General features: G+C 40.6%; 58 protein-coding genes and 1 tRNA gene (1 of these 59 running past the window's edge). 33 read left to right on the top strand and 26 right to left on the bottom strand.

The genetic code is table 11. The features are described from left to right. Window positions 1-153: 153 nt before the first annotated feature. From accC to pdxA, 6 genes are all read right to left on the bottom strand, one after another. Window positions 154-1,509 carry an acetyl-CoA carboxylase biotin carboxylase subunit gene (accC, locus tag EJ994_RS13685; RefSeq protein ID WP_099572173.1) on the bottom strand — a complete coding sequence of 452 codons (1,356 nt, stop codon included), beginning with the start codon at window positions 1,507-1,509 and terminating at the stop codon, window positions 154-156. Window positions 1,510-1,601: 92 nt separating this feature from the next. Beyond that, on the bottom strand, window positions 1,602-2,096 hold the full coding sequence (gene accB / locus EJ994_RS13680; protein ID WP_126592994.1) for an acetyl-CoA carboxylase biotin carboxyl carrier protein: 495 nt from the start codon (window positions 2,094-2,096) through the stop codon (window positions 1,602-1,604). A gap of 31 nt (window positions 2,097-2,127) precedes the next feature. Beyond that, window positions 2,128-3,123, bottom strand: a complete 996-nt coding sequence (locus EJ994_RS13675; protein WP_099572175.1) for a beta-ketoacyl-ACP synthase III — start codon at window positions 3,121-3,123, stop codon at window positions 2,128-2,130. Between the two features lie 236 nt (window positions 3,124-3,359). Beyond that, window positions 3,360-3,557 (bottom strand): 50S ribosomal protein L32, encoded by a 198-nt coding sequence (gene rpmF / locus EJ994_RS13670; RefSeq protein WP_099572176.1) that lies wholly within the window; start codon window positions 3,555-3,557, stop codon window positions 3,360-3,362. Window positions 3,558-3,566: 9 nt separating this feature from the next. Then, entirely contained in the window at window positions 3,567-4,097 is a 531-nt protein-coding gene (locus EJ994_RS13665; protein WP_126592993.1) for a YceD family protein, read from the bottom strand. A gap of 126 nt (window positions 4,098-4,223) precedes the next feature. Further along, window positions 4,224-5,270: a 4-hydroxythreonine-4-phosphate dehydrogenase PdxA gene (pdxA, locus tag EJ994_RS13660; protein ID WP_126592992.1), complete on the bottom strand. Its 1,047-nt coding sequence runs from the start codon at window positions 5,268-5,270 to the stop codon at window positions 4,224-4,226. 138 nt (window positions 5,271-5,408) lie between these two features. Here pdxA and EJ994_RS13655 point away from each other — a divergent pair, with 138 nt between their 5' ends. Further along, complete coding sequence (locus EJ994_RS13655; RefSeq protein WP_126592991.1) at window positions 5,409-5,996, top strand: riboflavin synthase; 588 nt, start codon at window positions 5,409-5,411, stop codon at window positions 5,994-5,996. Between the two features lie 55 nt (window positions 5,997-6,051). On the opposite strand, the gene EJ994_RS13650 is transcribed toward EJ994_RS13655, so the two are convergent. From EJ994_RS13650 to EJ994_RS13630, 5 genes are all read right to left on the bottom strand, one after another. Then, window positions 6,052-8,427: a TonB-dependent receptor gene (locus EJ994_RS13650; RefSeq protein WP_206507142.1), complete on the bottom strand. Its 2,376-nt coding sequence runs from the start codon at window positions 8,425-8,427 to the stop codon at window positions 6,052-6,054. A 130-nt stretch (window positions 8,428-8,557) separates the two neighbouring features. After that, entirely contained in the window at window positions 8,558-8,923 is a 366-nt protein-coding gene (locus EJ994_RS13645; RefSeq protein ID WP_126592990.1) for a DUF2237 family protein, read from the bottom strand. Further along, window positions 8,896-9,477 (bottom strand): hypothetical protein, encoded by a 582-nt coding sequence (locus EJ994_RS13640; RefSeq protein ID WP_126592989.1) that lies wholly within the window; start codon window positions 9,475-9,477, stop codon window positions 8,896-8,898. Before EJ994_RS13640 ends, EJ994_RS13645 begins: the two co-directional genes overlap by 28 nt. Continuing rightward, complete coding sequence (locus tag EJ994_RS13635) at window positions 9,474-10,559, bottom strand: acyltransferase family protein (RefSeq protein ID WP_126592988.1); 1,086 nt, start codon at window positions 10,557-10,559, stop codon at window positions 9,474-9,476. The genes EJ994_RS13640 and EJ994_RS13635 overlap by 4 nt, the downstream gene beginning before the upstream one ends. An 18-nt stretch (window positions 10,560-10,577) precedes the next feature. Continuing rightward, window positions 10,578-12,389, bottom strand: a complete 1,812-nt coding sequence (locus EJ994_RS13630; RefSeq protein WP_126592987.1) for a sodium:solute symporter family protein — start codon at window positions 12,387-12,389, stop codon at window positions 10,578-10,580. 93 nt (window positions 12,390-12,482) lie between these two features. Here EJ994_RS13630 and EJ994_RS13625 point away from each other — a divergent pair, with 93 nt between their 5' ends. Together EJ994_RS13625 and EJ994_RS13620 are read left to right on the top strand one after the other, a co-directional pair. Next, window positions 12,483-13,220: a sulfite exporter TauE/SafE family protein gene (locus tag EJ994_RS13625; RefSeq protein WP_099572190.1), complete on the top strand. Its 738-nt coding sequence runs from the start codon at window positions 12,483-12,485 to the stop codon at window positions 13,218-13,220. A gap of 90 nt (window positions 13,221-13,310) precedes the next feature. Continuing rightward, a complete protein-coding gene (locus EJ994_RS13620; protein ID WP_099572191.1) occupies window positions 13,311-13,490 on the top strand; it encodes a hypothetical protein in 180 nt (59 codons plus the stop codon). A 101-nt stretch (window positions 13,491-13,591) separates the two neighbouring features. On the opposite strand, the gene EJ994_RS13615 is transcribed toward EJ994_RS13620, so the two are convergent. After that, on the bottom strand, window positions 13,592-14,536 hold the full coding sequence (locus EJ994_RS13615) for a hypothetical protein (RefSeq protein ID WP_126592986.1): 945 nt from the start codon (window positions 14,534-14,536) through the stop codon (window positions 13,592-13,594). 337 nt (window positions 14,537-14,873) lie between these two features. On the opposite strand from EJ994_RS13615, the gene EJ994_RS17460 reads away from it, so the two are divergent. The 15 genes from EJ994_RS17460 (at window position 14,874) to EJ994_RS13545 (ending at window position 25,047) form a co-directional block, all read left to right on the top strand. Continuing rightward, window positions 14,874-15,035, top strand: a complete 162-nt coding sequence (locus tag EJ994_RS17460; RefSeq protein WP_164721406.1) for a hypothetical protein — start codon at window positions 14,874-14,876, stop codon at window positions 15,033-15,035. A 76-nt stretch (window positions 15,036-15,111) separates the two neighbouring features. Beyond that, a complete protein-coding gene (locus tag EJ994_RS13610; protein ID WP_126592985.1) occupies window positions 15,112-17,055 on the top strand; it encodes a hypothetical protein in 1,944 nt (647 codons plus the stop codon). A gap of 8 nt (window positions 17,056-17,063) precedes the next feature. Continuing rightward, entirely contained in the window at window positions 17,064-17,729 is a 666-nt protein-coding gene (locus EJ994_RS13605) for a response regulator transcription factor (protein WP_126592984.1), read from the top strand. Window positions 17,730-17,849: 120 nt separating this feature from the next. Further along, complete coding sequence (locus EJ994_RS13600) at window positions 17,850-18,092, top strand: DUF2188 domain-containing protein (protein ID WP_126592983.1); 243 nt, start codon at window positions 17,850-17,852, stop codon at window positions 18,090-18,092. A 27-nt stretch (window positions 18,093-18,119) separates the two neighbouring features. Then, window positions 18,120-18,722: a mobilome CxxCx(11)CxxC protein gene (locus EJ994_RS13595; protein ID WP_126592982.1), complete on the top strand. Its 603-nt coding sequence runs from the start codon at window positions 18,120-18,122 to the stop codon at window positions 18,720-18,722. A gap of 23 nt (window positions 18,723-18,745) precedes the next feature. Next, complete coding sequence (locus EJ994_RS13590; RefSeq protein WP_126592981.1) at window positions 18,746-18,934, top strand: hypothetical protein; 189 nt, start codon at window positions 18,746-18,748, stop codon at window positions 18,932-18,934. A gap of 17 nt (window positions 18,935-18,951) precedes the next feature. Then, window positions 18,952-19,995 carry a type I restriction endonuclease gene (locus tag EJ994_RS13585; RefSeq protein WP_126592980.1) on the top strand — a complete coding sequence of 348 codons (1,044 nt, stop codon included), beginning with the start codon at window positions 18,952-18,954 and terminating at the stop codon, window positions 19,993-19,995. A 108-nt stretch (window positions 19,996-20,103) separates the two neighbouring features. After that, complete coding sequence (locus EJ994_RS13580) at window positions 20,104-20,826, top strand: hypothetical protein (protein WP_126592979.1); 723 nt, start codon at window positions 20,104-20,106, stop codon at window positions 20,824-20,826. A gap of 154 nt (window positions 20,827-20,980) precedes the next feature. Further along, complete coding sequence (locus tag EJ994_RS13575) at window positions 20,981-21,214, top strand: hypothetical protein (protein WP_126592978.1); 234 nt, start codon at window positions 20,981-20,983, stop codon at window positions 21,212-21,214. Beyond that, the gene (yidD, locus tag EJ994_RS17785; RefSeq protein ID WP_126592977.1) at window positions 21,211-21,492 is read left to right on the top strand and encodes a membrane protein insertion efficiency factor YidD; all 282 of its coding nucleotides are present in this window, start codon (window positions 21,211-21,213) and stop codon (window positions 21,490-21,492) included. Before EJ994_RS13575 ends, yidD begins: the two co-directional genes overlap by 4 nt. Beyond that, on the top strand, window positions 21,470-21,856 hold the full coding sequence (locus EJ994_RS13565) for a DUF6804 family protein (RefSeq protein ID WP_126592976.1): 387 nt from the start codon (window positions 21,470-21,472) through the stop codon (window positions 21,854-21,856). Before yidD ends, EJ994_RS13565 begins: the two co-directional genes overlap by 23 nt. Window positions 21,857-21,868: 12 nt before the next feature. After that, entirely contained in the window at window positions 21,869-22,276 is a 408-nt protein-coding gene (locus EJ994_RS13560) for a hypothetical protein (RefSeq protein ID WP_126592975.1), read from the top strand. Between the two features lie 2 nt (window positions 22,277-22,278). After that, window positions 22,279-23,574: a beta-carotene 15,15'-monooxygenase gene (locus EJ994_RS13555; RefSeq protein ID WP_126592974.1), complete on the top strand. Its 1,296-nt coding sequence runs from the start codon at window positions 22,279-22,281 to the stop codon at window positions 23,572-23,574. A gap of 1 nt (window position 23,575) precedes the next feature. Further along, entirely contained in the window at window positions 23,576-24,505 is a 930-nt protein-coding gene (locus tag EJ994_RS13550) for a hypothetical protein (protein WP_126592973.1), read from the top strand. A gap of 14 nt (window positions 24,506-24,519) precedes the next feature. Then, entirely contained in the window at window positions 24,520-25,047 is a 528-nt protein-coding gene (locus EJ994_RS13545; protein WP_164721470.1) for a DUF4236 domain-containing protein, read from the top strand. Between the two features lie 3 nt (window positions 25,048-25,050). On the opposite strand, the gene EJ994_RS13540 is transcribed toward EJ994_RS13545, so the two are convergent. The 3 genes from EJ994_RS13540 to mce all read right to left on the bottom strand — a co-directional run bounded on the left by EJ994_RS13540 (window position 25,051) and on the right by mce (window position 26,848). Next, window positions 25,051-25,863 (bottom strand): endonuclease/exonuclease/phosphatase family protein, encoded by an 813-nt coding sequence (locus EJ994_RS13540; protein ID WP_126592971.1) that lies wholly within the window; start codon window positions 25,861-25,863, stop codon window positions 25,051-25,053. A gap of 448 nt (window positions 25,864-26,311) precedes the next feature. Next, a tRNA-Ile gene (locus tag EJ994_RS13535) sits at window positions 26,312-26,385 on the bottom strand. A gap of 58 nt (window positions 26,386-26,443) precedes the next feature. After that, window positions 26,444-26,848 (bottom strand): methylmalonyl-CoA epimerase, encoded by a 405-nt coding sequence (mce, locus tag EJ994_RS13530; protein ID WP_126592970.1) that lies wholly within the window; start codon window positions 26,846-26,848, stop codon window positions 26,444-26,446. Window positions 26,849-26,912: 64 nt separating this feature from the next. Here mce and rbfA point away from each other — a divergent pair, with 64 nt between their 5' ends. Further along, a complete protein-coding gene (gene rbfA, locus EJ994_RS13525) occupies window positions 26,913-27,305 on the top strand; it encodes a 30S ribosome-binding factor RbfA (protein WP_126592969.1) in 393 nt (130 codons plus the stop codon). A gap of 3 nt (window positions 27,306-27,308) precedes the next feature. Beyond that, window positions 27,309-28,514, top strand: a complete 1,206-nt coding sequence (locus tag EJ994_RS13520; protein WP_126592968.1) for an ABC transporter permease — start codon at window positions 27,309-27,311, stop codon at window positions 28,512-28,514. Here the strand turns inward: EJ994_RS13520 and dusB are convergent. Together dusB and EJ994_RS13510 are read right to left on the bottom strand one after the other, a co-directional pair. After that, entirely contained in the window at window positions 28,506-29,504 is a 999-nt protein-coding gene (gene dusB, locus EJ994_RS13515; protein WP_126592967.1) for a tRNA dihydrouridine synthase DusB, read from the bottom strand. The genes EJ994_RS13520 and dusB overlap by 9 nt on opposite strands. Window positions 29,505-29,539: 35 nt before the next feature. Beyond that, the gene (locus tag EJ994_RS13510) at window positions 29,540-30,766 is read right to left on the bottom strand and encodes a M28 family peptidase (protein ID WP_126592966.1); all 1,227 of its coding nucleotides are present in this window, start codon (window positions 30,764-30,766) and stop codon (window positions 29,540-29,542) included. A gap of 31 nt (window positions 30,767-30,797) precedes the next feature. Between EJ994_RS13510 and EJ994_RS13505 the strand changes: the two genes are divergently transcribed. Genes EJ994_RS13505 through EJ994_RS13490 form a run of 4 tightly spaced genes read left to right on the top strand, consistent with a single transcriptional unit; the run spans window position 30,798 to window position 34,303 of the window. Beyond that, window positions 30,798-31,934, top strand: a complete 1,137-nt coding sequence (locus tag EJ994_RS13505) for a TolB family protein (protein WP_126592965.1) — start codon at window positions 30,798-30,800, stop codon at window positions 31,932-31,934. Between the two features lie 7 nt (window positions 31,935-31,941). Next, window positions 31,942-32,706 (top strand): prolipoprotein diacylglyceryl transferase, encoded by a 765-nt coding sequence (locus EJ994_RS13500; RefSeq protein WP_241240789.1) that lies wholly within the window; start codon window positions 31,942-31,944, stop codon window positions 32,704-32,706. Then, on the top strand, window positions 32,678-34,072 hold the full coding sequence (locus tag EJ994_RS13495; protein WP_126592963.1) for a radical SAM protein: 1,395 nt from the start codon (window positions 32,678-32,680) through the stop codon (window positions 34,070-34,072). The genes EJ994_RS13500 and EJ994_RS13495 overlap by 29 nt, the downstream gene beginning before the upstream one ends. A gap of 27 nt (window positions 34,073-34,099) precedes the next feature. Further along, on the top strand, window positions 34,100-34,303 hold the full coding sequence (locus EJ994_RS13490) for a hypothetical protein (RefSeq protein ID WP_126592962.1): 204 nt from the start codon (window positions 34,100-34,102) through the stop codon (window positions 34,301-34,303). Here EJ994_RS13490 and EJ994_RS13485 read toward each other — a convergent pair whose 3' ends face one another. Both EJ994_RS13485 and EJ994_RS13480 read right to left on the bottom strand, forming a co-directional pair. Next, window positions 34,304-36,709 (bottom strand): outer membrane beta-barrel family protein, encoded by a 2,406-nt coding sequence (locus tag EJ994_RS13485; protein WP_126592961.1) that lies wholly within the window; start codon window positions 36,707-36,709, stop codon window positions 34,304-34,306. Window positions 36,710-36,794: 85 nt separating this feature from the next. Then, on the bottom strand, window positions 36,795-39,206 hold the full coding sequence (locus tag EJ994_RS13480; protein WP_241240788.1) for a TonB-dependent receptor family protein: 2,412 nt from the start codon (window positions 39,204-39,206) through the stop codon (window positions 36,795-36,797). 211 nt (window positions 39,207-39,417) lie between these two features. Between EJ994_RS13480 and lepA the strand changes: the two genes are divergently transcribed. Then, entirely contained in the window at window positions 39,418-41,214 is a 1,797-nt protein-coding gene (gene lepA, locus EJ994_RS13475; protein WP_126592960.1) for a translation elongation factor 4, read from the top strand. 71 nt (window positions 41,215-41,285) lie between these two features. Then, complete coding sequence (locus EJ994_RS17455; RefSeq protein ID WP_164721469.1) at window positions 41,286-41,444, top strand: hypothetical protein; 159 nt, start codon at window positions 41,286-41,288, stop codon at window positions 41,442-41,444. A 104-nt stretch (window positions 41,445-41,548) separates the two neighbouring features. On the opposite strand, the gene EJ994_RS13470 is transcribed toward EJ994_RS17455, so the two are convergent. Together EJ994_RS13470 and EJ994_RS13465 are read right to left on the bottom strand one after the other, a co-directional pair. After that, window positions 41,549-43,384: a cation:proton antiporter gene (locus EJ994_RS13470; RefSeq protein ID WP_126592959.1), complete on the bottom strand. Its 1,836-nt coding sequence runs from the start codon at window positions 43,382-43,384 to the stop codon at window positions 41,549-41,551. A gap of 103 nt (window positions 43,385-43,487) precedes the next feature. Beyond that, window positions 43,488-45,692, bottom strand: a complete 2,205-nt coding sequence (locus EJ994_RS13465; protein ID WP_206507139.1) for an amino acid permease — start codon at window positions 45,690-45,692, stop codon at window positions 43,488-43,490. A 109-nt stretch (window positions 45,693-45,801) separates the two neighbouring features. Between EJ994_RS13465 and EJ994_RS13460 the strand changes: the two genes are divergently transcribed. The 5 genes from EJ994_RS13460 to EJ994_RS13440 are packed head-to-tail and all read left to right on the top strand — an operon-like array spanning window position 45,802 to window position 52,230. Next, a complete protein-coding gene (locus tag EJ994_RS13460; protein ID WP_126592957.1) occupies window positions 45,802-46,674 on the top strand; it encodes an MBL fold metallo-hydrolase in 873 nt (290 codons plus the stop codon). A gap of 44 nt (window positions 46,675-46,718) precedes the next feature. Continuing rightward, the gene (locus tag EJ994_RS13455; protein ID WP_126592956.1) at window positions 46,719-48,353 is read left to right on the top strand and encodes a S8 family peptidase; all 1,635 of its coding nucleotides are present in this window, start codon (window positions 46,719-46,721) and stop codon (window positions 48,351-48,353) included. Window positions 48,354-48,362: 9 nt separating this feature from the next. Further along, window positions 48,363-50,228, top strand: coding sequence for a M1 family metallopeptidase (locus EJ994_RS13450; protein ID WP_164721468.1), 1,866 nt, complete (start codon window positions 48,363-48,365; stop codon window positions 50,226-50,228). Further along, the gene (rnpA, locus tag EJ994_RS13445; RefSeq protein ID WP_126592954.1) at window positions 50,229-50,621 is read left to right on the top strand and encodes a ribonuclease P protein component; all 393 of its coding nucleotides are present in this window, start codon (window positions 50,229-50,231) and stop codon (window positions 50,619-50,621) included. Next, the gene (locus EJ994_RS13440) at window positions 50,602-52,230 is read left to right on the top strand and encodes a S41 family peptidase (protein ID WP_126592953.1); all 1,629 of its coding nucleotides are present in this window, start codon (window positions 50,602-50,604) and stop codon (window positions 52,228-52,230) included. The genes rnpA and EJ994_RS13440 overlap by 20 nt, the downstream gene beginning before the upstream one ends. 121 nt (window positions 52,231-52,351) lie before the next feature. Here EJ994_RS13440 and EJ994_RS13435 read toward each other — a convergent pair whose 3' ends face one another. Genes EJ994_RS13435 through EJ994_RS13415 form a run of 5 tightly spaced genes read right to left on the bottom strand, consistent with a single transcriptional unit; the run spans window position 52,352 to window position 55,492 of the window. Beyond that, window positions 52,352-52,666 (bottom strand): type II toxin-antitoxin system RelE/ParE family toxin, encoded by a 315-nt coding sequence (locus EJ994_RS13435; RefSeq protein WP_126592952.1) that lies wholly within the window; start codon window positions 52,664-52,666, stop codon window positions 52,352-52,354. Next, a complete protein-coding gene (locus EJ994_RS13430) occupies window positions 52,648-52,890 on the bottom strand; it encodes a hypothetical protein (protein WP_099572052.1) in 243 nt (80 codons plus the stop codon). The genes EJ994_RS13435 and EJ994_RS13430 overlap by 19 nt, the downstream gene beginning before the upstream one ends. Before the next feature lie 58 nt (window positions 52,891-52,948). Next, window positions 52,949-53,494, bottom strand: coding sequence for a DinB family protein (locus EJ994_RS13425; protein WP_164721467.1), 546 nt, complete (start codon window positions 53,492-53,494; stop codon window positions 52,949-52,951). Window positions 53,495-53,513: 19 nt separating this feature from the next. Continuing rightward, a complete protein-coding gene (locus tag EJ994_RS13420; RefSeq protein WP_126592950.1) occupies window positions 53,514-54,380 on the bottom strand; it encodes a DUF1080 domain-containing protein in 867 nt (288 codons plus the stop codon). Between the two features lie 5 nt (window positions 54,381-54,385). After that, entirely contained in the window at window positions 54,386-55,492 is a 1,107-nt protein-coding gene (locus EJ994_RS13415) for an acyltransferase family protein (RefSeq protein WP_241240787.1), read from the bottom strand. A gap of 88 nt (window positions 55,493-55,580) precedes the next feature. On the opposite strand from EJ994_RS13415, the gene EJ994_RS13410 reads away from it, so the two are divergent. Then, entirely contained in the window at window positions 55,581-57,095 is a 1,515-nt protein-coding gene (locus EJ994_RS13410; RefSeq protein ID WP_126592949.1) for a S10 family peptidase, read from the top strand. Beyond that, window positions 57,095-57,671: the 5' portion of an MBL fold metallo-hydrolase gene (locus EJ994_RS13405; RefSeq protein ID WP_126592948.1), read on the top strand. It continues 404 nt past the right edge of the window; the window shows 577 of its 981 coding nt (coding positions 1-577); its start codon is at window positions 57,095-57,097; its stop codon lies beyond the right edge, outside the window. Before EJ994_RS13410 ends, EJ994_RS13405 begins: the two co-directional genes overlap by 1 nt.

The following is a 57,671-nucleotide window of genomic DNA, read 5'->3' as shown; positions in this document are numbered from 1 at the left end:
AAAGCCTGGCTGTATACTATTGCCGTTTTATTAAATAATCGAAATCAATAATGTTTTTCAGTTAGCCTTGGGGACTTTCTCATTGTAATTAACCTAAGCAATAGTATAGAGAAAACCATAAAAAAACTCCGACCATATGGCCGGAGTCGATACTTAGTTGCTCTTTGTTTCTGGATCCATAACCCAATCGTTCATAAAGGCTGTAGTATAATTTCCTGCCAAGTAATCCGGATGGTCCATTAACTGTCTATGGAAGGGAATGGTAGTTTTTATACCTTCTATGACAAACTCGTCCAAAGCTCTTTTCATTTTATTGATGGCCTCTTCCCTTGTTTGGGCAGTAGTAATCAACTTAGCGATCATGGAGTCATAGTTTGGCGGAATACTGTAACCACTATACACATGTGTATCCATGCGTACCCCATGACCTCCCGGGGTATGCAACGTGGTAATCTTTCCTGGTGAAGGCCTAAAATTATTGTAGGGGTCTTCTGCATTTATTCTACACTCGATAGAATGTAGTTTTGGTATATAATTTTTACCTGAAATCGGTACACCGGCCGCTACCAATATCTGCTCGCGAATTAAATCGTAATCGATTACCTGCTCCGTTATAGGGTGCTCTACCTGAATACGGGTATTCATCTCCATGAAATAAAACTTTCGGTGCTTATCCACTAAAAACTCAACAGTACCAGCGCCTTCGTATTTAATATATTCGGCGGCTTTGACCGCAGCTTTACCCATAGCGTCCCGTAACTTGTCCGTCATAAATGGGGAAGGTGTTTCCTCCGTAAGTTTTTGATGCCTGCGCTGCACGGAACAGTCTCTTTCGGATAAATGACATGCTTTACCATACTGATCACCTACCACCTGAATTTCTATGTGGCGTGGTTCCTCAATAAGTTTTTCCATGTACATACCTCCATTACCGAAAGCAGCTGTAGATTCTTGTACCGCACTTTCAAAAAGCTCTTCCATCTCCTCTTCTTTCCAAACGGCGCGCATTCCTTTACCTCCACCGCCGGCAGTTGCTTTTATCATCACGGGATAACCCATTTTTTTAGCCGTCTTCTTAGCATCGGCCACGTCCTTCAATAATCCTTCCGAACCTGGCACACAAGGAACTCCCGCTTCCTTCATCGTAGCTTTGGCCGTGGCCTTATCTCCCATACGGTCAATTTGTTCACCAGAGGCACCAATAAACTTGATTTCGTGCTCCGCACAAATTTTTGAAAACTTGGAGTTTTCAGAGAGAAAGCCATAACCCGGATGTATGGCATCTGCATTCGTGATTTCTGCCGCGGCGATTATATTGGGTATTTTCAAATACGATTCGCTACTCGCGGCAGGCCCTATACAAACGGCCTCATCTGCAAAACGTACGTGAAGACTTTCTTCGTCTGCCTTGGAGTAGACCGCTACGGTCTTAATTCCCATTTCCTTGCAGGTACGAATAACACGGAGTGCAATTTCTCCCCTATTCGCTATTAGTATTTTTTTGAACATATGCTTTTTAGTTTAAGAGTTTATGGTTTCGTAGTTCCTTTTATTTAATGGCCTCCCATTAAACATGGCGCTTCAAACTTCTAAACTTAAGATTATGATGGGTCTACTAGAAATAGTGGCTGATCAAATTCCACCGGAGACGAATCGTCTACCAATACTTTGACTATTTTTCCTGAAATTTCCGACTCTATATCGTTGAACAATTTCATTGCTTCGATAACACAAAGTACGTCACCGGAAGAAATTGTATCTCCTACCTCAACAAAAACTGGCTTATCTGGAGATGGCTTTCTATAAAAAGTTCCGATGATCGGTGATTTTATCGTAATATATTTAGCTTCTTCCGACGCTTCTTCCTGTGCAGCGGCTGGCGGCGCAGCAGGCGTTTCCGCTACAGCTGGCGCAGCAGGGACGGCAGGTGCCATAGGTGCCTGGGCCATTGGGATGGATTGCACATACGTAGTTTCGGTAGCACCGTGACCTCCGGTGCGTATCGTAATCTTTAAATCATCCGTTTCCAGTTTTACCTCACTGGCTCCTGATTTTGCGACAAACTTAATGAGGCTTTGAATTTCTTTGATATCCATAGTTTCAAATGTGTTTTTAGTGGTGGTTTAATTAATTGTATGCCCATTTTAAATAGATAGAACCCCAAGTGAATCCGCCACCAAAAGCAGCGAAGACAAGATTATCTCCTTTTTTGAGCTGTTTTTCATAATCGCTCAATAATAACGGTAACGTAGCTGAGGTTGTATTGCCATAACGCTGAATGTTCATCATTACCTTGGAATGATCCAATCCCATTCTTTTTGCAGTGGCATCAATAATTCTTTTGTTCGCTTGGTGTGGCACTAACCAAGATACGTCATCATCGGTCAGTTTATTTCTGGTCATGATTTTCTCGGCAACATCTGCCATGTTGGATACCGCAAATTTGAAAACCGTTTTACCGTCCTGAAATATATAATGCTTTCTAGCCTTAACGCTCTCAATGGTAGCTGGCATTATGGAACCGCCGCCTTCCATGCCTAAAAATTGGCGTCCAGCACCGTCTGCCCTTAAATACTCATCTTGTAGCCCTAGACCTTCTTCATTGGGTTCAAAAAGTACGGCTCCGGCACCGTCCCCGAATATAATACAGGTAGTGCGATCGGTATAATCTAAAATAGAGGACATCTTATCTGCTCCAATTAGTAAAACCTTCTTGTACCGACCAGATTCTATTTGGCTCGCTACGGAAGACATCCCGAAAAGAAAACTTGAACATGCCGCTAATAAATCATAGGCAAAGGCGTTGGTAGCTCCTATTTCCGAAGCTACAAAAGCAGCGGTAGAGGCAACCATACTATCTGGAGTAGCTGTGGCCACAACGACCAAATCTATTTCCTCCGGATTAACGTTTCCTTTTTCCAAAAGTTGTTGAGCGGCCTTGATTGCCAAGTATGATGTTCCTTGACCCTCCTCAGGTTTTAAGATTCTTCTTTCTTTGATTCCTGTCCTACTGGTAATCCACTCGTCATTAGTGTCTACCATGCCCTCGAGCATTTTATTGGTTAGGATGAATTGGGGAACATAGCCACCCACAGCGGTAATAGCTGCTGATATTTTGGTCATATTTTAATTGCTTTTGTGTAAAAAACGTTCAAAAACACGTCAAAAGTTGTGAAAATTAATGATTTTCATCGACTTTTTAATTAAAAATAGCCTGTTTTTAAAAAATTGGCATTTAAAAAACCTTTAAGGTTCTTAAATAATAATACTAAGGACCTGAAAATGAAATTGACCTTAAAACGAAAAAAAACTCCCTACCTCATACTGAGGTGGGAGTTATATGTAAAAAGAAGTGGAATTTAAGCTTCCGCCTCTTCGGTCTTGTCAACTAAAACTTGGCCTCTATAATATAATTTTCCTTCGTGCCAGTGCGCTCTATGGTACAAGTGCATTTCACCTGTTGTAGAATCAGTAGCCAAAGTTGGGGCAACTGCCTTGTAGTGCGTTCTTCTCTTGTCTCTCCTAGTTTTGGAAATTTTTCTTTTAGGATGTGCCATTATAAAACTTTATTTATCCGTTAATAGTTTTTTCAATTCGTCCCATCGGGGATCATTTTCTTCCTTATCGTTTCTTTTTTCCTTTGGCTGAAGTTCTTGAAGTTTGTCCAAGACCTCTGATTGTAACGTACCGTCCTCAATTCCCGGGTGTACCCTTTTCTGGGGTACTGAAAGTACCAGCATTTCGTAGGCATATTGTGAAATATTCAATTGATGCTCCCCGTGGGGTAGAATCAATATTTCATCATCCTCGTCATTATACTCCTCACCAAACTTGACCACTAGCTCCAACGCCGATGTAATTTCCTGATCGTAAGGTTCACTGGTAATATCACAATTCACATTAACGTAACCAGACGCTTTAAAATCTAACTCCATTATCGTGGTCATCTTGTTCAAGACAACATTTAACTGAATGTTAGCGCTATTAAAATCATCGTATCCAAAAGAATCAAAGAACGTATTGTCAATTTCAAAATTAAAGTTGTGCTTTCCTTGCTTTAACCCTGAGAAAGGAATGTTAAACTCCTTTTGCTTCATTACCTCAACACTTAATTATAAAATTCATTGCCATAAAGGCGGGTGCAAAGATACTATTATTTTGATAAAAGCCAATAGTTATCAACTATTTATCTTCATAACTTTTATGGTATAAGTACTAGGGGATTATCGTTTTACACGCTGCTTCTTCAGCACGTTACTGGTGAGCTCTTTGTACTCTGTTCTGTTCCTAAAAATTTGTAGGCCCGTAAATACAGCTTCCTTGAAGGAGCTATGGTCCGCTTGGCCTTTCCCTGCAATCTCGTAAGCCGTTCCATGGTCCGGAGATGTCCTCACAGCGCTTAGACCGGCGGTAAAATTAACCCCTTGTCCAAAGGACAGCGTTTTAAACGGTATAAGCCCTTGGTCATGATAAGCTGCCAAAATAGCGTCAAACTTTTTATAACTATCGGAGCCGAAAAAACTATCGGCAGAATAAGGTCCGTAGACCAAATGCCCGTTGTTGGCCATTTCCCGTATTACAGGTCTTAACACTTCATCATCCTCCTTACCAATGACGCCATTGTCGCCACTATGCGGATTAATGCCTAGTAAAGCGATCCGCGGCTTTCGAATTCCAAAATCCATAATCAAGGATTTTTCTATCGTATTTACCTTATCCCTTATAAGCCTTGGAATTATTGCCGAGGAAACATCCTTGACCGCCACGTGGTCCGTTAGCAGACCCACCTTAAGACTGTCCGTTACCATGAACATAAGGCTCTCTCCTTCTAGCTCTTGCGCCAAATAGTCTGTGTGACCCGGGAAATTAAATTCATCCGATTGAATATTGTTCTTGTTGATAGGAGCTGTTACAAGTACATCTATGGCGCCTTCTTTAAGTGCTTCTACTGCAGCTTTTAATGATTTAATCGCAAAACTTCCTGCTTCCTCCGTCGCTTCTCCAAACTTAACATTGGGAATCTCTTTCCAAACATTCACAATATTGACCTTGCCGTCTATTGCCTTGTCCGCTTGCTGTACCCCGTTGAATACTATATTTATATTCAAGGCTTTTAGTTGATAGGAGATGGTCTTGTTAGAAGCAAAGAAGACCGGGGTGCAAAAATCTAACATTCTACTGTCTTCAAATGTTTTCAGTGCTACCTCACAACCGATACCATTTAAATCTCCTACCGATATCCCCAACCTGATTTTCCTATTTTCCTTCATGATAATCTTTACCTTTGTAGTCTGATCTAAAAATCCTGAAATGGCTTTTCCCAGCAATAGGAAGGCAACGTCATCAGTATTATTTAGACCGTTCGGATATTTCCGATAAAGCGCAAAATTACTTAATAAAAACGATACATGTTTACCGGTATAATTGAAACCTTAGGAGAGGTCGTTCGTCTAGATACTAAAGGCTCTAATCTGGATATCACCATAAAATCTAGCATTACACCTGAACTAAAGATTGACCAAAGTGTGGCCCATAACGGTGTTTGTTTAACCGTTGTTTCGTTAGACGGTGATACCTATACCGTCACCGCTATAAACGAAACCCTGCAAAAAACAAACTTGGAAACCTTACAAGTTGGTCATAAGGTAAACTTGGAACGCGCTATGATTCTTGGTTCTAGACTCGATGGTCATATCGTGCAAGGCCATGTAGACCAAACAGGCACCTGTACCCATGTCGAAGAAAAAGACGGAAGCTGGTTCTTTTCCTTTACCTACGATGCTGCCAAAGGCAACCCTACCATTGAAAAAGGGTCTATTACCATTGATGGCACCAGCTTAACCGTTGTTAATTCTGGTTTGAACACGTTTCAGGTGGCCATTATTCCCTATACCTATGAAAACACCAGATTCAATACCTATAAACCAGGGACAATAGTAAATCTTGAGTTCGACGTTATCGGAAAATACGTAGCCAAATTGATGGCGAGTAGGTAGTAGGCACTATTGAAGAATTCCCGAACCTGCTATACCTTAGTACTCCCTTTTTTCGCTAAAAATCGACCACCAATCCAATACTGGGAATAAACTGCCCATCGTCCTGCGGAATTTCAGCAAGACTTCTGGGGTTGATTACAGCCCCCATATCATCTCTATTGAGACCAAATTCCGGCGGTTGTGGATTGTTCTGCGACAGGGTGTTCTGTACCTCGAAGAACACGTTCAAGGATAGTTTTTTAAAGTTCCATTTTTTATCGATTCGAATATCCAACTGACTGAAAACAGCAAGGTCTTCTTCTCCCAATCGTGAATAGTCTAGCACAATATCGGGATAGGTCTCTAGGGTTCTTTCCAAATCCGTTGGCACAAATGGGGTGCGCCCTGCAAAACGATATCGCGCGCTTAGTTCCCAATTGCGTTTTAGTTTATACCCTCCAACGAAGGAAACTAAATGACGACTGTCCCATACCGAGGGTAAAAATACGTTTCTGTCAAAGCCTGTGAACTCACTAAAGAAATAGGTGTAGGAAAAGATGCCGTAAAAATTGTTCGTTAGTTTTTGTTGAAATTGCAGCTCGGTCCCATAGGTGCGCCCACGACCTACAGAGGCTACCTCCTCGTTGCCAAGCACCTCAAAACCGCCGCCTTTGTTCGCTATGGAAACACCATCCAAAACCGATACCGGATAATCATCGTAATCTTTATAAAACGCCTCTACAGAGATACTTGCCGCAGGGCCTAAAATATGCTGTAACCCAAACACATAATGATCGCTCCTAGTGTATTTTAAATCGCGGTTGACCAAAGCCAAATCGTTGTTCCGAAAACCGAGCATGGTATAAGGCGGAATTTTGAAATAGCGCCCCAACGAGCCATTGAGTTTCCAATTCTTTTGGAACTCGTACGAAAGTCCCAACCTAGGGGAAAGCGTGCTTGCCAGGCTATTGCCTTCCGTAAAACTGTCCGCATCGGTTCGTACACCGAAGGACACATCTAATTTGTTCTCAAAAAACGACTTGGTGGTATTTGCAAAGAGCCCATACTTTATAAAATCTATCTCCGTATTGAACAGTAAATTGTTCGTTGTATTGATAGTTTCGTTGGAATAAAAGGAATGCTGCAGGTTAAATCCGCCAGAAAACTTCCAACCTTCATGAAATTTTGTAAGCTGATAACGCAGTTTCGTTTCGGACTCTACGGCATCGTTCCTAAAAATGATACCCGTTTCGTTTTCAGCATCCTCGAACCTCGTAAAAACATTGGCCAATCTATTATTACTCAAGGTCGTCTGCATAAAACCCGTGCCGTCCTTAAAACGGCTCTTCCACGTGAGACCCATCGTATTGGAGGTCTGGTCTATAAAAGGCGCTTGTTCCAATTGTGCTTGTTGGCCAGAATCAAACTCGTCCGGAGCTGCCAAGGTAAAGTCGTCTATGGCACCGACCCCTAGTAGGGTAAGGGAATTGTAGTCGTCCAGTTCATGGTTTATTTTATATTGATAATCCCAATACGCCGGGCGAAAAGGTAAGCCGATCAAGGCAAACAAGGCCTGTAAATAACTTCTTCTGGCCGATACTAAAAATGTGGTTTTTGCCCGCTCGTTATCTTTTTTGAACAAGGGTCCTTCCAAGGTCAATGCCGCCTCACTGGCACTTACCCTGAAGTTACCTCCAAACGCACGGTCGTTTCCGTTACGTTGCGTAAACTGCAGTACGCCCGACAGTGGATTGTCATACTGCGCGCCAAATGCAGAAGTGGATAGCGTAACATCCTCAATAAAGGAAACATTCAACAGCCCAACGGGTCCGCCCGCACTTCCTTGTGTACTAAAATGATTGATATTGGGCACCTCCATACCGTCTAGGTAGTAAACCGTTTCGTTGGGTGCGCCGCCACGAATGATCAAATCATTCCTAAAACCCCCTACAGAAGGAGAAACTCCCGGAAGGGTCTGTGCCACCTGCACCACGTCGTTATTACTGCCCGGGTAGGTCGCTATTTCTACGGCGGACAAACTTTGGGTAGATAAAGGGGTTTCTTTTGGCCTACCAATTTTTGAATTAGTGACCACCACTTCCTCCAAATTTTCCGTAGCCTCTACAAGTTTAAAGTTGTAAGCAGGATTGCCTTTGGATTTTACCAAAATATTGAACTTGGTCTGTGTTTCAAAGCCTAAATAACTTACCGTTAGATTGTAGGATGCCGGGGGAATATCCTCTAGGATATACGTTCCGTTTTCGTTGGTTATGGTTCCTTTTTGAGTACCGTTCAGAAAAACCGAAGCTCCCATTATAGGTTGTCCGGTAATATCGGAAACTGCTCCTGTAAGTGTTCCGGCTACTTGGGCACTTAGGACGTTCGCCCTAAATAAACATAGGAAAAGGAAGATGCCGAAGGTTTTTCCAAAAATGATAGCGACTGATTTCAAGGCGATTATTTTTTGTTTAGTAATTATGTTCAAATATTAAACAAAAAATAATGTGGGACGGCACTTGCAGCATTAAAAATCTGTTAAAAACTGTCTATTCCCACAAAGATAAAGGTGGTCTAGGTGCCTTTTAGGCTTGATATTGCTTTAAGACAGCTATCGATGTATACTCTAGGGCTTTTTCATGGGTTGCTTCCAAAACAATTTTTGGTGCCTTCCCCGCTTTTTCTGCTTCCAACCAGCGCATAATACAGAGACACCACTTATCCCCGGCCTTTAATCCCGGGAAAGACCATTGGGGTATAGGAGTGGATAAATCGTTTCCTTTCGATTTTGTAAAGGATAGGAACGCATCCGTGATAACCGCACAGACCACATGGGTACCATAATCCTCGGCTCCCGTTTTACAGAAACCATCTCTATAAAAGCCTGTTTTGGGTTCAAAGCAACAAGAACATAAGTCCGTTCCTAAGACGTTTTTGGGTTTTTCTTCCATTCGTTATAAAAAGCTACCAGTTCAAAAGCATATTTAAACTCCTTATTTTTAATTTTTTCTACTAACGGTGGGCAGTCGCTAAAAAACGCAATCATTCGTTTGCGTTTAATACCAAATATACCCTGGGTCACCCGCACCAGATCGGAGCTATTTCCTTTTGCAAAGTAATCTACGTCAATAATCATTTCTTCGCCCTGTTCTTGAAGTTCATATACGTAATGTGAAACCTGACCTTCCGTTTCTACGCGCATAAATTCATATTCCCCGTCCAAAAACATTGTCCTATAAGTAGTGCCCCCTTTGCGGTACCCTCTAATTTTCTTTGGGGCAAAACGCTTTTTCAATCCTTTCCCTTTCAGCTTTACCTTCTCGTGTATTCCGCCAAAGGGTCCAAGCTTACGGTCGCTCACAGTGCCGTACAAGGTGTCATTTTTAAGGGTAATCACATAGCCTTCTTGATAATCTTCTTGAGAAGTGACGGTATGTATGCCGCTCAGCGATGTTAAAAAAAGAAATACAATAACCGGTGGGGAAAATCTTGTTTTTACCATCATACCTTTATGAATATCTTCTTCCGGTACAAGAAATATGCCAGAAAGCAGTAAAAAGCAACGACCGATAATCCGTATAGGAGCGAAGAAAATTCCATCGATATGAAATCGTGTACATATATATTTTGAAAAAGCCAGCCGTGCAATGACGTATCGCCCACTTTTATCTGACCCATGATTTTAGCGATAAAACTCGATAGAAAATACACTACAATGGCATTGGCTCCCGCATATCTGAATATGCTCCCGAACTTTAGCTTTTTTATATCCGTCAGGTAATAAATTAAAGCCAGTACCAAATTGGCCCATCCAGCGGTAACCAGCACAAAACTGCTGGTCCATAAGGCTTTATTGATAGGGAATATGATATCCCAGAGATGTCCGATAATGAGCAAGCTACCGCCTATTCCCATTAAAAGCGTTGCTTTTTTCTCTTGTTTGGAAGTGAGTATTAGGCCGGTGAAAATTCCCAGTAATGCACTGGCAATAGAAGGTATGGTACTCAATAATCCTTCTGGATCATAATCTGCCTTGTAATTATGTGTTCCAAACACTTTTACATCCAACCAATTGGCCAAATTATTAGGTGCCCTATCCAGCGTAGATTCAATTCCGTTCACAGGCACCAAGGTCATCAACAACCAATACCCAATAAGCATTGCCACGGTTATTCCGATCAGGGTTTTCCAGTTACAATTTATAAAGAGTATGGCCGCGAAAAAGAAAACGACGCCGATACGTTGCAAAACCCCGGGAAAGCGAATGTCCGCCCAATCCTTTATAAAAGGAAAGCTTATTAGAAAAGCACCCAGAAAAAGACCCAAACCGATAAGTTTCAATGTCCTAATAGTAATTTTCTTATAGACTCCTCCATCAATTTTCTTGTTCTTGTACGAGAACACGATGGACGTTCCTACGATGAACAAAAAGAACGGAAAAACCAAGTCCGTTGGGGTGTAACCATGCCATTTTGCATGTAAGAAAGGCGCATACACATTAGACCAGGTGCCCGGCGTATTCACCAGCACCATTAAGATAATCGTGGCGCCTCTAAAAATATCAACGGAAAGGATTCTATCTTTCATCTTACGGATTCATTAGGATTATAGAATATTGTTCTTCATTTTACCCCAAGCCTTTATCAATAAAAGACCCGATACCAAAGCTACAACGCTCAATACCATTGCAGAAGTGGTTCTTCCATAAATCCAATATCCTGTAGCGAACATCAAGGAATAAATAAGAGCTACGCCTAATAGCATCGCCACGATTCCCGAAGGAACACTCCATTTTTCATTGGTGGTAATTACCTCAACATTATCCGCCTTTGCCTCGCTGACCACTTTAGACCAACCTGGCCCGCCCGGTTGTATCTTCCTGTAAAAACTACGGAGCACCTCGTCCGATTCCGGTTGCGTCACGAAGGTTGCAATTAACCAAATTATGGTGGTCACGACCATAATGAACGGAAGCTCGCTCCAGTCGGGCAACAGTCCGTTCTCCGCTCCAAAAAGTAGCTCTTTTAACGAAGTCGTCGCTATTAAGATGGATAAAATTCCGGAGGCGAACATCGCAGAAATCTCACTCCAAGCATTGATCCGCCACCAGAACCAACGTAATATAAAAATTAAACCCGTTCCGGCACCGAAGGATAACAATAGGTTGAATACGCCCATGGCATTTTGCATGGCCAAGGCCAAAAGTGCACTTAAGACCATCAACAATACGGTAGATAACCTACCAAAATTAACCATCTGCTTCTCCGTGGCATCGGGATTTACCTGTTGCTTGTAGAAATCGAAAACCAGATATGAAGAGCCCCAGTTCAATTGGGTGGAAATGGTACTCATATAGGCGGCGATCAAAGAGGCCAACACCACGCCTAAAAGTCCGCTTGGTAATTTTGTCAGCATGGCGGAATAGGCCAAATCATGCCCCAGTTTATCTGCTGGCACATTGGGGAATGCTTCCGAAATACTCGCAATATCCGGATACACCACCAACGAGGCCAAGGCTACCAAAATCCATGGCCAAGGCCGTAAAGCGTAGTGCATAATATTAAAAAAGAATGTGGCACCTATAGCATGGTTCTCATCTTTTGCAGCCAACATTCGTTGTGCAATGTAGCCACCACCGCCAGGCTCACCGCCAGGGTACCAAGAGCTCCACCACTGTACGGCCAACGGAATGACCAAAATAGTAATCAGTGCTTTTTTATCACTAAAATCCGGTAGAATATCCATTTTAGACTTTACCAAATCGTTATCGATTATTGCCTGTAATCCTCCTACCTCTGGGATATTCACCAAATAAATTGCAGCGCCAATAGCTCCTGCCATGGCTACAAAGAACAATAAGAAATCGGTATATACCACTCCTTTAAACCCTCCTAGGGCGCTAAATACCACCGTAATTAAACCGGCTCCCACAACGGTCTGCCAAGGTTCCAGACCAAGCATAATACCCCCGATCTTTATAGCTGCCAAGGTAACGGCGGACATAGTAATAACATTGAACAGAACGCCCAGATAAACGGCCCTGAACTTTCTTAAAAAACTAGCCGGCTTTCCTCCGTAGCGGAGTTCGTAAAATTCCAAATCGGTCTTTACATCGGACTTACGCCAGAGCTTGGCATAAACGAAGACCGTTAACATTCCCGTGAGGAGAAAACACCACCAGCCCCAGTTTCCCGAGACTCCTGTAGTCCGTACCAAATCGGTTACCAGATTGGGCGTATCCGTAGAAAATGTAGTAGCCACCATGGAAAGTCCCAAAAGCCACCAAGGCATGGTACGGCCAGAAAGAAAAAACTCCGATGAGTTTTTCCCCGACTTTTTAGAGACATAAATTCCTATTCCTAATACTACGGTGAAGAAGACTATGATAAAACTATAGTCTAGTGTGCTTAATTCCATAAGTCGGTTGTTGGTTAACGTTTAAAGATAAAATAATTTGAGATACTTTTGCACATTGTTCGCTAAACGTCTGGCGGGCCTATACCAACGACTATGGAAATTTCACTAACCTCATGGATTCTAGCAACAGCAGCGGCTTTTGTGATAGGACTATCCAAAGCGGGGATTAAGGGAATTGCAGTGATCAACGTTACTTTTATGGCCTTGGCCTTCGGGGCAAAGGAATCTACGGGATTGGTAGTGCCGCTACTTGTTTTGGCGGATATTTTTGCCGTCATCTACTACAACAGGCACACCCAATGGAACTATGTCTTTAAAGTATTGCCATGGATGATTTTGGGAGTTCTTATCGGAGTTTATGTGGGGAAGGACCTGCCCGAATCCTTGTTTAAAATTGGTATGGCCATCATCATCATCATTACCGTATTCATGATGTACTGGTGGGATAGGAAAAAGGTGAAAACCGTACCTAAACATTGGGCGTTTTCCAGTTCCATAGGAATCATCGCGGGGATTACCACTATGGTGGGCAATCTTGCCGGCGCATTTTCCAATATTTATTTTCTGGCCATGCGCCTGCCTAAAAATCACTTTATAGGCACGGCGGCTTGGTTGTTTCTAATCATCAATATTGTTAAACTCCCCTTTCATATTTTTGTTTGGGACACCATTTCGGAAGAAACATTAGTCTTGAACTTAAAGCTGTTACCAGGTATCTTTATCGGTTTTTTTGTAGGTATCCGTATTATAAAATTGATCAAGGAAGCCTTCTTCAGAAAAATGATTTTAGTGCTTACGGCGCTTGGTGCCCTATTGATTCTCTTTCAATAGACCGATTCTTGAAACAGTTCTTTTCTTAAAAAATTGTTAATTTCTATTTTTTTAGTTACTTTTCCGCTAGAAACCAACCCTTTAGTGATCATGAAATCAAAAGAGAACGTACTTGACTCAGGAATTTGGAACGATATTATCGTTGTTGTAGGCCTACTCATTACCCTATTCGTATTCATGGAATATTCAGGTGAAATATCTAATGAGGTCGCTACGATCGTATCCAAATCACTAGAGGATATGAATACGAGTGTTGCCAGTTCTAAATAAAGAGTCATTTTGCGAAAGGGCTATATGCCCTCTCTGAAGTTGTCCTAACAACTTCCACTCTTTACGATTAATATTGCTTCTATAAATAGCTTTGTACATGATTATTGAGCAAAAGAGCTCTTTTTATTGGTATGTACAGGCACATATTTATGAATAATATATGGGGTTATTTTTTTTAGTGTTTCTCCGTTTATGGGATGTAGACCAGGGGCGGTGAAGTACTCGTAAAGGTCCTCATCATTTTTATAATACCAAATCCGAGGTTTGCCTGTAACTGTAAAAAAATCATAAGCCGCTGTTACCTCTACTCTTCGCATATTTTTTAATTCTCTCTTATCCAATGGTTTTACTTGAGTTCCGTATTTAGATAATGGACTTTTATCGCACGACACTACTACATAAAGCGAATCAGCCCAAGTCATACAGCCAAAATCACCAGAATTGTTTTTTGGAAAATATGAAGACCATCTTTGAACTCCTAAAATTAGCATTGTAATTCCAAACGCTACGCCGATAGAAATTATAATATTTCGCCAACGCTTAGTTCGTTTTTCCTTCTCTTCTTCCTTTCTATTGAGCTTCTCAAATCTTCTTTTTTTTTCCTCTTGTTTCTTCTTTTCTTTCTCATCATTGGGCTCATCAAAAATTTCAAGCTTCTCTGGTTCTTCTTCCGAAATTGAACTATCAGACTTTAAATATTCCTGTAATGGTCTTGGTTGAAAATCAATCAACCAACTAATAAGTTCTATGTTCTTTACATGTGTTTTTTTGACTCCACCTTTTAAAAAATTGACAATTGGTTTGAATTTATCTCCATCAAAGTTTTGTATTTCCTTTATTCTATCTTCCTCATTGCGAAATTGAAAGAAACGATTAAGAATTTTCTGGTCGTTTTTTGATTTTCTTTTTTCTAATAGGACTAAACACGCTTCTCTAATTTGACTTGGTGTAGGTTGTGCCAAATAGAAACTCATTTCGCGACCCTTTTCGCTTTTATACTTCTCTAAAACCTCTTTTTGATAACTCTGACTTGTCTTTATTCCCATGTTTGGTTGGAATTTTTGGAATTTCTATGGAATTCTCGGGAACTATTGGAATTCTTGGAATCACTTATAAAAATAACATTTTACCTCAAATAAATTTGTTCACAGGAATGATTACCGCTGTGCATTGCTAACATAGTATTTCTAGAAAAATCATTCTTACGGAAATCTATAATGCGGCCAGTATTTGGCCAATTGGAAAGTAGCTGAACGCTGCCGCATAAGATTTCCTCTTTCCAAAAAAGGGAGACGTCTCTTCACATTTTAAGGCGATGAAGCATCGCAAAAGTCACTGAGTAATAACTCGGACAGCCACAGGTATGTCCAAAAATTTAAAAAGATGAAAAAAGTTTTTATAGCCGTAATGGCACTAGTTCTTAATACCATGATGATTTCGTGTACCACGGAATCCCTAGCTGAAGCGGATGAATTGTTGAATATTCAAGCTACAGAAGGAGATGACGGAAATCCCCCACCACCACCCCCGCCGCCTGCGAAATGAACTAGCTAGTCTAAATTATTTATTTAACTTGAGCTGTGCATATTAACTATAGCACAGCTCTATTTAATTGAATTTTTTGAGAAAAACCCTATTTATTGTTCTAATTGTAACCTTGTTTTCTTGTGAGATAGAAAAGAAAAATCGCTTTGATTCTAAAAATTTGAATGATAGTACGAGCTTTTATTTTCTTAAGTCTCAAAATTTAAATCTTACAGAAGGAAAAAGGCTTAAGGCAATCAACAAGGCAATACACATATCAAGTAAATTTGAATGGCAACCTATTAATGAACAATTAGAGTATCAGAAAAATTTAATTCTTTTTGATTTGGGCAAGTATGACAGCCTCAAAATTTATCATAAAAAACTAATAAATAATGCGATAAATAATGAAAACGTTTTTTATGCTGCAACGCAATATTATTTAATGGCTTACTATTATGACAAGGTTATCAAAAGAAAAGATAGCGCATTTTTAAATTATAATCTATCGAAAAGATATTTCCTTAAAGAATTGGATAGCAGTTGGGTGGGTAGAAGCCTATTGAATATGGGAACCATTCAAAAAGACCAAAATGATTTTTTTGGAAGCAAAGAGACCCTAACAGAAGCACTGAACTATTTAAACTTGAATAATGACATTACTCATATTGTTCAATGTTATAATCTTTTAGCTACGAATCATAGAAAACTTTTGAATTTTGAAGATGCCTTAGCATATTATGCTAAAGCTATTAATATGACTGATTCATCAAGTGACAAGTTTATTTATCAAAATAACTTAGCAGCAACTTATATTGATAATCAACAATTAAAAATGGCTATAAGTCTATTGGATTCTATATCTAGTATTCCAATACCTGTAACTAATCAAAAAGAATACGCCAGAGTACTCGATAATCTGGCCTATGCCAAATGGCTATCCGGTAAAAAAATAGAAGAAAAAGACTTTCAAGCTCCTTTACAACTACGAAAACAAAAGAACGATCAAAGAGGCCAAATCGCCAGCTATACCCATCTGGGAGAATTCTATAGTAAAACCAACCCAAACAGAGCAAGGTCGTATTTTGATTCTGTTATTCAACTTTCCAGAACTCTAAAAATACCACGAGCAGAAAAAGACGCTCTCAAATTCTTAATGAAACTTAAGCCTAAGAACATTGTCTTACGCGACCGATATGTGTTTTTACAGGATAGTCTTTACGAACAGGAGCTAAAGGTTAAAACTCAGTTCGCTAAGTACAAATACGACGATAAGGTAACTCAAGAAGAAAACGCACGTTTGGAAAAAGAAAATGCCGAAAAAGAACTGGAAGCCATTCAACAACGCGACCAAAAAATCATATACTTAGGAGGCTTTGTCTTTATTACCACGGTTTTAGGGCTTTCTTTCTATGGGTTTAGACAACGTACCAAACGATTAAAACAAAAAAGTAAAACGGAAAAACTGGCGGCCATCAATGATACGGAAGCAGAACTCTCGCGAAAGTTGCACGATGACCACGGTGGTATACTAAACCAGGTGATGTTAATGGTGCAGCGCGATGTAGATAAATCCACAATTCTGGATAAACTAGAATTAGTCTATAATCAGATTCGAAATTTCTCTCGTGAAATCAATACCGTAGATACGGGGCCTAACTATTGGAAAAGCCTTAAAAGCACTTTGGAATATGCCAAACCTGCTGAAATTGAAATGGTTTTTGACGGTGGTAAGGAACTAGATTGGTCTTCGGTGGGGCAACAAACCAAAACCATACTTTTTAAGGTACTGCAGGAATTAGTCATTAATATGGCAAGGCACAGTAAGGCGGCACAGAGCGTAATTTTGTTCAAAGACCAAAACAAAGCGCTCTTTATCTATTACGAAGATGACGGGGTGGGAGCCTCTAAAGAAGCTTTATTACGAAAAAATGGCCTGCGGAATACAGAAAAGCGTATTAATGCTTTGGGCGGAAGCATTATTTTTGATTCCGAAGAAGGCAAAGGATTTCGTGCAGAAATCCGGGTTCCTAAACAATAAAGCGCACCATGTTCAAAAAAATAATCTTAGCAGAGGATTTTCAAGGAGAAAACCAAGGTATCGCCGAAGCCTTGCGTGAAAAATTAGCTATTGAAGATTTACAAAACGAGTTGTACTGCGATAAAGCGTTTACCCGTTTAAAAGTAGCTCTAAAAAATAACGCTCCCTATGAATTGTTGATTACAGATCTGTTTTTTGAAGAAGACCATGTGCCGAGAAAATTAACTTCTGGCAGCGAGCTTATTAAAGCAGCAAGAGCATTGCAGCCCAACTTAAAGATTATTGTCCACTCCATGGAAAACAATCCCCTGCACATTAACACACTCTTTAAGGAGCAGAAAATTAATGGTTATGTAAGCAAGGGACGTAAAGGAATGCTAGAACTGATCAACGCTATCAAAGAAGTGTACCATAACAGAACCTATGTCTCCCCGCAACTTAATTTAACCGCTGCGAGTAATATTGTGGAGCTAGACGATTTTGACCGGGCCATCTTAAAGGAACTCGCTAAGGGCCTTACCAAAAAAGAAGTCTCCGATAAATTTAAAAAGGAAAATAGGACCCCTAATAGTGAAAGCACCATCGATAAGAGAATAAGCAGGCTTTATGATGAGTTCGAAGCCAAGAATACCACCAATCTCCTATTTAAACTGGCAAAGGAAGGTAGGATTTAAACTTTCCTATTCCGTCGCTAACACCACGAAATAAAAAACTTACCTCCCTTACGGATATCTGTAAGGGATTGTCTTTTAATGGGTTTAGGTTTGGGGTGTTATTAATTCTAAAACAAAAAAATGGCTAATTATCATATTTCAAAAGATAAGAATAAAAACAAATGGAGAATTCAAAAAGAAGGCGGTGAAAAAGTAAGTGGCTATGCTGAAACTCAAAAGGAGGCTGAGAAAAGAGCAAAAGAATTGTCAGCTAATTCCGGCGGAGGAGAAGTCCGAATTCATGGTCTAAACGGTAAAATTCGTGATTCCGATACAGTATTCCCAGGTAACGACCCAAAATCTTCAAAAGATACGAAGCATTAAGTTTTAATATCTAATTGATGATTTGTTATGGTAAGTAATACTGAACATGTTGAAACACAAAAAGAAAAGTATAATAAGTTAAGACTGGAGTGTTGGAATAATGCTCTTCATTCATTTGCGCTGTCCTATATTTTTGATAAAAAAGCAAAAAAAAATAGTTTTAACACAAATCTTTTAAAAGTTTTTGGAATAGTGGTTCCAATAACAGTTGGAGCAACTGCAATGGGATATGATTTAGACTCGAACACATTAAAACTTATTATAACACTAGCTATCCCTCTAACAATTTTTCAACTTATTTTTTCTGTTTTTGCGGTTGTTTATAAATGGGATGATGTATTAGCTTATTCATATGAAGCTTCTCAAGACTTGTCTTTACTTTCTGATGAATTCAGAAAATTAGGGAATTTACCTCCAGAAGATTATTCCGAATTGGATCAAAAGTTTGAAGTTCTAAACACGAGGTTTAAGAGTAGAAGTCAACAAAATACTAAGTATAATATTTCAGAAAAGGAATTAAGAAAAGGCATGAGATATGGTCTAAGGGAATTTCAAAGAAAATGTATTGGTTGTAAAGAAATACCAAATTCTATGAAGTCTAGTGACTGTCATGTTTGCGGTAAATTTTAAAAAATGCATAAAATCTCAAAAAAATGAACAAAAAAATACTTGATGTACTTAAAGGTTACTCTAAGCTTTCTTTAGAGGAAAAAGCAATTTTGAAAAAACACATCCAACGATTGGACAATACGGGCATAGATGGTAAAAAAATAATTATAAAAGCTTTAAGTGAAAGTGTCGGACCATTGGACAGTAATGCTTGTTCCTGTTGTGGTAGATAATAAAAAATCAAATCAAAATGCAACTCCAACCACAATTAAAAGCCCTGGCCGAAAAAATCGTAAAGCTTAAAGACAAGATAGATACCGAAGAATCTACCAAACATGCCTTTGTGCTACCGTTTATAAATCTGTTGGGTTACGATACATTTAACCCTACCGAAGTAGTACCTGAGTTTACGGCCGATATTGGCCTTAAAAAAGGCGAAAAGGTAGATTATGCCATTTTCCAGAACGGCCAGCCCATTATCATCATCGAATGTAAAAATTGGAAACAAAAGCTCGATGCCCATAACTCGCAATTGTTCCGTTATTTTCATTCCACTAAAACCCGATTTGCCTTATTGACCAACGGCATACAATACCGCTTCTATACAGATTTGGACGCTACCAATAAAATGGACGAAAAACCTTTTTTGGAGTTTGACATGACCCACTTAAAAGAAAATACGGTACATGAAATCACCAAATTCCACAAATCCAATTTTGATATTGAAAAGATAGTGGACAATGCCAGTGCTCTAAAATATACTAAAGAAATTAAAAAGCAGATAGCGGAACAATTACAACATCCAACACCGGATTTTGTGAAATTGTTCGCAGGTAATGTGTATTCAGGCCGTCTTACCGAAAAGGTGATGGGGGAATTTACCGATTTGGTGAGTAAGGCCTTTACACAGACCATTAGTGACAAGGTAAACGACCGTTTAAACTCGGCCTTGAACAAGGAGGCGGAACAACAACAAGAAGAGGCGCAAGAACCTGAGGAAGTAAATAAAATTGAAACTACCGAAGAAGAACTGGAAGGTTTCCGAATCATTGTGGCCATTTTAAGAAGAAAACTAGCGGTTAACCGCATTGTTCACAGAGATACACAATCGTATTTCGGAATTCTTTTGGACGATAACAACCGTAAACCTCTTTGTCGATTGCATTTGAATGCAAGTACTAAATACCTCGGTATCATTAACCAGTACAAAGAAGAAACAAGACATCCTATTGATTCCATAGACTCCATATATGAGTTCGAAGAACAAATATTAAAAACGGTTGATTATTATTGAAAATAGATAATCCCGAATCAAGTAATTTCAAAGACCATACTACCAAATAAGGTGGGTTTGCACCTGTTTAAAATAACACTAAACACTAACCATTAACTATACTCTAAAATGAAAAAAGCTTTCTTAACGCTTGTACTATTCTTGTTTTTAGTTCCTAATGTAATAAAGGCGCAAAATGACGGCGCAGTAGTTGCTGGTGCAGTCGGGGCATTAGCCGCTATTGGTGCCGGAATAGCGGCAGTTGAACAAATGAAAGAACGTGCTGAGCTGACTGCCACAGAATATCTACTAGCCAATAACCCTGAAATGACAAGCTTTTCCCTAAAGACCTTAGATTTTAATGGGAAAAAGTTAAAAGATATGTCTTCCGCTTCAGTAATTACTTTTAAAATTCAAGAGTTTGAGCCAATGGACAATCCAGAATTAGATGGCAAAAAACAAGTGTTATTGGGGTTTACCAGTCATGGCTGGATTAATGAGTATGGAATAGACTTTAATAAGATAAAATGGTTTTTAATAGACCAACCTGAGTGGACAAAAATGATGGTGGCCTATGTAAGAGTAGCCTCAGGGGAATGGGTAAACCAAAGTGTGGAAGAAACCCTAATGAACGGCAAAATTGTTAATAAAGGAGTAAAGGTGAATAGCAGAATGGAAATTCCCTTTTACAAACTATCTGGCGATATGTATGTGGTTGCCGATTATTCCAATGAAATGAAGTTTATTTACAACGAGCGCTCTTTGGGTATTTTTTTGAAAGACACCAAAGATTTAGTGCAGATAAAGCGCAATAGTTTAATTGAATTGCATGAGTTCTTTTTTGAAGAATAGCGAACAAAACTCTTCGATTTATAACATGGTAACAAAGCTTGATAGTTGGAGAATCAGCACTAATATTTGCGGTTCAATTCTTCCTTACAGATATCTGTAAGGAATTGTCTTTGAATGGGTTTAGGTTTGATGCAGAACCAAAAATCAACTGAAAATGAAATACAAGGTAGTACCGTTAGAACCAAACTTAGATTTAAAGGCATCTTCCACTAAAGATGCATCCGATTATCTTGAAAAATTTATAAATCATTACGATGTTCAAGGCTGGAAGTTTATACGAGTCGAAGTCATTTCAGCCTATGTTTCTGGTGAAAGCGGTTGTTTTGGTTTGGGAGCGACCCCAGGTCATACGACTAATAAACAAATGGTCGTTTTTCAAAAAAGATGAGCATAGTACTCTTATGGCTTATCAAGGGCTATTGGCTTTTAATTCCCCCTAAAAAAAGAAACAAATGCCTTTTTAAAAAAAACTGTTCTCACTTTGTGTTTGACATCACAAAAGAAGACGGACTGCGACAAGGCCTGAAAGCACTACGCTACCGATATAAACACTGCAGACCAGGCTACTATATTATAAATGATAAAGAAGGTAAACTATTGATTTCCGCTCGAAACGAAGTGTTTAAGGCAAAAAAAATCAAAAATGAAATTCTTAAGAATAAATAAAAAAATAACAGTAAAGCTTATGCAGTTTGTGTCCATTTGCTGTGCACTTCTATTGTTCATAGCTGTGTTGCCAAACCCATTAAAATATTATTCGGTATTACGTGTGATAGTATCTATTGGAGCCATTCTAGTTATTCTTAAGAATATCGCAAATGGGTATTGGGTAGTTCTTTTTGGAGCGATATTGATATTGTTTAACCCAATAGTTCCCATTCATTTTTACACGAAAGTACCATGGGTTCCAATAGACATTGCTTCAGGGATTCTTTTCCTAATTGAAATTATCCTTGACCGACCCAAAAAGGCAAAACCTTTGTTAGTTGAACAAGAGGTGAAAACATACGAACGTGATAGAATTATATAAATCAATACAACCATGAATAATATACAAATACCAACAATAATCAAAAGTCATTTCTTGAGGTTATATCAGATAGCACTTGCAGATGGGGAATTCAGCGCACTTGAACTAAAAATGCTATATGAATTTGCGGAAGAAAGAGGTATATCAAAAGAACACTTAGATGACATTTTACTCAATCCAGTAGATGCCAGTAATCTTATCCCTGAAAATATCAATGAAAAAATAGGCTTTTTGTATGATTTTGCTGCAATGATTTGGGCCGACGAGGTCGTAACCGAAGATGAACTTTTCGCTTTAAAGAAATACATTAAGCATTTTGGGTTTTTGGATAAAAATATTGACCCCTTAGCGCAATACCTCATTAAAGCGGCACAGAACAATAAAACCAAAGAAGCAATCATAAAAGAGTTAAACGACTGACCATGGGATTAAAGAATTTAATACAGTTAAAACCAAAAGAAACAATACTAAAGGTTACCGATGAACAACCATCAGAGGATGTGAGAAAGCGCACCTATCATGAAGCAGGTTATCGCGATAGCTCAAGAAATATGGGGAATTCACAAACACTTTCTATTTGCTTGGAAGCCATATACGCAAAATTTGAAAACGAGGAAAAAGAATTACTTCATAAGCAAGATGAACTTAAAAAACCATATTCCCAAGAACAGTTAGAAAAAGAATCGGAGATAAAGGGGTTTCAAGTAGCAATAGATAATGCAAACGAAAAAATAAAACAGAATGAAGATAAAAACCATGACATAGAGAGTGCCATTAAAGAATTAAAATTTGAAATTACCGACCTCCCTCAAAATCCACACTTATACGGAGTGCCGGCCAAAAAGGGTGCTTCTGCCAAATTTTGGATAGGATTGATAGTCTTAGCCCCAATTACGGTATACCTTTTTATGTTTTACTCATCGGTCGTCTATTCCGCAATGGAAAAACAGTTTACTTATGAAGATCAGCGCTGGTATGTACCCGATGCCATTTTTAGAGCCTGGGAAGATGGTTTTCAGGCCTTGGCGACGGTTGTCTTTGCTCCATTTATTTTTATAGGCCTAGGCTATTTAATCCACATGTTCTACCAAAAGAAAAAATTAGCTTCCTATTTTAAACTAACCGCAATTATTATAGCGACTTTAGTTTTTGATATACTACTCGCATTTTTTGTTGAAAAGAAACTATGGGAGCTTAATGTAAGTGATGAAAATGCAAAATTCGGTTTCGCTGAGGCAATAGAGAGTCAAGAATTTTGGCTCATAATTTTTCTAGGGTTTATTGCCTATTTGATATGGGGTTTCATTTTTGATTTCGTAATGGAAGAACATAAAGAAAAAGATAAGATTAAAAATGCTATTCGTAAACGGAACGAGCAAATCATAATTCACAAAGAACAAATTCATGATAATAAGTCTAAAATTGATGAAGTCAAAACTTTGATACGTGAGATTAAAGAAAAAATATCAAAAGCAAAGGGTAGGATTAATGAACTTCAACGTATTGTTGACGGCACCATAATCCCTACAAAAGAATACAAATTATATGCTTCAGAATATTTACAAGGCTGGCTAACCTTCATTAATGAGAAACTTATGATTTCGAGGTCTGAAAATGACAATTTAATTTCAGAATGTTTGACTATAAATAAACTTCATCTGGAGAAAGTAGGAGTTCGAGAAGATTACCATAATACCGTATTCACTAAAACCCTTTGAAATGAAAAAAATAATACTTGTAACTGGTTGCGCATTATTCGTTTTCAGTGGCTGTCGGTCAGATAAAACATTAAAAAATCAGAGCGAAGTTTTAAACGATATGACAAAAACAGAAGTTAAGGTAATTGTTCCAGAATGTGAGCCGTTTTTACTTAAACGCAAGGATGATAATCTAAATATCAGTATCCTGTTGGACCTTTCGGATAGAATAGATTTGCCTCGCCAACAGGCTAAAGATTCTTCATATATTCTATCCTTGGCCAAAGAATTCAATAATCATATCCGCAAAAAGAAACTGGGCCTGTTATACGATAAAATAGAAGTGTTCTTTGAACCAGCCCCAGTTAATACTAAAATCAACGAGCTTGCAAATGAATTAAAGGTCAGTTATGTGAAAGGTGTTTCTAAAACCAAATGGATACCCATGACCTTAGAAGGATATAGCAACGTCCCTTCACAAATATACGAGCTAGCTAGAAATGCATCAAAAAAGAAAGGATATCCAGGGTCGGACACTTGGGGGTTTTTTAAGAACCATGTAAAGGATTATTGTATTGAAGAGTGTAGAAGGAACGTGCTAGTTATACTAACCGACGGCTATATATACCATGAAGCGAACTTGCGAGAAGAGGAAAACCAGACCTCATATTTGACTCCTAGATTATTGACTCAACTTAAATTAAATAACCCTAACTGGTATCAAGAAATTGTAAATCGAAATTTAGGTTTTATTGCCGCCACAAGCGGATTAGAAAATTTGGAGGTTTTGATTATTGGTGTTCAAAGCCAAAACTTAAAAAATCCTTATGCCCAAGAAATCCTAGAAACTTATTGGCGTGAATGGCTCACCAAAATGGGAGTAAAAAAATACAAAATCAAAAGTGCAGATTTACCATCTCATATGGAAAAAGTCATTGCAGATTTCATCTAATAGAAATAACATTTATGGCGTTTAGATTTAATAAAAGAATTAAGTTCGGTAAAGGATTGGGGATTAATATTAGTAAATCTGGTATTGCGCCTAGCTTTAGAACAAAAAAAGGAAGTCTTAGCTCTAAAGGATATTCTGTAAAAACGGGTATTCCTGGCTTGAGCTATCGGAAGATTTTTTCAAAAGCTAAGAATAGTGGGTGTTTAGTTGTTTTATTTTCGCTTTTGTTAATTAGTATCCCCATTTCCTGTGAAAGTATAGAAAGTGGAAAAGTGGAAGAAATTGACTCACAAGAGTGTAGGGATACGAATTGTGCCAATTACACCTCCCAAAGTGCTGCCCAAAATGCCTACGATGCTGACCCTGAATGTAGAAATGATTTGGATGCCGACAATGACGGAATTGCATGTGAAGAGCCAGGTAATAGTGTAAAAAACTGTGCTACAACTTCAAATTGCGGCTGCTCAAACAAAAATAAATCACCTTGCCAAGCAGACCCTTGTTGCAGATGGGTAGTTGGTGAGGGCTGCGAGTGTGGCTAGTTATTATTCCAACTCAAACCTCAAATAAACCGGTAAATGGTCAGATAATTTTCTGGCTTTTTCAAGGTTGTCACAGACCCGTACAAAATCTAATATCCCACTTTCGGTTTTGGTAAAATGGGAAGAATAAAAAATGTTGTCAATAGGGTGATTGCGGTATTCAAAACCATCACAGGATTTCTTAAGTGTCGTTCTTTGGTTGCTTACCGCAGCGTTAAACCCTTTAGTCTTAAAAGTATCAAACACAGGTTTGGCCTCATCAACATTAAAATCACCAGCCAGTATTAGGGGTGTGGGTTCCGTATTCGTAATGTACGTGGTTAAAGCCTTAATCTCTGCCTCAGGATTTTTGTTATAGGGTCTGGAGTGAAAATTGACAAGGGTCCATTTTTTATCCCTCATATAGAAGTCAATTGTAAAAGGTTCCCTGTCCACCGCCTTATCTAGTTCCATAATCAACCTACCCCTATTCTTAATTTTTAGGTATGTGGTTTTCCAGACAACCGCGTAACGTTCGGTAACATATTTGGAACTGTTGGTGGGATCGCTCACCACATAATCCCATTGCGCTCCTTTCCGATTTAGGATATCCGCTAATTTTGCGACCGCCTGCGCACCTCCATAACCTGCAACCACTTCCTGAATGGCCACAACATCAGCGACCCTAACTATTTCAGCTATTCGCTCTAATTCTTCACTGTTCTTAGTCTTCCCAAAATCTTTAATGTTCCAAGAAATAAGACTAAAATCTTTCTGCTGTGAAAAACTTCCAATTGAAATAAGAAGCGTAATAAGAACTAGTATTTTTCGTAACATATATGAACATTCAGTGGAACACAAAGCTATTGAAAGTTACGATTACGGATTTACGTAAATCTGTAAATACTTTAATAACCCGTTGTGCATTTTGATTTGATTAATAAAAATGGATGTCAGTTCGAGTGTTTTTTCGAAATGTATTGGAGAAAAAATGTATCGAGAACAGCTTTTGGACCAACAAGGTTCTCGATACACTGTATTTTACAATGAAAAATTGAAAAATACAGCACTCGAACTGACAATTTAAAACGTCAATTATCCAAAATGCACGATAGGTTTTAATATAGTACAAGTACTACTTCTTCGAATAAAAACGAACCTATCCCCATTTTTTGGAAAATACCTCCACACTGGTTAGTTCGCTTTGCTCAGGACAGGCTTCTCGCCTAAAGTTTGTTCCACAAAAAAAGTCCTAGCTTTCACTAAGACTTTTTTACTATTCCTGTGGTCCCACATGGGCTCGAACCATGGACCCCCTGATTATGAGTCAGGTGCTCTAACCAGCTGAGCTATAGGACCCGCAATTTGCGGTTGCAATATTACCATTTATTTTTAATCGGCACAAGCAAAATAACACCTACTTCCCTATTTCTTGACATAATTCTACCAGTACCCCATTGGTGGTTTTAGGATGTACAAATGCCACCCATTTATTATCTGCTCCCCGCTTTGGGGTTTCGTTCAAAATAGTAAAACCTTCTTTCTTAAGCCGCTTAATTTCTGCCTTGATATCTTCTACTGCAAAAGCAACGTGGTGCACCCCTTCGCCCTTTTTCGCCAAGAATTTTGCTATAGGCCCATCCTCGGTCATTGCCTCCAAAAGCTCTATTTTATTTGGTCCGTTCTTAAAAAAAGAAGTGCGTACGCCTTCCGAAGCTACTTCTTCTTCCTTATAGGGGCCCACACCGAGTAATTTTTCAAACAACTGGTTAGAGGCCGCCAAGTCCTTTACCGCAATTCCTAAATGTTCTATTTTCTTCAACGATTCGCTATTTACCTAGACTATAAACACCTAAATTACACATAATTCTACGTACTTTTGCCCTATGGAAACGCAAAGACAGCGAAAGATAGGGGGAGTAATCCAAAAGGATATCGTAGATATTCTACAGAAGGCGGCCATTGATGGTGGATTAAAGGGCACCTTGATCTCCGTTTCTAAGGTTGTGGTTACCACGGACCTGTCTATCGCTAAGGTGTACATCAGTATTTTTCCGAATACCCAAGCACAGGAACTTCTGGAAGGAATTAAATCTAACCAACCCCTTATAAAACACGAACTGGCGCAACGTACCCGTAACCAACTGCGCCGTGTGCCGGAGTTGTTATTCTATTTGGACGATTCCCTAGACTATATTGAAAAGATTGAAAATTCCTTAAAAGGGGATGAAAACCCAATTGAGAACAGAGATTTGCTGGAGAAAAGAAAAAAGTCCTAGACCTTGAACTTTCCGCTCTACATAGCCAAACGATATGTGCGTTCCAAGAGCAGCCAGAATGCGGTAAATATCATAAACTTTATTACTTTTTTAGTTATAGTCATCGGTTCTGCCGCACTTTTTATAGTGCTGTCCGGTTTTGCCGGACTAAAGACCTTTAGTCTCTCCTTTACCAATTCATTTGACCCGGAACTGAAAGCCCTGCCCGTTACCGGAAAATTTTTCAGGCTGACACCCGCACAGGAACAAAAACTATCTGCCGTAGAAGGGCTAGCACACTATGCAAAAGAAATCGAGGAAAAGGTGTATCTGGAGCATAAAGGCAAAAACCATATCGCCTATATCAAAGGAATAGATTCCAACTACATCAAAGTAATCCCAGTTGATAGCACGCTCTACATCGGCGATTGGGCCCTAAACGAAAAACAGGTGGTATCCGGTATCGGGATTGCGAATATTCTTGGGGTTACCATCAACCAGTTTCGCAGCCCCATGCAGATCTATGCCTTTAAACCCGGAACCGGCTCTATTTCCCAACAGAGCATACGTTCTTTATACAATCAGGCACCAATGGTCATTGCCGGTGTATACGCCGTGGAAGCGGATTTGGACAATAAATATGTCTTTGCCGACCTAGCGCTTACACAGGCTTTGCTGGAAAAGGACGAAACCCAATATTCCGGTATTAATTTTAAGCTTGATGACGATGCGAATATTCAAGAGGTTAGAGCCTCTTTAAATAGCATTTTAGGTGATGATATAGCACTAAAAAACAGGGAAGAACTGAACAGCACGCTCTACAAAATGCTGAATACAGAAAATGTTGCCACCTACCTCATCTTTACACTTGTACTAATTATCGCCCTTTTTAACGTAGTCGGCGCCATTATTATGATGATACTGGACAAACAACAGAACTCCAAAACCCTGTTCAGTTTAGGGACTACCATCAAAGAACTTCGGCGCATCTATTTTGTGCAAGGGGTCTTGGTCACAGGCCTAGGCGGAATCATAGGTGTTTTAATAGGCTCCTTACTGATATGGTCGCAACTGCTCTTTGGATGGCTCCGGATTACCCCATCGCTGGCCTATCCGGTAGAATATAGACTCCTAAATGTTTTTATAGTCCTAGGAACCATATTGGTTCTTGGGGTCATCGCTTCAAAAATTGCCAGTAGTCGGATCAATAAGAAATTAATCTCAGCCTAAACTAAATTCGTGGTCTCCGAATTTCTGTAACACCTCGTCAAAAGCGGCGAAAACATCTACGGATTCGTCACTGGTAACCATCTTCATGCGGTACTCCTTAAAATTGGGAATGCCCTTAAAATAATTGGTATAGTGCCTACGGGTTTCAAAAACGCCCAGTTTTTCACCTTTCCATGCAATGGACATTTGCAAGTGTCTCCTAGCGGCATCTACGCGTTCTTGCATAGTTGGCGGCGCCAAATGTGTACCTGTTTCAAAGTAGTGTTTTACCTCTCTGAAAAACCATGGATATCCTATGCTGGCCCTGCCTATCATAGCACCGTCGAGACCAAATTCATCGCGCATTTTCATCGCGGCCTCCGGAGAATCTACGTCACCGTTTCCAAAGACGGGTATGTGCATCCTAGGGTTGTTCTTTACCGCCGCAATGGGATGCCAATCGGCATTTCCTTTGTACATCTGTGCCCGCGTTCTGCCATGAATAGCTATGGCCTTGCAGCCTACATCCTGTAAACGTTCGGCCACCTCAACTATTTTTATGGAATCCTCGTCCCACCCCAAACGGGTCTTTACCGTTACCGGAAGTTTGGTGTGTTCCACCATGGCCTTGGTCAAGGATACCATTAAATCAATATCCTTTAGAATACCGGCACCGGCACCTTTAGAAACCACTTTTTTTACGGGGCAGCCAAAATTAATGTCAATAATATCCGGACCGGATTTCTCTACAATTTCTACCGACCGTAACATGGACTCCAGATTGGCGCCGAAAATCTGAATGCCCACAGGTCTTTCCTTCTCATAGATATCCAGCTTCATAACGCTCTTGGCGGCGTCCCTGATAAGACCTTCCGAAGAGATGAATTCCGTATACACCACATCGGCTCCCTGCTCCTTGCACAGCGCACGGAACGGCGGGTCGCTTACATCTTCCATCGGTGCAAGCAACAAGGGAAAATCGGTTAATTGTATGTCTCCTATTTTAGGCATCTTCGTGTGCTTTGGTCTGCAAAATTACATCAAATTTAAAAAGTGATGGTCGCCTTCTTCTGTTCACCGTTTCTATTGACCCTAACCTGGGTCGTATCTCCTTCTTCAAAGGCGGACAGTGCGCGCATGTAACTCATCATATCAACCACGGTACTATCACCCAGTTGTATGACCACATCACCTTTTAGAAGTCCAGCCTTGGCCGCCGGTCTTCCTTCGGTAACGCCATCGATACGCATCCCTTTTCCATCAAATAGATAATCTGGCATAACGCCAAGGGCCACCTTAAACCGAGGCACGTCTTCACTTTCGTTCTTGGTAGTTCTAAAGGACAATTTGCTAGCATCATCCAACTCCGCAATTATCTCGAGTATATAGTCGCCGATCATTTCCATTCCCTCGTAATTCAATTTCTCCGAATCATCGGAGGGCTTGTGGTAATCCTTATGCTGACCCGTAAAAAAATGAAGTGCGGGAATATTCTGAAGATAGAACGAAGTGTGGTCGCTTGGTCCAACGCCAGATGCGTTCAAAACCAGCTTAAATCCTGGATTGGTGGCGTTAAGCACCTGTCCCCAAACAGGCGCGGTTCCCGTGCCACTAATGGAAAGCGTCTTATTCTCACGTAGCCTCCCCACCATATCCATATTGATCATATAATTGGCTTTCGTAAAATCGATAGTGGGATTTTTTGAAAAGTAGTTGCTTCCCAACAGGCCCATTTCCTCTCCCGAAAAAGCAATAAAGGTATAGTTACTGCCCGTAAGCGTGTCCCTTAATTTTTGGGCAAGTCGTAGTAGTATTCCAACGCCACTCGCATTATCGTCCGCTCCATTATGGATGGCCTCTCCTTCTGCGTACAACGAACCTTCGCCACCCATTCCCAAATGATCATAATGCGCGCCGATGATTACCGTTTTATCGGCCTTATTATCAATATAACCTATTACATTCGTTCCCGTAATAGTGCTATCTCCGTTAACGAACTGTACTTCAGAATGTGGGTCGGTCTTGGGCTTAAAGGTAAAGGTCTGGAAATAGGTGCCCGCATTCCCCTTGGGCTGCAATCCTATGTTCTCCATACGCGTCCTTATGTAATCTGCAGCTATCAACTCCTCCGGCGTGCCCGTTTCCCTGCCCTTTAAACTGTCCGAGGCCAGAAAAGCGACATCTTCTTCCAGGCTTACAGTCTTCAGGATTTCTTTTTTACAGGAGCCGAAAACAAGAAAAAACAAGAGTAAAATGGAGCATTTACCTAGCATAGCGTTTATTTTTGACAAAAATACACATCCTATGAGAATTCTATTTGTTTTGAGTTTCCTATTCCTATTGGGTAGTTGTAAGCCAGACCCGAAAGAAACGCAGTCCAAAGCCGAAAAAACAATTTCCTTAATGGCCGGGAACGATACGCTTATCTATCCGGAAGAGAAATATTTTAAAAGTATCCGACAGATTACCTTTGGCGGAGACAATGCCGAGGCTTACTGGAACTGGGACGATACCCAAATGATTTTTCAGTCGAACAATAAAGGATGGGGCATGAACTGTGACCAGATGTTCCTTATGAATATTGAAGATAATTTCAAGGATACTATTCCGCCTATGGTAAGCACCGGGATGGGACGTACCACCTGCGCCTATTTTCTGCCGGACAACAAACATTTCGTGTATGGCTCTACGCATTTGGCGAACAAAGAATGCCCTGAAGTGCCTTTACGGAAAAACGGAAATTATGTGTGGCCCGTATATGACTCCTTTGATATTTTCGTTTCCGATTTGGAAGGAAATATTACCGCACAACTTACCGCCGAACCTGGTTACGATGCGGAAGCCACAGTTTCTCCCAAGGGGGATAAAATTGTCTTTACCTCTACCCGCAGTGGCGATTTAGAGCTTTATACCATGAACATTGATGGCACGGACGTACAGCAGATAACGAATGAACTGGGCTACGACGGAGGTGCCTTTTTCTCGCCGGACGGGACTCAATTAATATTTAGGGCCTCACGTCCTAAAACACCGGAAGCCATCAAGAAATATAAAGACCTACTAGCGGAAGGTTTAGTGGAACCTACGGAAATGGAACTGTTTATCTGCAATGCCGATGGAAGCGACCTAAAACAATTAACGTTCCTTGGTAATGCCAATTGGAGTCCGTTCTTTCATCCCTCTGGAAAAAAAATACTGTTTTCCAGCAATTTCGAGGCTGAAAAGGGTTTCCCTTTCAATCTCTACTTTATCGACATCGACGGTAAAAATTTGGAGCGCGTTACCCATGGGGAAACCTTTGATGCTTTCCCCGTCTTTTCTAACGACGGGAAGTATTTAGCATTCTCCAGCAACCGAAATAATGGGGGAACACGAGATACCAACCTGTTTATTGCGGAGTGGCAAGAGGCCTCCCCTGAGTCCTCTAAAGGAAGTAAATAAGGTGTTATTGCTGACCATTCCCTATGAGCCTGTTGTATTCGGCATAAAAATTAATGCGCATTTAGTGCTGGAATACCTAGCTTTTTTTATCGCTTTTAGGTACTACGTTTATTTGCGGAACAAAAGCACGGATACGATCTCGGCTAACAACCGACTCTCCATTATCATCGGTGCCATATTCGGTGCTTTACTACTATCTAGGGTCGTAGCATTTTTAGAAAACCCTGTGTTGCACGCGGAACAGGGTTGGTTGTATCTCCTGAATAATAAAACCATCATGGGTGGGCTTTTCGGTGGACTGCTAGGGGTAGAACTGGCAAAGAAAATCATTGGCGAAAAGCAATCGTCCGGAGACCTTTTTACGCTCCCCATAATTTTAGGTATTGGCATTGGACGTTTGGGATGTTTTTTAGCAGGAACCAAGGAGTTTACCTATGGGAAAGAAACTGCCTTTTTCTTGGGTATTGATTTAGGGGATGGGGTTCCCAGACATCCTATAGCACTATATGAAATGGTATTTCTTTTGCTGTTGTTCCTTCTTATACGCCAGTTACAGCAGCGTGAAAAATGTTGGCCCACGGGCAGCTTCTTTAAACTGTTCATGGTCAGCTATTTTAGCTTTCGCTTTTTCATGGAATTTTTAAAACCTAATTCCTATTTCATTTTAGGTTTGAGCAGCATCCAATATTTATGCTTAATTTGTCTATTGTACTACCGTAAATTTATCCTTAGAGGAATTTCCTATGTCGCAAAAAAACTATACCTATTATGATTTTACCTTAAGCCTGTGTCCGGAATGTCTGAGAAGGGTAGATGCGAAGATCGTTTTTGAGAACGAAAACGTCTACATGCTTAAAAACTGTAAAGAACACGGCCGTTCTAAAGTGCTTATTGCGGATGATATTGAATACTATAAAAACATCCGCAACTATAACAAAGCTTCGGAATACCCCAAAACCTTTAACACCCAGACCCATTACGGGTGTCCTTACGACTGCGGACTTTGCCCTGACCATGAACAACATTCTTGTCTTACCGTTGTAGAGCTTACGGACCGTTGCAACCTTACCTGTCCTACCTGTTATGCAGGGTCCTCCCCTTCCTATGGGCGGCACAGGACCTTGGAGGAAGTCAAAAAAATGCTTGATGTCATCGTAAAGAACGAAGGCGAACCCGATGTGGTGCAACTCAGCGGTGGCGAGCCCACCATACATCCGCAGTTTTTTGAAATAATGGACTATGCCAAAACGCTTCCTATCCGTCACTTAATGCTGAATACCAACGGTATAAAAATTGCGAGGGATTTTGATTTTGCAAAGCGATTGGCCAGCTACGCACCGGATTTTGAGATTTACCTTCAGTTCGATTCCTTGGATAACAAGGTATTGCAAACCTTGCGCGGAGCAGATTTGGCGGATATTCGATTAAAGGCCATTGAACATTTGAACCAACTTAATCTCTCTACAACCTTGGTCGTTACACTACAGAAAGGATTGAACGACCACGAGATGGGGGCCACAATAGATTTTGCCCTAAAGCAAAAATGTATACGCGGAGTTACCTTTCAGCCTACGCAGATCGCTGGTAGGTTGGATAATTTTGAGGTGGATGAGAACAGAATAACCTTGACCGAGGTACGAAGAAAAATATTGGAACAATCTCCCATATTTGAACCGGACGATTTAATTCCCGTTCCCTGTAATCCTGATGCCTTGGTTATGGCCTACGCCCTGAAATTGGGAGATGACGTGAGTCCGCTTACACGGTTCATTAACCCTGAAGATTTGCTGAACGAGGGCAAGAACACCATCATCTATGAGCAAGACGAACAGCTACATGGTAAGATGATAGACCTTTTTAGTACCGGTAATTCCGTGGAGAAGGCTTCGGAGAACTTAAAGAGCATTATGTGTTGTCTTCCGGAAATAGATGCTCCCGAGTTGGGCTATGACAACCTGTTCCGTATTATTATCATGCAATTTATAGATGCCCATAATTTTGATGTTAGGGCCATAAAGAAGTCTTGTGTGCATATCGTAAACAAGGATTATAAGATCATACCTTTTGAGACTATGAACTTGTTCTACAGGGACGATAAGGTTGAGCGGTTAAAAGAGCTTCAAAATGAATATGTGTAACATCATTAATCAAAATTCAAAAAGCCCATGTTTTTAGAAGTCGGTAATTTAGACGGCCTTGTAGCCTTGATTTTTTTGATCCTGTTAGGGCCCGCCTTAGTTTTAGGTATTATTGGCATCATCCTTTTATCCAAAGGAAAGAAAAAAGCGGGAAAAATACTGCTGATATTAGCTGGGGTCTACCTTCTGGTGAGCTTTGGTATTTGCGGAACGATGATGGGCGGGTTTTAATTAAATCCTACTGCGTTCGTCCACCCGTTTTCTTTTATAGTTGTCCTTAATCCTAGTGTTACCGAACTTATACCTAAACCCAAAGACAAAGAGTCGTGTTTCCCTTCTCGAGGAAGTGGTGTTATTTTGATTTGCAAATCTTCTGGTATAAAAATAATTTCCCCCGTTAAAAATATCCTCAACAGCCAACGAAATACTGGCATTTTTGTCCCATAGAGTTTTTCTAAAGGCCAATCCCAAAGTGCTTACTTCATCTTGCCTAGCGTTTCCTTGAAATGTTGGAGCGTAATAACTGTAATTTACATCAGCAAAAAGTGATTTGTCCTCCAATAATGTAAAGCTATTCCGTAAACGCAATAATCCAGACCATATAGAATTCACAAATAATTCTCCCGTATCAAAATCACGGAAAGTGTTTTCCCTATTAAAATAGCTCAGAAGCGCGTAGGAAGACCAGTAACTTGTCAGTTTTTTGTTAAAGACAATATCTGCACCGTAATTTCTATTGCTATCTAGATTTGTAGCGATAAACCGTAAGAGATTGGCCTCGTTATCCTGAAACACCTGCTGCAGAAACTCGTTCTTACGCCTATAATAAAATGCGGTAAAGGTATAGGTCTTGTCGTAGGTGTAGGCCAGCGATATGGAGTTTCTTGTGGAGGGTATGAGATCGGGGTTGCCTTCTACCGTAGTATTGTTACTTTGGAAATACTGAAAGGGATTGAGCCAATCGTACCGAGGTCGGGTAATACGTCTGTAGTAATTAAGTTTAAAGGAGTTCTTCTTGTTCGGGGTATACAAAGCGGAAAATGAGGGGAAAAATTCCAGATAGGAGTTTTTTGTTCTGTTGGCACCGGCATCCAAATCTCCTACCGTTTCGGTATATTCCGTTCGTAGTCCTGCTTTGAGCTTCCATTGCTCCAAACTATGGTCCATGCTCAGGTACCCTGCGGAAATACGTTCGTCATAGACAAAATTTCCGATTTCTGTTGGGCTAACACCGGGCTGATCGCTGGTAAAACCCAACTGTTCTATGGCATTATCGCTGTTAATGGTGGCATAGCGCAACCCTGTTTCAAAAGTGGTTGTCTTTCCTAATGGCTTTGTATAATCTAGTTGAAGACTGAACAGGTTTGTTCGTTGGTCGGACTGGGTGACAAAGTCGTTCTCACCGGTGAGGTTCCTATCATTATCAAAGAAATCGGTGGCAATATCCTGCTCTCTTGTGTAGTTGTAGAAGGTGTAATGCGTATTGAACGCTAACTGCTGGCCATCCTCATCTATCTCATGTTTCCAGTCTAAATAATAGGAAGTGTTGTAGTAATTGGCATCCGAATTATTAATTGTGTTAAAGCTGGCGTTCGGTTGCCCTAGGGTATCCGTTATTTGTGTTTCAGAATTCAAAAATGTATCGCCAAATGGTCTTAAGGAATTAATAGAGGAAAAACTTAGGGTGTTCTTGTCGTTTGGTTGATAATCGAAAAATAGATTAACGTTGTGCTGCTCTGTCATTGAAATATTTTGCTGTTCTGCTTGCCAGGTCTCATCTACACTGTTTTCTTCAAAAAAATTAGTGATATCCGTGTAGCGTCTTAGGTTTTTGTTCTTCCTAAAAGAATAGTTCATTGAGAAATCCGTTCGCTTACCCTTAAAAAAGTGGTCCGTCCCCAGGGTATGCTTTGGAAAAACACCTTGGGAATACCGGTTATAGATAGAACCGTTATACCCGGCAATAATATTTTTCTTCATTTTAATGTCTATCAAAAGTCCACCTTCGGCACTATATTTTGCTGGCGGATTGGTAATGACCTCAATCGCTTCTACATTACTCGCAGAACTGCCAGAAAGTAGGTTTATGATATCGCTTTCGGGTATATTTACCCTACGTCCGTTTATAAGAACACTAATGTTGCCGGTATTTTGAATGGTAATTTTATCATTGATGATAACCACGCCGGGAGTATTTTTTAACACATCCCAAATATCACTATCGGCCAAGGCACTGTTTTCTATATTAAAAACATATCTGTCCGCTTTTTGCACTAATGTGGGCTTCTCGTAAGTAACTACGACCTCTTCTAATTCCTGCGTATTTTGATTGATGAGCAAATTTCCAACATCCGTATCCGACTTTACGGAGAGTACTCGTACTTCGGATGTACTCTTAATATAGCTGGCGTATAACCTGTAGTCTCCAGAAACAATACCCTCTAAAAGGAATTGACCGTTTTCATCCGTAGCCGTGCCTTTAATGGGGTTGCCATCATTAGACTCTAAAACTACGTTGGCATAGACTAAGGCATTGCCTTCCGCATCTAATACGGTGCCGCTAATTTTATAATCCTGTGCACTTGTGAGGGAAACAAGTAACACAAAAATGGAAAGCAAATAAAAATCCCTCTTCATTAATAGTGTAGGTGTATCTCAAATATAATGAAGTTATTCGGAATTATCCTACGCGTTAAAAGAATATTGAAATGAGACCGGGATATCATTCCTCGCTACTAAGGCGCTCCCGTTCTATTTTGTCTATCTCCCTGTCATTATCCTCTAATCTGTAATTTCCAAAATTATAGGTAAAGCCAAAACGCACATACTGCGTTTCAGGAATGGCCAGGAAATTATTGTCCTGGTTCAAGTATTTTGAGGTGACCCTGCCGTTGGCTTTTCCGAGAATATCGTTAACGGCAAGGCTTACTAATGCCCTGCGCTTCCAAAACGATTTTCGCAATCCAAAGGTAAGATTCGTAGTCTCTGCCTGTATGCTAGACCCCTGCAGAAAGCCAGATAAATAGGTAAGCCCCAATTCCCCTTTAAGCGTTCCGTCTTTGGATAGCGTCAAATAATTGGTAAGGTCCGCATAAAACCCGTCAAACTCATTCCTTGCGGGAACGTTGTCACTTTCCAGAGCTAAAAACGTCTCATCTTCATGAAAAATGGAAATATAGCTATAGAGATACCAGTTGTTCGTAATGGATTTTCCGTAGTTAAAATCAAATCCGTACGAAGTACTTTCTAAAACATTCTGGGTAACATCTCTTAAGGTCTGGTTTTCATTATCCTGAAAAGTAAGCGTGGAAATATAATTACCATTGTCCCTATAGTAAAAATCAAAAAAGAATTCTTGTTTCAGCGTATAATTTAAATTGAAATTGTTGCTAAAGTTTGGAAGCAGGTTAGGATTCCCGTCAAAAAAAAGATTCTCGTTTACAAATGTTCTAAACGGATTTAAATCCTCATATCGGGGTCTGGTCAGTTTTCTGGAATAATCAAAAGCAAAGCTATGATTTTCGTTCACGTTATGCAGCACATAGAGTGTTGGGAAAAGCTCAAAATACGATAACTCATTAATGGTGGAGAGTGCCACCGAATTACCGGAACTTTCCGTTTGCTCTGCCCTTAGACCGGCCTTTAAGCTCCATTTTTCCCAATCCTTGGAAAGGCTAAAATAACCTGCAAAGACTTGTTCGTCGTACAGGTAATCGTCGGAAAGCTCCGCGACCGGTACCTGCCCGTTGTTCAAATCAAAAAAATCCAGTTTGCTTTGGGAGTCAATAAAAGATGCCTTAATACCGGATTCAAAACTGACGGTGCCAAAAAGTGTGCTATAATCCAACTGTGCCGTACCAATCTCTATATCTTGCCGTGCGTTGGTAAAAAAATCAAAATCCCTTATAAAATCGCCACTGGGCAGAAAATAATCGGAGTTCACTTCTTGAGACCGCTGCAGGTCAAAATGGGTATAATGCCCGTTTAGTGTTAAGGAACCTTTCTCTTCGAAAGTATGTTTAAATGTAAGGTCCGCGGAAACATTGTTCTTGGTCTCGTCTAAAAAACTGGCAGTGGTAAAGGTAGAATCCAGGGCCCCTTGCCCATTTTCAATACGCGTATCTTGAAAATAATCATAGGTTCTCTCTGGGGATAATTGCGCATTGGAGGTTAGGCTTAGTTCATTTCTATCGTCAAAAGTGTAGTCCAAAACCAGCCCAATGTTATGCGTTTCAAACCGGTTGGTTTGGTCAAAATCTGTCTCCCAGCGCGAAAAAATACCCGTGTCATCGTTAAAATTAGTTATGCTTTCCACATCTTTAAAAACCTTTCTGGGTGCAAAGGAATAACTGGCGTTTAAATTCAGTTTTTCGGTCTTATAGAAGTGCGATGTGCCTATATTGTATTTAGCAAAAACTCCTTGGGTGTACCTAGTGTTGATATTTCCCTTGTAGCCCAATGAAATATTCTTACTGGTAACGATATTCAGTACTGGGCCACCTTCTGCATCATATCTCGCCGGTGGATTGCTAAGGACCTCTACCGACTTTATATTTTCTCCCTGGTAGTTTTCCAATAAATTCCTAACCTCCTCTGAGCTAAGTTGCACTTTTCGGTCGTTTATATAAATTGTGGCGGTCTGGTTTCGTATTTGAAGTTCATCTTGCATAGAGATTACCCCTGGAGTCTGTTGTAGAATTTCCCAAGAACTGCTCTGGGATAATACCGTATTTTCTACATTGAACACCAACCTATCTACTTTTCGCTCTACCACTGGCCTACCTGCCGTAACCACGACCTCATCCAATACCTGCGAACTTTGCGCGATGATCAATGCACCTATCTTAACATCCTTGGTAATGTCCAGAGCCAGATTTTCCGAAGTTTGGCCAATATAACTTGCCTTTAAAAAATAAAGGCCTTCGGTTATTCCGTCTATGGCAAAAAAACCGCTCTCATCTGCGGATGTGCCTTTGACTAAAGTAGAATCTGTGGTGGCCAATAAAAAGACCGATGCAAAAGGAACAGCAACAGCAGTGTCATCCTTAACTTCTCCCGATAGGGTATACGTTTGGGATAAAACCCCTTGGGAAACTCCAAGGAATACCATAAGAAAAAGTAGTAGCAGTTTCACTTTATGTTTGGGTTGAATATCAAAGCTAACAAATTAATACCTCTTTTCTTTCAAAATAGGTAATCCTATAGGCTTTTTGTGATTCTTCGCCAACATAGTATTTTGCATGTTTCAGGCTAAAGTTTCGCCTTAAATTAGATTATATTTGCAATTGCTTCTAGAGACTACATCAAACACGGTTTTTAGTGGCGACATCACTTGTTCATACGCTATGAAAAACATTCGAAATTTTTGCATCATTGCCCATATAGACCATGGTAAAAGCACCTTGGCCGATAGGCTTTTGGACTTTACCGGCTCCGTTACCGAGAGGGAGAAGAAAGAACAGCTGCTAGACAGTATGGATTTGGAACGTGAACGTGGTATTACCATAAAGAGTCACGCTATTCAGATGGAATACACGTATAAGGGAGAAGAGTATATTCTGAATTTAATCGATACTCCTGGTCATGTAGATTTCTCTTACGAAGTTTCCAGGTCCATTGCCGCTTGTGAAGGGGCATTACTAGTGGTTGATGCCGCTCAAAGCATTCAAGCACAAACCATTAGTAATTTATACTTGGCCTTAGAAAACGACTTGGAAATTATTCCGGTACTCAATAAGGTAGACTTACCCAGTGCAAGTCCGGAAGAAGTTACGGATGATATTGTAGATCTTCTAGGTTGTGATGCCGAAGAGGTTATCCCGGCGAGTGCAAAGACCGGAATTGGCATCGAGGAAATACTTGCCGCTATTATTGAGCGGGTTCCTGCTCCAGAAGGAAACTTGGATGAGTCGTTACAAGCATTGGTCTTCGACTCTGTTTATAATCCGTTCCGAGGCGTAGAAACCTATTTTAGGGTTATCAACGGTGAAATTAAGAAAGGACAAAAAATAAAATTTGTTGCCACCGATAAGGATTATTTTGCCGACGAGGTAGGTACGCTTAAACTAGAACAGCATCCCAAGAAAAGTATAAAGGCAGGAGATGTGGGGTATTTGATTACAGGCATCAAGGATGCAAGGGAAGTAAAGGTAGGAGATACCATTACGGATGCGGCAAAACCAACGGAAAATGCAATTGCCGGTTTTGAGGACGTAAAGCCTATGGTCTTTGCAGGTATTTACCCTGTAGATACCGAAGATTTTGAGGAGCTCAGGACTTCCATGGAAAAATTGCAATTAAATGATGCTTCCTTAGTTTTTGCCCCGGAAAGTAGTGCCGCCCTAGGTTTTGGTTTCCGTTGCGGCTTTTTGGGAATGCTTCATATGGAAATCATTCAGGAACGCTTGGAGCGCGAATTTAATATGACGGTAATTACGACCGTTCCCAATGTTAGTTACAATGCTTTTACGCGCAGGGACCCCGACAAACCTATCATCGTTAACAATCCTTCCGATTTGCCGGACCCTTCCACAATTGACCGGGTAGAAGAACCTTATATCAAGGCAACCATTATTACAAAGTCCGATTTTGTGGGTAATGTAATGTCGCTCTGTATTGAAAAAAGAGGCCAGATTACCAATCAAACGTACTTAACAACCGAACGTGTTGAGCTCAATTTTGATATGCCACTGGCGGAAATAGTGTTTGATTTCTATGACCGTCTAAAAACGGTTTCCAAAGGGTACGCTTCATTTGACTATGCGCCAATAGGAATGCGAACTTCCAAATTGGTACGTGTAGATATTTTATTGAACGCACAGCCCGTAGATGCCCTATCTGCGCTTATACATGCCGATAACGCCGTTACCATAGGTAAAAAGATGTGTGAAAAACTGAAGGAGCTTATCCCTAGACAACAGTTTGATATTCCCATTCAAGCAGCAATAGGGGCAAAAATTATTTCTAGGGAAACCACGAAGGCACTTCGTAAAGACGTTACCGCCAAATGTTACGGTGGTGATATTTCTAGAAAAAGAAAGCTTTTGGAGAAACAAAAGAAAGGTAAAAAACGTATGCGCCAAGTGGGGAACGTAGAAGTGCCACAAGAAGCCTTTATGGCGGTTCTTAAGCTAAATGATTAAGGGCTTCTTAATTATTAATTCAACCTAGTGTTGCTTTTCATTGTGGAGAGCTATTAAAACTTAATATACTAATGACTAAAGTAAGAATTATTGGATTTACAATTTTAGTTCTGGGAATTGTAGTAAAATTTGTTATTCAAAATGATGCAACTGACTTCGTTTCTGGAATATTTATTGGTGCTGGAATAGGATTACTTCTGACAGGAAAAGTCAGAAAAACAACAAAATAACAGAAGTTTCGATTTAGCATATTTAATTTATATTTGAGATTGCGAATGCTCCAAGGTCATATTTAGTTATTTTCGCATGTCTCGTAGGCTCATTCCAAGTCAACTTAATTGTCTTCCTCAACAGGGAATAGCTTACCTAAATAAGCCAATCTAAATCCTTCTTGAATTTCAGTAAAATCTTCGCTAAAGGCCGGTATAATTTCAATATCCCCTTCTGGGCTTCTTAAGAATAAAGGAATTATTGCGTCATCCGCCTTGGTAATCTCTATAAGTTCTTTATAATGCTCAGCATCCTTTAATTCTATCTCATGAATGGTAGGATTATTTCTGGCAGCTTGCGATAAACGTATATAATCATCCGTATGAGAAAAAAGCCCCTCTTTGGGATTATTTTCCGGATCTTTCATCTCATCTGGCGTCACTAACCTAAAAGAGCCATTTTCACCAAATTGATTTTTGAACTTGTTCAAAGCAAATTTATTGATATCCACATTGCCCGTTAGTGCCATTAGAAAACCAACATCGTTAAGTTCTATATTATTGGAAAGCGAATCAGAATAAATATTGGCATTAAAGGCTTCCAATCCTTTTTTCTTTGCCTTTTCTATATTATCCCGGTTACTATCTATCAATACTACATGACGGTTATTCTGTTGTAAATAACTACCGATTAAACGAGAAACCTTGCATGCCCCAACAATTAAGATACCTTCGGATTTCTTTAGAAAAACACCTACTAATTTTGCAAATATCCTAGCTGTAGTTGCATTCAGTAAAACGGTACCCAGTACAATCATAAATACCAATGGGGTGATGTATTCCGCACCTGGCTCTCCCCTTGATAACAGCTTAGACCCAAAAAGTGAGGCTATACCGGCCGCAACAATACCTCTGGGACCCACCCAACTTATAAATAATTTTTCGTTGAATTTTAGATTGGAGCCTTGGGCACTGAGGAATACTCCTATAGGCCTTATCAAGAAAACAATAACCGCAAAAAGCGCTACTGTTTTCCAATTATAAATAAGCTCCAAATCGGATATGTTGATATTGGCCGCTAACAGTATGAAAAGTATGGATATCAAAAGAACGCTCAAGGACTCCTTGAAGTAAAGAAGTTCCTTGATGTTAGGCAAATTCATATTACCCATGACCATTCCCATAACTACCACGGCCAAAAGCCCGGACTCATGAGCAAAAATATCGGACTCTACAAAGACCAAAAGCACCACAGAAAGTGATACCACATTCAAAAGATAATGTGGAATAAAATTCTTTTTAATAGCAAATGCCAAGGCGTGCGCAAAGGTGAATCCAAAAGTGAATCCGAATAAGAGTATTTTTCCAAATTCTATGAGTGCGGTCAACGTATAGCCTTGGCCCTCCCCAACACTTATAAATTCAAAGACCAAAACGGCGGCCAATGCGCCTATGGGGTCAATAAGGATTCCTTCCCACTTCAATACCGCAGAAACATCCTTTTTCAGTGGAATGTTTCTTAAAATCGGTGTAATTACCGTTGGCCCAGTCACAATGATCAATGCAGAGAACAAAAATGAAATCTGCCAATTAAGACCAAAAATATAATGGGCGGCAACACCGGCACCAAAGAAAGTTACCACACTTCCTATGGTAATCAACTTGGTAATCATAGGACCTACGTTTCTAATTTCTGAACGTTTCAGCGTAAGACCTCCCTCAAAAAGAATAATGCTAATGGCAAGCGAAACAAAATAGTACAGCCCTTCGCCTGGGAAAAGACCTTTTTCACCATCCCAAATAGGTTCTATCAGTTTACCTCCGTCTTCAGTAAATAGTGTGGCTATCGGCCCTACCAAGAGCCCTATTAAAATCAATGGTAATATTGCCGGTAATTTTAGGCGCCAAGCTACCCACTGTGCTATAATACCTAAAATTATGATTCCCGCTAGTTCTAGCATTAAAACTGTTTTTGGTAAAAATAGTAAATATAAAGAGAGTTGTCTTAAAATGGAGTATGCCTCGTTTCATCTACGCTGCAATCTTAATCAAAACTAAAAATCATTAGTCACGCATGGTAAGACGTAAGACCGAACAGGCCGACTTTTCCGTAAACTTATCTTTTCCTGTTCCGAACAGCACACTGATCCAATTGTCCTTTTGTGGGGTGCCAAGAATCAGTAAATCAAAACTGGCCGAAGCTTTGGATATCGCAGCGATAGAGTCATCACTTTTTTGAACGAAAACCATACCTTTCGTTTCTACCTTGGTCAAAAGTTTTTGAGATTTTTTCTTCATGTCGGTGATGGCTTCCTCTGTGGTATTTTCTGGCACTACGTGCAATAGGGTCAACGAGGCGCCATAAAACTTACATATTCTATCGGCAACAGCAACAAAATTTTTCTCTTTTCGGCCTGGCCTTAGCGGCAACAATACTTTACTAATGTACCGAACACCATTGTCCTTGAAAAGGGCAAAATCAGAATTGATATGGGTCAGCAGCCACCCTACAGGGTTGCTCACAAGAATACCACTGTGCGCCCTGCCGTTCCAACCCATGACCAACCAATCGCAATGTGTCTGGTTACTAAGTTCGTGTATGGTATCTGACATTTCATGGGTAACGACGGCCTCAAAATCTATTTCGATATTCTTAGATACCGCCAAACTGGCAATTCTTCTGTCTAGCGAGGTTACCTGCGGATTCTCTTCTTCCTCAAAAGCATCTAAAAAAGTCTGGTTCGGTACCTCAGTGATATTTACGGCCTGTATTTTTTCCTTTTTATTGATGGCCGCCGCAATTTCCACCAACATCTCTGCAGATTTCTCATTCCCTAAGAGCGGTACTACCACACCGGCATCGGAAACCAATTGTCCGTCTAAATTTTGTTCGGCTATGGGCTGATTTTTTCTGTAGGCAAACTGTTCTCTCTTCTTTCGCTTGTAAAAAAGATATAATGCGGGTCGATGTCCATATTTCCTTAAAATTCCTGTACGAGTGGCATTTTTCCCAAACTTGAAATAAATAAGTAATCCGATAACGAATATGGCGATTATAGCAAGCATTGGGCCCAATCCCAAAAACACGAGCAAAGCTATTCCCGTGCCTATTCCAAAAAGCTGTAACACAGGATAAAACGGCGAACGATAAGGCGGATTATACCATTGCGCGGCCGTTTCCCTAAGGACAATGACACAGGCGTTGACCAATATGAACATCATTACCATAAATGCACTGGCCAATTTTGCAATTTTCTCCACGTCTAAAAATAAGATGACCAAGGCCATGGCAAAACAGGTCATGACAATCGTTACCACCGGCGTTAAGTAACGCGAATGAATCTTCGCCATAAAGCTTGGCAGTAGCTTATCTATCGCCATCGCAAAGGGAAATCTAGATGAGGCCAAAACCCCGGAATTTGCCATGGAAATTAAGGTTACAATACCTATAATGGCCGCAGCATAACCCACATATTTTCCTCCTAAGAGATGAGATATGGTGTATATCGGTTTAATATCGGAACCCAAGGAGTCCAAAGGAATATTACCTACCAAAACAAAGGCCATGAACACATAAATCGAAGTCATGATAAGTAAGGAGAGAATCATTGCCCTAGGCAAATTTGTGCTTGGATTCTTTATCTCACCAGCAATCGCAGCGACCTTGGTGACCCCGGCATAGGAGATGTAGACAAATGCTACGGTAGAAAACAGACCCATATTCCCTTCCAATAAAAAAGGCTCTAAAAGTTCAGGTGATGTTTTTGGTAGGCCAAAGATTAAAATTAGAGCTAGCGTAACAAGGCTAATGGTCACAATAACGATTTGAACCTTGCCAACCTTTTTAACACCCAGAATATTCAGAAAAAGAATTATCGCCAAAAAAATCAAGGCAATGTACTTTGTTAATCCCGGGGCTATATGTACTAATATGGACAGATATGCTCCAAAACCAACCAAGGCAAAGGCACTTTTAAAGAGGAGGGATAGCCAAAGCCCTATACCGGCTATGGTGCCAAGAAGTGGCCCAAAAGCTCGTTCAATGTATACGTATGTGCCTCCTGAAGAAGGCATTGCAGTGGCCAACTCTGATTTTGATAGTGCCGCAGGCAATATGCAGACAGCTGCCAATAAATAGGCAAGCCATACAGAAGAACCTGTTTTGGCGGCCGCCAAGCCTGGGAGCACAAAAATTCCGCTACCCAGCATACCTCCTATACTAATGGCAATTACAGAGGTAAGCGATAAACTACGTTCTAATTTTTTCAAATCCTTTAGTTGGTTGGGGGATAAAAATAGCCTTTTTAAAGTAAACGCTAAATGATAATATATTCTTAATAATCTTAGGTTTTCATAAGGTTTTATTATTTTGCCCTTCATGGAAATTTTTCCCGTAGAAACTGGTAATTTTAAATTGGACGGTGGGGCTATGTTCGGCGTAGTTCCTAAGACCATTTGGCAAAAGACTAACCCTGCAGATACTAATAACCTTATCGATATCGCTGCAAGAAGTCTTTTGATAGAAGATGCTAACCGCCTTATTCTTATCGATACCGGTATGGGGAACAAACAATCTGACAAATTTTTCAGCTATTATTACCGCTGGGGCGATTTTTCATTGGACAATTCCCTGAAAAAGCTTGGATTTCATAGAGACGATATTACCGATGTTTTTATGACACATCTACATTTTGATCACTGTGGCGGTTGTATTCAGTGGAACAGTAACAGAACGGGTTATGAACCTGCCTTTAAAAATGCACATTTTTGGACCAATGAAAATCATTGGAAATGGGCCACAGAACCCAACGCTAGGGAAAAAGCTTCCTTTCTAAAGGAAAACCTTTTACCTATGGAGGAAAGTGGCCAGTTAAAATTTATCGGGTTGCCAAACACAAACAATGATCTAGCTTTTAAAGAACAATCGGAACTTAATTTTGGAATTCGATTTGTAGATGGGCATACCGAAAAGCAAATGTTACCTCAAATTAAATACAAAGGAAAAACCATAGTGTTCGTAGCGGATTTAATTCCAACGGTAGGACACATTCCATTACCTTACGTCATCGGCTACGATACACGCCCCTTATTAACCCTTTCTGAGAAGGAACTATTCCTAAATAAGGCCGTGGAAAATGAGATTTACCTGTTCTTTGAACACGATGCCCATAATGAACTCTGCACCCTTAAACAAACGGAAAAAGGTGTGCGATTGGATAGCACTTATACCTTTGAAGAAATTTTCCATTAACATCAATAATAAACTAGAAAAACACTAATTAAAATACACATCTTATGAAACGAACATTTTCTAAATCGGTCTTCTTTATTGCTGCCACAACGCTAATGATGAGTTGCGGTAGTACCGGAGGTTTGATTCTCACCCCTGTAGAAAATATTGATACGACACCCCTTAAAATCGCTGAGCTTACCAAAGCCGAAAAGCAAAATTGGGGACATCTAGATTTAATAACCGACACCATTCCTGGAATGAGTGTGGATAAGGCCTATAAGGATATCATTAAAAATAAGAAAGGTAGTAAAGTCATTGTTGCAGTATTGGATTCAGGAATAGACTTAGACCACGAAGATTTAGATGGCGTACTTTGGACCAATACCAAGGAAAGACCTGGGAACAATAAAGATGATGATGGGAATGGATACATAGATGACATTCACGGTTATAATTTCCTAGGGGAATCCTATAACGAACAGCTAGAATATGTTCGCATGCTCCGCTTAAACATTGGAGACCAAGCAACGCTTGCCAAAGCAAAGGCAAAATTGGACAAGGAATACAATGAGGCCCTACAGAACAAACAACAATATGAGCAGATTTTACAGGCCGTAAAAGGAGCGGATGCCGCCGTTAAAAAGCATTTGGGTAAAGAAAGCTATACCAAGGCCGAGGTATCGGCAATTGAAGCCAAAGACGAAACTATGCAGCGCAACAAAGCCATTCTTGCGCAGATGTTCACAATAAAAGAAACGATTCCGGAAGTACTTGAAGAGCTTGGTGACGGGTTGAAATATTTTACGGAACAGCTTAATTATAACCTCAACAAAGATTTTGATGGTAGAAAAGTAGTCGGAGACGACCCTTACAACTGGAACGATACCAAATACGGTAATGGTAATCCAAACAATCGCGTAGCAGATGAAAGTCATGGTACCCATGTAGCCGGTATTATTGCGGCGGAAAGAAATAATGACAAAGGTGCCAACGGTATTGCCAATAATGTAGCCATAATGAGTGTACGTGCCGTACCCAACGGGGACGAGTATGACAAAGACATTGCCCTTGGCATTCGTTATGCGGTGGATAATGGGGCCAAGGTCATCAATGGCAGCTTTGGAAAGTCGTTTTCTCCAAACGCAGCGTGGGTTTACGATGCCATAAAATACGCTGCAAAAAATGATGTGCTCTTTGTGCATGCCGCCGGTAACGATGGTGCCAATCTAGATGACCCTTCCAATCCAAACTACCCTAACGATCAAGTGAACAACGGTCCGGAAATCTCGGATAACGTTATAACCGTAGGTGCCCTAGACCCGAAATACGGTTCGGAATTGTTAGCTTCTTATTCCAATTACGGAAAAATAAACGTTGATATTTTCGCTCCCGGAACGGATATTTACTCTTCTTATCCCAATAACACTTACGAGTACTCTCCAGGGACTTCTATGGCAGCCCCTGCAGTGGCGGGATTGGCCGCTCTGTTATTTTCCCAATATCCTAACTTATCCGCAGCTCAGGTCAAAAAAATCATTTTGAAATCCGGATTGCCGATTAAAGCAAAAGTGATTTTGGGCGGTGACGCATCAAAAAGTGCTAACTTAAGGGACATCTCCACTTCGGGGAAAATTGCAAATGCCTATAACGCCCTTATTATGGCTGGTCAAGTAAGTAAAGGTCAAATTCAATTATAACCAATGAAAATGAAAAACATAAACATAGTGGTAACACTGCTATTTTTCCAAGTAGGATTACTATCCTTATCAGCGCAAAATCAAACCAACTATTGGCAACAACACGTGGACTACACCATGGAGGTAGCTATGGATGTAGAAAACTACCAATATAGTGGCACCCAAAAATTAGTCTACACCAATAATTCCCCAGAGTCGTTAAATCGTGTTTTTTATCATCTCTATTTCAATGCTTTTCAACCTGGAAGTGAGATGGATGTGCGGTTACAGAACATAGCCGACCCCGATGATAGGATGACGACCAGCGAAAAAACGAGCAGAATTGCCGCGCTTTCCGAAAGCGAAATGGGATACCTACATGTTACCGCATTGACCCAAGATGGTTCAAAAGTAACCTTCAACGAAGAAGGTACCGTTCTGGTCGTAGATTTGGCAAAACCCATACCTCCTGGAACTAAGTCGACCTTTGAAATGACCTTCAATGGGCAGGTTCCTTTACAGATCAGAAGATCTGGAAGAAATAATAGCGAAGGGGTAGCCCTTTCCATGAGCCAATGGTATCCGAAATTAGCGGAATACGATTTTGAAGGCTGGCACGCAGACCCCTACATCGCAAGAGAATTTCATGGTGTCTGGGGTGATTTTGATGTAAAATTGACCTTGGACAAAACCTATGTGGTAGGAGGTACGGGCTATTTGCAAAATCCACAAGACATAGGGCATGGCTATGAAGCTCCCGGGAGCAAGGTGAAAAAACAGAAAGGAAAAACACTTACTTGGCATTTTAAAGCCCCTATGGTCCATGATTTCATGTGGGCCGCAGACCCCGAGTACCTACATGATACCTTACAGGTAGAAAACGGACCTATGCTTCACTTCCTTTACAAGAACAATCCAGAGATCATTGAGAACTGGAAAAACCTTCAGCCTAAGACGGCAGCGGCCATGCAGTTTTTCAATAAGAATATAGGGGCTTACCCCTACGATCAGTATTCCGTTATACAAGGCGGGGATGGCGGCATGGAATACGCTATGAGCACCTTAATTACCGGAGAACGAAAATTTAGTAGCCTTGTTGGTGTGATGGCACATGAGATGGCACATTCTTGGTTTCAGCACATTCTGGCGACCAATGAAGCCAAGCACGAGTGGATGGATGAGGGTTTTACTTCTTTTATCTCCAGTCTATGTATGAACGAGATAATGGACCAAAACAAGGACAACCCTTTTTTAAATTCCTACAAAGGTTATTTTAATCTAGCGCTATCCGGGAAAGAACAACCGCAAACTACCCACGCCGACCGCTATGCGCTAAATTATGCCTATGGTATATCCGCTTACAGCAAAGGTTCTGTCTTTCTAGCACAGCTAGGGTATCTCATTGGTCAAGATAAACTAATGGAAACTCTCAGAAAATACTATGCCGATTTCAAATTCAAGCACCCGGTGCCAAATGACATCAAGCGTACTGCGGAAAAGGTATCGGGCATGGAACTGGATTGGTACCTTACCGATTGGACCCAAACGACGAATACCATAGACTACGGCATTAAGGAAGTTGTGGCAGATGGGGAAGAAACAAAAATAACCTTGGAACGTATTGGGCTCATGCCTATGCCACAGGATATTTTGGTGGTGTATCATGATGATACCCAGGAAACCTTCTATGCCCCGTTACGGATGATGCGCGGTGAAAAGGACAATCCTTATGCCCCGATCCAAAGAACCGTGTTGCCAGATTGGCCTTGGGCATTCCCGACCTATGAGTTTAGAATCGGCAAGCCGCTCTCTAGTATCAAAGCAATAGTCCTGGACCCATCTCAGCTCATGGCCGATGTGAACATAGATAACAATGTTTGGCAGCTTCAGAAATAAATGATCAAACAGGCCCACTCGTTCGGTAGAAAAGAAAAGCTAAAAAACAAGGAGCGTATTACGCAATTGTTCGAGGAAGGAAAAACGTTAAAGGCCTATCCCTTAAAGCTCATCTATTTAAGTGTTGACGAACAAGAGGTGGCCATAAAAGTAGGCGTTGCCGTTCCTAAAAGAAGTTTTAAAAGTGCGGTAAAACGGAATCGTATCAAAAGACTGATGCGGGAGGCCTATAGGCTCAATAAAGCCATCGTTTTTAACAATACTCAGGGGAACTTTGCGTTTCTATTTTTATACCTTGGGAAAGAAATGCCCTCTTTTGATCAAATAGCGCCGCGAATGGAGCTTCTTTTGAATAATTTTAACGTCCAAAATCATGAAAAAAGCACTACATAAAAAAGTTATAATTCCCGTTATAGCCATCGCCTTTCTCTTTTTTGGAAGTAGTTTTAAAAGCGACTTTTTTGAGATTGCCAAACAAATAGAAATTTTTACTACGCTCTTTAAGGAGCTTAATATGAATTATGTGGATGAGACCAATCCTGCAGAATTAATGGATACTGCCATTAAAAATATGCTCGAAGGTCTGGACCCCTACACCAAATTTTTAAATGAACAGGACGTTGAGGCCTATCGTATCAACAATGCAGGGGAATACTCGGGTATTGGTGCCTTGGTTCGTTCCTACAAGGACAAGTTGCTCATCATTGAACCTCATGAGGGTTATCCGGCGGATAAGGCTGGCCTAAAAGCAGGAGACCAAATTATCCAGATCGGGGATATTAAAGTGGCCGATTTTGATGACAACGCCAGTGAACTCTTAAAAGGTGCCAACGGCACATCTGTTTCCATTATCTATAAAAGACAAGGAAAACTAAGCAGTACCACTATTGAACGAGAGGGTATAACGGTAGACGCAGTACCTTTCTATAGTATGATCGATGACAAAACAGGCTACATTGTGCTCGCCAAATTTAACGCCAAAGCTTCTTCCCAGACAAAATCTGCCTTGTTGGATTTAAAGGGAAAAGGTGCCGAAAAAATCGTGCTTGATCTGCGTGATAATCCGGGAGGCTTGCTATCAGAGGCCATTAACGTAACCAATCTTTTTGTGCCTAAGGGAGAGCTGGTCGTTACTACAAAATCCAAGGTGAAAAAATTCAACAGAGAATACCGAGCCACCAACAAGGCGGTAGATACGGAAATACCCTTGGTTGTTCTTGTAAACGGAAGCAGTGCTTCTGCCAGTGAAATCGTATCCGGTAGTCTTCAAGATCTGGACAGAGCGGTAATCATGGGGGCCAGGAGTTTTGGAAAAGGTCTGGTTCAGCGTCCGTTAAAACTTACATACGGAACACAGCTAAAAGTAACCATTTCTAGATATTACACATCTTCTGGACGTTGTATCCAAGCGTTGGACTATTGGAACAGGGACGATAACGGACTAGCGGTGCGAAACACAAAATTCAATGACTTTAGAACCCGAAATGGCCGCAAGGTGCAAGATGGGGGCGGTGTACTTCCAGATGTAGAAGTGGCCGCCGTCAAAACCAATGACCTCACCATGGCATTGCTTCAGAACAATGTGATTTTTGATTACGCCACGGACTATCATTACCAGCATAATCTGAGTGATATATCGGACTTTAAGTTCAGCAACGCTGACTTTAACGATTTTAAAGCCTACGTAAGGAAGAGTGACTTTTCTTTTGAGACCAAAGCGGAAGAGGCGATTAAAAAAGCACTTACAGGAGAAGAAAACGACTTCTTGGGCGCGGAGGTCAAGGATAGTTACAAAACCCTTTTGGCAAATATTGAAAAGGGCAAAATAAACGCCCTGGATAAATTCCAAGGTGAGATACAGAAGAATCTAGAGGATGAAATCGTTAAGCGTTATTTTTATAGAGATGGACTCTACAAATATTACCTGAATAATGATGATGCCATTCTCGCTGCTACAGAACTACTGAACAATACGAGCAAATACACTGAAATTTTAAACTGATACCGCTTACTACCAAGTATATGCTGGAGGTTCAATACCGTTCATTATCAGATAGAGATTGGCTTCGGCCACGCACTTAGCAGATTCTTTTGGTCTTGTTTATAGATTGTGTTTAGCAGTGTTATTTTCCTCTACGTAGAATCTCCAATAATTTTTTTGGGTCCTGTCGATTATCCCAAAAAGCGCTTATTATAATTGACTCTTCCGTTATTTTGTAATAGATACTGAAATTACCTAATGAGGCCACCCTAATATCATTGAAGTTAGTAGATTTATAGGTTAAAGGTGATTTAGCGATTTGATTTGTGCGCTGAGCAACCAATAGAATTAATTTCTTCGAATATATGGGGGACTTATTTCTCTTTGCCCAATATTCAAGAATTCCAACAAATTGAAGGTCAGCTGTTTTTGTCCAGATTACATTGCGTTTAGCCATTCAAGATTCCGTTTGTCCATTTCGTTCTGCGAAATCAGTCTTCCGTTTGCAATGTCATCCTCACTCATTTCCAACATTTGCTTTTGCTCATCCGAAAGTTCAACGATTTCAGTCTCAGATGAACTTGAAGAAATAATCTGATCAAGTGCCTTTAAAAACTCTTTGTTACGTATGGTTAGGATTTTGTCAATTAATCCATTCCGTATTTTATCTACAGTTGCCATTTAATTTCCCTTTATGTAAATATCTTAAAATTTGATGAATTCGCATAATGTTGTACAACTACCAAGTATATGCTGGAGGTTCAATACCGTTCATTCTCAGATAGAGATTGGCTTTGGCCCTATGGTTCGTGAGATGGTCCTGCACGTAGAACAAAGCAAAAGCACGACTTACCGTATTGCCACTATGGTACATTTTGCAGGTCTCGTCTAGCGTTTCTTGTTCAATTGTACGTACTACATTTTCCGTGTAATCAAATCCTTGTTCCAAAAGAGCTATTATTTCTTTCTTGCTCATTTTACTGGCATCCGGCGTATTGGGTTTTACTTCTTGTCCTTGTACGTACCTCCTTGTCAGTAACTCGATCGTATAACCAATATGAACTATTTGCTCGCCAAAGGTTTTACTTTCTCCCGTAGGTTGATAGCCGTACATCTCTTCTGGCATTGCCTGGGCCACCTCTAGACAGTGCGATCTAGCCGCTAACCATACCGGAAGATACATCTTGGTAAAAGCAGTTTTGGGCACTTGCTCCTGCTGTCCCATGACCGTGTGGCAGAGTAAAAGGGTAATGCCACATATCATTAGCTCACTTATTCTTTTCATAGTATTGCTTTTATGATGTTTAAAAGACACAGCGGTCTTCATTCGATTTGATATAGTGCCGACCATAGTTCTTGGCTTTGGGATTCATGCACCCTTCTAGGTTCTTTATTTTGATGTTCCTAAAATCTATAGGCTGACCTTCGCTCTGCAATGCGATAAATCCTTTTTTTAATAAGGTGCCGTCCTTTTTCATATCAGGGTCATGCCTTTCTACCACCTCACCACCTATCTGCGGCTGGGTGTACTCTAGTACTTTCTTGCCATTTATAAAATGGCTCGCCAATGAATCGCCTAAAACTACAAGTTCCGCTTTTACCCAATCATTGCCATAGAAAGTTGCAGAACTGGACCTTATGCAGTGTCTGTCGTCTATTTTTCCTTTAAAAACCACATCGGTACCTGGAGAACACATATTTCCTGTGGGTCGTTCTTTTCCGTCATCCAAGCCCGCCAAAAACTGCATTTCTACCGATATGGGCCAATTCTGTTCCTTAGGCATGGTTCTTGGGTCTTGGGAATGGAACATAACGCCACTGTTCTTCTTCACAAATACGGGAGCCCCAGGATGTACGTCTCCTACAAAGCGGTATTCCATGGACAAGTGAAAATAGGCGTAGGGCTCATCATAATAAAGATGACCAAATCGATCATTAAAGTTACCCTCATATTCGTCGTAACGCACTTTGATAATACCGTCCTCCGCACGAAAAGTGTTGCCATGATTATCGCCTACCTCATAATGTTGAATCTTGGTCGTCCAACCTTCTAGATTTTCTCCGTTGAAAAGTGATTTCCAATCCTGTTCTACATACAACTTCTTGCTAGACCCACAACTTAAAAACAGAATGCTTAAAAGCAAACAAGCCATAATTTTCTTTGTTCTCATGTTCATCAAACTTTAAAATAAATCTTGTGCCTGTCCAAAAAGTAGGTGATATACCAAAAAATGAATAACACCAGAAGGGCATTGATAAGGGCCACCCAATCTGTAGGAACTCCTATGGGGCTCAAAAGTCCCTCTGTCCATATCGCTCCAAAATCCCGAAACCACTGAACGCCTACAGTTTCAGAAAATAGGTAGATAAAGATAGCATTGGTGCCAACAACAGAAAAAATAGAAAGCCATTTACCCTTTCGATGCTTCACATCTATCATCCAATAGAAAAAGGTAAGCACCAAAACGGCAAAACCTCCTGAAGCCAAGATAAAGGATGTGGTTGCTATGCGTTTAACGATAGGTGTTATCTGCAGTATGTCCAGTGCAAATCCTAAAACCAGCGCTATCGTACCGAAGACCAAAAACAGCTTTAGTTTTTCTTTTATGGGCCTGTGGGAAAGCAATAGTTGTCCGCATACTACGCCCCATATGGTGTGTACCGCCGTGGGTATAAAATTAACGAACACCCAATACCCACTGTCTACTTTGCCCATAACCAAAATATCTATAAAAGCGCCAAAACTATCGTGCCCCTGTACGTAAGGTGCTGCCGGATTGTACATTCTGTAAAGCACCTCGGTCAAGACCAATAGCCCTACCGATACCAGTAGCTGTGTTTTCATGGATAACCGCATCAAGGCATACGCTATAAGAATGGTGAAAGCCAGTTGCACCAATACGTTCCATAGCTCCCAGACCAAAGCTTGGTTATAGACGCAATGCAATAAGACCCCAAAACAAAAAAGCAACGCACAACGCCTGAGAATGTGCAGGGTTACCTTTTTTTGGTTTCCTGCGGCCAGTCTTTTTCGGAGGGAGAATGGCATGGCCACCCCTACGATGAACATAAAGAACGGTTGTATCAGGTCCCAAAACCGTAGGCCGTTCCAAGGATGGTGATGTAGTTGCAGTGCAATTCCAGAAAATACCGTTCCTTCGGTTACCGTTGAAAAATGCTCATGAAAGCCAGCAGCCTCGGCAATTAACAAGAACATGGTCATTCCTCGAAAAACATCTAAAGAATATAATCGTTTGGATACGTTCTCCGCAAACTGTGACACCCTACTAATGGTTTATTGGTTTCCGCTAAATATACTGATAAATCATTACTTTTAAGCCTTGCCTTAGCAGGCCTTAAATACCTTTAAAATGAAAAATTGTACGCTTATTTTATATCTACTTCTTTTTACGACTATTGTTTTTTCACAACAAACTAAAAAAGAGGAGCCCATAAAACCCATTCCCAAAGCGGCATCGTTTATCACCAATCACCAAGGGGTCTTTGGAGGAAAGTCCATTACCTATAAAGCTACTGCCAAAGAAACGTATCTGACCAATGAAAAAGGAGATTCCGTTGCCTCTTTTTGGTCCGTTGCCTATACCCAAAAGGAACTGAAAAATAGTGCCCCCTTACGTCCTGTCACTTTTGTGTTCAACGGAGGTCCTGGTTCTGCCTCGGTATGGTTACATATGGGGCTTTTTGGTCCAAAATTGGTGTCCGTGGATTCCGAAGCAAAGGAAGATGATGGCGCGGCACCTTACCTTTTGAAAAATAATGAAAACGGACTCTTGGACCTCACCGACCTCGTTTTCATAGATCCTGTGGGAACAGGGTATAGTAGGGTCATTGGTAAGGGTAAAGAAAAAGACTACTGGGGTCTTAAGGAGGATGCTAAATCCGTAACCCAGTTTATCCGCAAATGGATAACGGACAACAAACGATGGATGTCCCCAAAATATATTGCCGGTGAAAGTTTTGGCACTACCCGGGCGGCAGCCGTTGCTAAAGAACTGGAAGGTAATGGCCAAAACATGGCCCTCAACGGATTGATATTGATTTCACAGGCCTTGGACTATGCAGGCTCTACATCTGACCATCATAATATTACATCCTACCTTACCTATCTCCCCAGTATGGCGGCCACGGCATGGTACCATAAGAAAGCGGGGCAGGGAAAAAGCTTGGAGCAATTTGTTGAAGAAGCACGGCAATTTACGTACAATAGCTATGCTGCAGCCCTTTATAAAGGAAATCTATTATCGAAAACGGAACGGGAAACCATAGCGGATAAGTTGGTGTATTTCACCGGTCTGAACAAGTCCTATATCCTAAAATCTAACCTAAGGATTCTCATGCCCCGTTTTCAGAAACGATTGTTATACGATGAGGGACTTACCATTGGAAGGTTAGACGGTCGTTTTATGGGAGAAGAATCAGATTTGGTGGCGGATAGGCCCACGCTAGGGGATCCCGCAAGCTATCAGATTGGCGCGGCGTACACTGCGGCTTTGAACCACTATTATGCATCCGATTTAAATATAACAATGGACAGGCCCTACCTTACTTCTAACGGAAAAATAGGTCAGAAATGGCGCTGGAGAACGGTTCCGGACGGGAGTTATTGGGAACCTACCCCAGTAAACACCGCTAGTGATTTGGGCGAGGCCATGCGCAGGAACACCGATTTAAAGGTATTGGTCGCGAGTGGATATTACGATTTGATCACTCCGTTTTTTGATGCGGAATACACCTTCTCCAGAAACGGTATTGTCAGTGACCGTGTACTAATGACCTATTACGAAGGAGGTCATATGATGTATACCCATCAGCCAGATTTGGAGAAGCTTGCCAAGGACATCCGAAAATTTTTAACCCAGGACTAATGCGACTAGCCTCCTTGATATTACTGGCCTTGTTCTGTCTGTATGCGTGTAAGGATTCAGAAAATAGCACTGCTGTAACAACAAATGCGCCAGCTGAAAAAAATACTAAAGTTGAAGGTGTTTCGGTTATGGTGCTAGGAACTGCCCAGGATGCAGGCTCGCCACATATTGCCTGTAAAAAAGACTGTTGTGCCGCTTTTTTCGAAAATGAGAACAGTTCAAGAAAGGTGGTTTCTCTAGGCGTCTTAGATCACGACAACGAAAAAACCTATCTTTTTGAAGCTACGCCGGATATTACCACACAGACCAAGGCACTGAAAACAGCTATGGATGTTTCAAGTCCTGAACTTCCAAACGGTATTTTTTTGACCCATGCACATATTGGGCATTATACAGGCCTTATGTACTTGGGAAAAGAAGCCACGAACGCGGCTCAAATTCCTGTTTTTGCGATGCCCAAAATGAAGTCCTATCTGGAAAATAACGGCCCGTGGAGTCAATTGGTCAAAGACGGGAATATTTCAATTAGTACCTTAACGCATCAAGAGGAAGTGTCCTTGACCCCGCAATTAAAAG

This window comes from Maribacter sp. MJ134 (genome assembly GCF_003970695.1).
GTDB lineage: Bacteria > Bacteroidota > Bacteroidia > Flavobacteriales > Flavobacteriaceae > Maribacter.
This window is presented reverse-complemented; position numbering and strand designations above follow the sequence as displayed.

What these genes read in the sequence shown, in the direction of transcription:
- accC (WP_099572173.1), bottom strand. Translation starts at nt 1,509, where the DNA reads ATGTTCAAAAAAATACTAATAGCGAATAGGGGAGAAATTGCACTCCGT.
- accB (WP_126592994.1), bottom strand. Translation starts at nt 2,096, where the DNA reads ATGGATATCAAAGAAATTCAAAGCCTCATTAAGTTTGTCGCAAAATCA.
- EJ994_RS13675 (WP_099572175.1), bottom strand. Translation starts at nt 3,123, where the DNA reads ATGACCAAAATATCAGCAGCTATTACCGCTGTGGGTGGCTATGTTCCC.
- rpmF (WP_099572176.1), bottom strand. Translation starts at nt 3,557, where the DNA reads ATGGCACATCCTAAAAGAAAAATTTCCAAAACTAGGAGAGACAAGAGA.
- EJ994_RS13665 (WP_126592993.1), bottom strand. Translation starts at nt 4,097, where the DNA reads ATGAAGCAAAAGGAGTTTAACATTCCTTTCTCAGGGTTAAAGCAAGGA.
- pdxA (WP_126592992.1), bottom strand. Translation starts at nt 5,270, where the DNA reads ATGAAGGAAAATAGGAAAATCAGGTTGGGGATATCGGTAGGAGATTTA.
- EJ994_RS13655 (WP_126592991.1), top strand. Translation starts at nt 5,409, where the DNA reads ATGTTTACCGGTATAATTGAAACCTTAGGAGAGGTCGTTCGTCTAGAT.
- EJ994_RS13645 (WP_126592990.1), bottom strand. Translation starts at nt 8,923, where the DNA reads ATGGAAGAAAAACCCAAAAACGTCTTAGGAACGGACTTATGTTCTTGT.
- EJ994_RS13640 (WP_126592989.1), bottom strand. Translation starts at nt 9,477, where the DNA reads ATGATGGTAAAAACAAGATTTTCCCCACCGGTTATTGTATTTCTTTTT.
- EJ994_RS13635 (WP_126592988.1), bottom strand. Translation starts at nt 10,559, where the DNA reads ATGAAAGATAGAATCCTTTCCGTTGATATTTTTAGAGGCGCCACGATT.
- EJ994_RS13630 (WP_126592987.1), bottom strand. Translation starts at nt 12,389, where the DNA reads ATGGAATTAAGCACACTAGACTATAGTTTTATCATAGTCTTCTTCACC.
- EJ994_RS13625 (WP_099572190.1), top strand. Translation starts at nt 12,483, where the DNA reads ATGGAAATTTCACTAACCTCATGGATTCTAGCAACAGCAGCGGCTTTT.
- EJ994_RS13620 (WP_099572191.1), top strand. Translation starts at nt 13,311, where the DNA reads ATGAAATCAAAAGAGAACGTACTTGACTCAGGAATTTGGAACGATATT.
- EJ994_RS13615 (WP_126592986.1), bottom strand. Translation starts at nt 14,536, where the DNA reads ATGGGAATAAAGACAAGTCAGAGTTATCAAAAAGAGGTTTTAGAGAAG.
- EJ994_RS17460 (WP_164721406.1), top strand. Translation starts at nt 14,874, where the DNA reads ATGAAAAAAGTTTTTATAGCCGTAATGGCACTAGTTCTTAATACCATG.
- EJ994_RS13605 (WP_126592984.1), top strand. Translation starts at nt 17,064, where the DNA reads ATGTTCAAAAAAATAATCTTAGCAGAGGATTTTCAAGGAGAAAACCAA.
- EJ994_RS13600 (WP_126592983.1), top strand. Translation starts at nt 17,850, where the DNA reads ATGGCTAATTATCATATTTCAAAAGATAAGAATAAAAACAAATGGAGA.
- EJ994_RS13595 (WP_126592982.1), top strand. Translation starts at nt 18,120, where the DNA reads ATGGTAAGTAATACTGAACATGTTGAAACACAAAAAGAAAAGTATAAT.
- EJ994_RS13590 (WP_126592981.1), top strand. Translation starts at nt 18,746, where the DNA reads ATGAACAAAAAAATACTTGATGTACTTAAAGGTTACTCTAAGCTTTCT.
- EJ994_RS13585 (WP_126592980.1), top strand. Translation starts at nt 18,952, where the DNA reads ATGCAACTCCAACCACAATTAAAAGCCCTGGCCGAAAAAATCGTAAAG.
- EJ994_RS13580 (WP_126592979.1), top strand. Translation starts at nt 20,104, where the DNA reads ATGAAAAAAGCTTTCTTAACGCTTGTACTATTCTTGTTTTTAGTTCCT.
- EJ994_RS13575 (WP_126592978.1), top strand. Translation starts at nt 20,981, where the DNA reads ATGAAATACAAGGTAGTACCGTTAGAACCAAACTTAGATTTAAAGGCA.
- yidD (WP_126592977.1), top strand. Translation starts at nt 21,211, where the DNA reads ATGAGCATAGTACTCTTATGGCTTATCAAGGGCTATTGGCTTTTAATT.
- EJ994_RS13565 (WP_126592976.1), top strand. Translation starts at nt 21,470, where the DNA reads ATGAAATTCTTAAGAATAAATAAAAAAATAACAGTAAAGCTTATGCAG.
- EJ994_RS13560 (WP_126592975.1), top strand. Translation starts at nt 21,869, where the DNA reads ATGAATAATATACAAATACCAACAATAATCAAAAGTCATTTCTTGAGG.
- EJ994_RS13555 (WP_126592974.1), top strand. Translation starts at nt 22,279, where the DNA reads ATGGGATTAAAGAATTTAATACAGTTAAAACCAAAAGAAACAATACTA.
- EJ994_RS13550 (WP_126592973.1), top strand. Translation starts at nt 23,576, where the DNA reads ATGAAAAAAATAATACTTGTAACTGGTTGCGCATTATTCGTTTTCAGT.
- EJ994_RS13545 (WP_164721470.1), top strand. Translation starts at nt 24,520, where the DNA reads ATGGCGTTTAGATTTAATAAAAGAATTAAGTTCGGTAAAGGATTGGGG.
- EJ994_RS13540 (WP_126592971.1), bottom strand. Translation starts at nt 25,863, where the DNA reads ATGTTACGAAAAATACTAGTTCTTATTACGCTTCTTATTTCAATTGGA.
- rbfA (WP_126592969.1), top strand. Translation starts at nt 26,913, where the DNA reads ATGGAAACGCAAAGACAGCGAAAGATAGGGGGAGTAATCCAAAAGGAT.
- dusB (WP_126592967.1), bottom strand. Translation starts at nt 29,504, where the DNA reads ATGCCTAAAATAGGAGACATACAATTAACCGATTTTCCCTTGTTGCTT.
- EJ994_RS13510 (WP_126592966.1), bottom strand. Translation starts at nt 30,766, where the DNA reads ATGCTAGGTAAATGCTCCATTTTACTCTTGTTTTTTCTTGTTTTCGGC.
- EJ994_RS13505 (WP_126592965.1), top strand. Translation starts at nt 30,798, where the DNA reads ATGAGAATTCTATTTGTTTTGAGTTTCCTATTCCTATTGGGTAGTTGT.
- EJ994_RS13495 (WP_126592963.1), top strand. Translation starts at nt 32,678, where the DNA reads ATGTCGCAAAAAAACTATACCTATTATGATTTTACCTTAAGCCTGTGT.
- EJ994_RS13490 (WP_126592962.1), top strand. Translation starts at nt 34,100, where the DNA reads ATGTTTTTAGAAGTCGGTAATTTAGACGGCCTTGTAGCCTTGATTTTT.
- EJ994_RS13485 (WP_126592961.1), bottom strand. Translation starts at nt 36,709, where the DNA reads ATGAAGAGGGATTTTTATTTGCTTTCCATTTTTGTGTTACTTGTTTCC.
- lepA (WP_126592960.1), top strand. Translation starts at nt 39,418, where the DNA reads ATGAAAAACATTCGAAATTTTTGCATCATTGCCCATATAGACCATGGT.
- EJ994_RS17455 (WP_164721469.1), top strand. Translation starts at nt 41,286, where the DNA reads ATGACTAAAGTAAGAATTATTGGATTTACAATTTTAGTTCTGGGAATT.
- EJ994_RS13470 (WP_126592959.1), bottom strand. Translation starts at nt 43,384, where the DNA reads ATGCTAGAACTAGCGGGAATCATAATTTTAGGTATTATAGCACAGTGG.
- EJ994_RS13460 (WP_126592957.1), top strand. Translation starts at nt 45,802, where the DNA reads ATGGAAATTTTTCCCGTAGAAACTGGTAATTTTAAATTGGACGGTGGG.
- EJ994_RS13455 (WP_126592956.1), top strand. Translation starts at nt 46,719, where the DNA reads ATGAAACGAACATTTTCTAAATCGGTCTTCTTTATTGCTGCCACAACG.
- EJ994_RS13450 (WP_164721468.1), top strand. Translation starts at nt 48,363, where the DNA reads ATGAAAAACATAAACATAGTGGTAACACTGCTATTTTTCCAAGTAGGA.
- rnpA (WP_126592954.1), top strand. Translation starts at nt 50,229, where the DNA reads ATGATCAAACAGGCCCACTCGTTCGGTAGAAAAGAAAAGCTAAAAAAC.
- EJ994_RS13440 (WP_126592953.1), top strand. Translation starts at nt 50,602, where the DNA reads ATGAAAAAAGCACTACATAAAAAAGTTATAATTCCCGTTATAGCCATC.
- EJ994_RS13435 (WP_126592952.1), bottom strand. Translation starts at nt 52,666, where the DNA reads ATGGCTAAACGCAATGTAATCTGGACAAAAACAGCTGACCTTCAATTT.
- EJ994_RS13430 (WP_099572052.1), bottom strand. Translation starts at nt 52,890, where the DNA reads ATGGCAACTGTAGATAAAATACGGAATGGATTAATTGACAAAATCCTA.
- EJ994_RS13425 (WP_164721467.1), bottom strand. Translation starts at nt 53,494, where the DNA reads ATGAAAAGAATAAGTGAGCTAATGATATGTGGCATTACCCTTTTACTC.
- EJ994_RS13420 (WP_126592950.1), bottom strand. Translation starts at nt 54,380, where the DNA reads ATGAGAACAAAGAAAATTATGGCTTGTTTGCTTTTAAGCATTCTGTTT.
- EJ994_RS13410 (WP_126592949.1), top strand. Translation starts at nt 55,581, where the DNA reads ATGAAAAATTGTACGCTTATTTTATATCTACTTCTTTTTACGACTATT.